A 56,744-nucleotide genomic window follows, 5' to 3' on the forward strand; every position below is an offset into this window, starting at 1 on the left:
CTCGCGTTTGAACGCGTCACTAAACCGACGCTTGCTGCGAAATTGCATACACCTTCCTCGTCAATGAAGGTGTCTACTTTTTTGGGGCCACTCCACTTTTTTAACTGTTCACTTTTAACTCTTCACTATTCACTGTCTTATTGTGCGTCGGTTCTCCGGCGCCGCTTCGAAGTTGCTGCGGAACGGGTTGATGTCGAGGCCGCCGCGGCGGGTGAAGCGGCCGAGGACGGAGAGTTTGGCCGGGGCACATTGGCGCTGCAGGTCGACGAACATCTGCTCGACGATCTGCTCATGGAAGCCCTGGTGGTTGCGCAGGGAGACCACATAGCGCAGGAAACCCGCCGGATCGATGGGCACGCCTTCATAGCGCACCACCACCGTGCCCCAATCCGGCTGGTTGGTCACCGGGCAATGGCTGCGCAGGAGGTGCGAATAGAGTTCACCCTGGTGTGCCTCCCCCGTCGTGGTGGTCAGCAGGTCCGGGCGGTACTCGACGGTGTCAATGGTCAGATCCAGCTCATCCACGCAAACACCATCGCCATGCCAGGCCGGTTGGGCCGCCGCCTCGTCCAGGGAAAGAATCCGCACCGTCACCGCTTCTCCGGCCACCTTGCCCAGGTCGGCTGTGATGATCTCCCGTACGGAATCGGCATCGGTGTAGCGGCTGTTGGCGAACGAATTCAGGTAAAGCTTCAGCGATTTGGACTCGATGATGTTGTCCGAGGTGCACGGCACCCGGACTTCCACCAGCGCCACATGGGGTTTGCCGCCCTGGTCCAACCAGGACAGCTCGTAGCCGGTCCATAGATCCTCGCCCCGGAACGGCAGGGTGCCGGTCAGCGCCAGGCTTTCCCGTGCCAGTGCCCGGGGCACCGGATACAGCAGTTCCGGTGCGTATTGATCCACGTACTCACTAGTTTGCCCCAGCGGGGCGTCTTGCAAATAGCTCATTATCTTGTCTCAGGCGCGGATACCGGTGCCACGGCGCAGCAGCCACAGGGCCAGGATATAAAAGCCCAACACGAACAGCGCGATGGTCCCCAGGGACGTGTACACATTAACGTCACTGACTCCCAGAATACCGTAACGGAAGGCGTTGACCATGTAGACGATGGGGTTGGCCAGGGTCACCGTACGCCAGAAATCCGGCAGCAGCTCCAACGAATAAAACACCCCGCCCAGATAGGTCAGCGGCGTCAGCACGAAGTTGGGGATGATGCTGATGTCGTCGAAATTACGGGCGAACACCGCGTTGATGAAACCACCGAGGGAGAACAACGCCGCCGTCATCACCACCACCGACAGCGTGATCCAGGCATGCTGCAGCGTCAGATGGGTGAAGAACAGACTCAGCACGGTAACGATGCCGCCGACCATCAAACCGCGGGCGATACCGCCCACCATGTAGCCGGTGAGAATGACGTGGGCCGGCATCGGCGACACCATCATCTCCTCGATGGAATGCTGGAACTTGGTGGAGAAGAACGAACTGACCACATTGCCGTAGCTGTTCTGGATCACGCTCATCATGATCAGACCGGGCACGATGTATTGCATGTAATCGAAGCCGCCCATATCACCGATGCGGCTGCCCACCAGGTTGCCGAAGATGACGAAATACAGGGACATGGTGATCGCCGGCGGCAGCAACGTCTGCGGCCAGATACGCACGAAGCGCCGGATTTCCTTGGTCACCAGGGTGAGAAACGCCACCCACTGTTCAGTAAAACTCACGAGGCGGCCTCCTTGCCGGCAAGATCCGCGTTGCGTTCCACCAGTCGCACGAACAATTCCTCCAGCCGGTTGGCTTTGTTACGCATGCTCAGCACTTGAATGTCCTGTTCCGCCAGGGCACCGAACAGGCGATTGAGACTCTCGGTTTTCGGCACATCCACTTCCAGGGTGGCGGCATCACGCAGGCGCACGTGGAAACCGCACAACTCCGGCGCGCTTTGCAGCGGCCGTTGCAGATCAAGCACGAAGGTCTCCACCTGCAGCTTCTCCAGCAGGGATCTCATATCGGTGTTTTCGACGATCACGCCGTGGTCGATGATGGCGATGCGCCGGCACAGCGACTCCGCCTCTTCCAGATAATGAGTGGTGAGAATGATGGTGCGCCCTTGCTCATTCAGACCGATGAGAAAATCCCACATGGAGCGGCGCAACTCGATGTCGACGCCGGCGGTGGGCTCATCCAGGATCAGCAGCTCCGGTTCGTGCACCAGCGCGCGGGCGATCATCAGGCGGCGCTTCATGCCCCCGGAGAGCATGCGCGCGGCGGACTGGCGCTTCTCCCACAACCCGAGCTGGCGCAGATATTTCTCCGCCTGGCGCCGGGCCTCGGCGATGGGGATGCCGTAGAACCCGGCCTGGGTGACGACGATGTCGTACACTTTCTCGAATTGATTGAAGTTAAATTCCTGCGGCACCACACCGATCTTCTTTTTTGCCAGTGCCCGCTCCCGGTCCAGGGAATGCCCGAAGATCTCGACCTCTCCGCCGCTCTTGTTCACCAGAGAACTGACGATGCCGATGGTGGTGGATTTGCCGGCGCCATTGGGGCCCAGCAATGCGAAGAACTCGCCTTTTTCAACGGTCAGGTCGATGCCCTTGAGCGCCTGGACACCGTTGCCGTAGGTTTTGGTCAGATTACGAATGGTCAAGGCCGACAAAAATCACCTCTCTTTCCGGTCTGGGGCGGAAAACGGATCCAATCCGAGTGCTTTACCAATCGGTGCGTAGCGAACGGTAGTTAATGGGGATAACCAAAGACAAAATCAAGCAGAGGCACGCAGCAAGCGGTGGCCACGTTCACCACGCCATACCCAGTGCATGCCGCCGTCCTGGAACCAGACCCACAGGCCTTCCATCATCCACGGCCAATCGTCCTGGTTGATGGAGCGCCGCCCTTCCAGCTCCGCCACCAGCACCGCGAGAATGGTGTCATGGGTCACGTGCACCGCCAGTTCACCGTGGCCAGGCTCCCGGTTCCGCAAGTAGACGGCCAGCTTGGCGCAGCCATCCGCCGGCGACAGCATGCCCTCGAACGGATTCTGCAAATGGCGATTGAGGAATCGCATGGCGCCCATCTTCAGAAAGGTGGGTCCCACCCGATTCATGTCCTGCACATAGCACCCCGGTTCCACCAGCGTGTTATCGGTGAGCACGTCCATGGGACGATCGATCAAACCGGCGCGCAGCGCGCCCTCGGCCATGGCCTTGGCGGTATCCACGCAACGTCCCACCGGGCTGGAATAAAACGCCGACACCGGGCGCGCCAGCTGCCCTCCCCAATCCCGGGCCAGTTCGATGCCTTCCGGCGTCAACGGCAAACGGTAATCCGCGAACCCGTTCTTGGCCAGCTCCCGAACCGAGTGGCGGGTCAACAAGTGCACCGGCCGGTCCGACGGCAATAAATTGAGTGCATGCAATAATCGAGGGTGTAATCGGGCCATGGCAGATCGTCTCGCTGTCCCGCACATCTTAGGGCCTGGGGGGATTTTCTGCACCCTTCTTGCCAGGAGTTATTGCAACGATTAACACCTCGACCGCCAACGGACTACCGCGAGCGCGGCGGCCACCTGATCGGGATGCAACCGGGCGGCGGCATTTTCATACCATTGTGGCGGGCACGCTTACACACATACGCCGATTCGCTGGCAAGCCAGCTTCCCACGGAGAAAGCCACGGAGCCGCTGTGGGAAGCTGGCTTGCCAGCGAATTCCGAGACAGCACGGGCGGCTCACTGGAGGCGCCCCTGACCCTCAAGCCGGCCATCCACCAGATGCAGGCGCCGGCCCATGCGCGCCGCCAGCTCCATATCGTGGGTTACCGCGATCACCGTTTTACCGCGCTGATGCACCAGATCGTGAAGAATGGAGAAGACCTGTTCGGAACTGGCGCTGTCCAGGCTGCCGGTGGGCTCATCCGCCAGCACCAGGGGCGGATCGTTGGCCAGCGCCCGGGCCACCGCCACACGCTGGCGCTGGCCGCCGGACAGTTGATGCGGCCGTTTGTGCAGATGCGCTTCCAGGCCCAGCACCGCCAACAGCTCGGCGGCGCGTTCGCGCTGCTCGCGGTCGTTGCGTTCACCCAGCTTGCGCATCGGCAGCATGACATTGTCCAGGGCGCTGAATTCCGGCAACAGAAAATGGAACTGGAATACAAACCCCAGGGTTCGCAAACGCAATGCGGCCCGTGCGGCTTCGTCCAGCTCGGCGGTGTCCTGGTCAATCAACACCAGACGGCCCCGGGTTAACTGATCCAGCAGGCCAAGCAGGTACAGCAGCGAAGACTTGCCGGAGCCGGAGGGGCCGGTAATGGCGACGAATTCCCCACCGGATACCGTCAGGGAGACGTCGTCCACCAGCGTCACCGGCACGGTACCCGGGAGAATCCGCGTCAGGTGCTCACCACGCAACAATACGCTCATGACGCTCCCCGGATAATATCCACTGGATGCAGACGGGCGGCGCGACGGGCCGGCAGGTAACCGGCCATGGACGCCGAGGCCAGTGCGCATCCGGCCGCGACCAGGTAATGCCAGACATTCCAGGCCAGTGGCAGATGCGTCATCTCCTGGGCCACGCCGGCACCGGAGAGCTCGAAACGCACCATCGACATGGCCACGCACAACAGTGCGCCGATCATCCAGCCGATGACCGAGCCGGCAACCCCGAAGGCCACGCCTTCCGCCACGAACAACCGGCGTATGTCGCGCTCGGTAAAGCCCAGGGATTTGAGGATGGCGATGTCGCGGCTTTTTTCGTGGGTGATGGTGGAAATAATGTTGAAGATGCCAAACCCGGCCACCACCAGAATGGCGCCGACCACCGTGTACATGATCACATTGCGCACCACCAGCGCTTCCAGCAGGGATTCGTTGGCTTCCTGCCAGGCCACCGTCTTATAGCCGATCCGCCGCTCGGCCCGGCGCGCCACCTCCGGCGCCAGCGCCGGATCCGCCAGCCGCAGGCGAATGTCGTTGATGACATTGGGCCGGTCACTGAGAGTCTGGGCTTTGGTCAGCAGCACATACCCTTCCCCCTCGTCACGGGCGGTGGTGCCGGTATGAAACAGACCGGTGATCTTGAAGGAACGGGACTCACCGGTGGCGGACACCAGCGACACTGTGGTGCCCAGCCGGGCACCCAGTTTTTCCGCCAGGCGATCGCCGACCACCAGATTGTTGCCACCGAACGCCAGTGACTGGAAATCCCCGGCGATGAACTCTTCCGGCTTGATCGCCGCCACCGCCTGGGCCTGATCCGGCTCGATGCCGACCAGAGTCAGGCCCTGGTCCCGGCCGGCATAACGGACCACCCCCTGGGTACGCAGACTCCAGGCCAGTGAGCCCGGCACCCAACCGGAAAGGCGGGCGCGCACCTCCACCGGATTGAGAATGCCGCGCCGGTCCTCCTTCGGGCGCAGACCAGCGATGGCAACGGCATCGAAGCGATCCTGCACCGGCTGGCGCCGGGCATGACGAAATTCATCGGTGATCCGCACATGCGGCATGGCGTTGACCATCTGCTCGATCATGTCGTCCTCGCCTCCCTGCATCAGAGCCGCCATGGCAATGGAGAACCCGACGCCCAAAGCCACGCTGAGGACCGCCACCAGGGTCTGCCGGCCGCGTCCCAACACATGGGAGCGGGCCAGATCCAGGACCACCGGCACCTTCATGGCGGCGCCTCCCGCCGCTCCGGGCGCACCCGGTCTCCGTGTTCCCGATCGTCCGGAAAGGGCACGATCACAGCGGTTTCCGCGGACACGCCGTCACGCACTTCCACCTGATCGATGCCGCGAATGCCCACCGCCACCGATGCCATCACCACGCGGCCATCCCGGACCCACGCCAGCCGGTCCCCGTCGAACGCATTCGCCGGCAACAGCCAGGCGTGGCGGGAAACCCGGGTGACGATATTGGCCTCCACCGTCATCCCCACCCTCAGCGGGGTGCGCTCCGGCAATGCCAGATAAACCCGGTAGGTCTTGGCCACCGGGTCACCTTTCGGGGTGATTCGTTCGACCCGGGCTTCCAGGGATTGCCCTGGAAAAGCGTCCGAGTTGAGCAAGACGTCCTGACCGGTCTCGACCTGGGGAATGTCTTCCTCATTGACTTCCGCCACTACCCACAGCGGCCGTGGCCGCCCTATCCAGAACAACGGCGTGTCCGGGCTGGCGATCTCTCCGGGTTCACCCTCATCGCGCAACACATGACCATCCATGGGCGCCCGTATCTGATGGTATTCCAACACGGTGCGTTGACGCTCCACCGCCGCTCGGGTCTGCTCCGCCTCGCTCCTGGCCTGGTCCAGCGCCTGGCGACTGACCGCGTTGCGGGCCGCCAGCACCTTGAGGCGCTGATAATCGATTTCCGCGCGCCGTGCCCTGGCCCCCAGTTCGGCCAGAGTGGCGCGGGCCTCGCGGTCATCCAGGCTCGCCAATACCTGACCTTCACTGACCTGTTCCCCCTCGCAGCGGCAATGGGTTTGCAGACGCCCACTCACCAGCGGCGCCACCCGCGCCCAATAGCGAGGTTCCACTTCCCCTGTGGCGTAGACCACCTCGGCGGCATCGCCACGTTGCGGAGCCACCACCGTCACCGTCGGTGGCCGCCACAACCAGAACCACAGCAGCCCCAGGAATAGCATCAGCGCGAGCAACCACCCGAACCGCTTGAGCAAAACAGGCTTACCGGAGACCCATTGCATCCCTTGTCCTTGCTGCTTAGTCTATCTACAGACCGACCGTCGGTTTATTACAGACAGACCGTCGGTCTGTCGTCAAGCCCACAGACAGGACACGGTGATGCCACGCACCCCGCAAAACCCGGAACGACGCCGGGATCAACTCCTGGATTGCGCCCAGACTCTGTTCTTTGAGCAGGGTTATGAAGCCACCACCGTCAACCACATCCTGCAGCGCTCCGGTCTCTCCAAAGGGGGGTTCTATCATTATTTCGCCTCCAAGGAGGACGTCCTGGAAGCCATTGTCGCGCGGGTGGCGGAACGTTCCGTGGCCCAGGTCAACGATTTGGTGGAACAGGACAACGGCGATGCCCTGACCCGGCTGAACGCCTTTTTGCGGCGCTCCCGGCAGCTCAAACTGGAGACCGCGCCGCAGTTACGACCGCTGTTCAGCGTCATCTTCAGCCCCGGCCATCAGTCCCTGTTTCATCGCATCAACCAGGCCAATATGACGCTGGTTGGGCCGCTGCTGGCACGCCTCATCCAGCAGGGTATCGAGGAAGGCCGTTTCCAGGTGCCGGATGCCACCGCCGCGGCGGAAATCATCATGCAGTTGGGCGCCAGCACCTATGATGCGGTGGGCCGGGCGGTATACGCCCAGGGCACGCCTGAAGCCAAGGCGGCGAACCAGGCGCTGGAGCGGCGTCTTCAGTTCCAGGGGCTGGCCATCGATCGTATTCTCGGCCTGCCGGATGGCAGCATCCGCTACATTGACCCCGGCTTCGTCGAGGCGCTAATGCGCCTGCTGGATGACACCGCTGAATAACCAACGGCGAACACCGGGTCTCAGTGCCACAGTGGATCCTGACCGAACCATTCCGCCAGATAATCCAGCAGCGCCCGTAACGCCGGCGGCATATGACGCCGTGAGCGGTAAATCGCGGAAATGGCCAGATCCTCGGGGCGCCAGTCCGGCAGCAACGCCACCAGGCGGCCGCTGTCGATCAGAGGCGCCGCCGCGTACACCGGCTGCAGGGCAATACCCAACCCCGCGCTGGCGGCTTCCAGCAGTGCCATGGGATCGTTGGCGTTGAGGTTGCCTTCCACCGGCACCGACACCTCGCCGCCAGCGCCTTCACCATCATGACGCTGGAAACGCCAAAGACTTTTACCGAAATAGGAATAGGTCAAACAGTTATGGTCGGCCAGTGCCTCCACCCGCTCCGGCATGCCGCGCGCGGCCAGATAGGACGGCGATGCGCACACCACCGAAGCGCAATTGGCCAGGCGGCGGGCGATCAGATTGGGATCCAGCTGGTTGGTGATGCGGATCGCCAGATCAATGCGTTCTTCCACCAGATTCACCGGGTGATACCCCACCTGGAGGTCAATGGCGGTGTGCCGGTAGGTCTGCAGATAGCCGGTCAGCGCCTTACCCAGCGCCGCCTGGGCCAGCGACGGCGCGCACGCCACCCGCAACCGGCCACGTGGTTGGCCATCGTCGGTGCCGCCGAGGGTTTCGATATCCTCGGCCAGTGCCAGCATTTCCCGGCACCGGCTCAGCGCCCTTTCGCCCGCCTCGGTGAGACTCAGGCGCCGGGTGCTGCGGTGCAGCAGCCGGGCATCGGCCCATTGCTCCATTCGTGCCAGATAACGGGTGACTTGAGCCCGGGAAAGATCGAGCGCGCGGGCGGCGGCGGACAGACTGCCCTGCTCAACGATGCTGACAAACACCCTGGCGGCGATCAATCGATCCATATTGTTTCCAGATTCGCAACAGTGGTGTTCATTTTACAGGGTATTTGCATCCTTTATTGCAACTTACCATGAAGGCCTGACTCAATCAGGAGATCCTTTATGTCCCTCAAATCCATGCTCATCCAGGCGCTCGGTGGCGGCCTGCTGGCGTTGAGCGCCCTCACGGCCCAGGCGGCACCGCTGCATCTGGATGTGTATAACCCCGGCGAGGCGTCGGTGTTTCCGGTGACCTCCACTTTGATCACCGGCGAACGCGAAGCACTGCTGATCGACGCTCAGTTCCAGCGCGACGACGCTCAGGCTCTGGTGGACAAGATCCGGGCCAGCGGCAAGACACTGACCACCATCTACATCAGCCATAGCGATCCTGATTATTACTTCGGCCTGGACCTGATCCATGCGGCATTCCCGGCGGCCAAACTTCTCGCCACCGGTGAGACCCGCGCCAAGATTCTGGCCAACAAGGACCGTAAATTGGAGTACTGGGGGCCAATCCTGAAAGACAACGCGCCACGGCAAATTATTGTGCCGGACGCCATGGAAGGCGATCGGCTGGCACTGGAAGGTAAGTCACTGAACGTGATCGGCCTCAACGGGCCCGCCCCCGAGCGCACCGTGCTGTGGATCCCATCCCTTAAAACGGTGCTCGGCGGCGTACCGGTCTCGGCCAACATTCACGTGTGGATCGCCGATACGCAAACGGAAACATCACGCAGTAACTGGCTGACCCTGCTCGAACAACTGCAAGCACTGAACCCGGATCAGGTCATCCCCGGCCACTACCTGCCCAACGCCGATGGCACCTCGCCCTTCGACGGCCAGGCCCTGGCGTTTACCCGTGATTATCTCACTGCCTTCGAGAGCGAAGCAGCCCGCGCCGACAATGCGGCCGACCTGATCACCGCCATGCAACGACGTTACCCAACCCTTGAGGACAGCAGTTCCCTGGAACTCAGCGCCAAGGTGATCAAGGGAGAGATGAGCTGGCCCTGATGGGAAGGGATGCTCCGAGTCAGTCTGACGGATAGTATCCATTGAAGGGCGGCCTCTGGATCCACCATCGCGGTGTGTCGGCACGCCGGATCGGACAGCGCACCAGGGCACTGCCGTCAATGCTGATAGTGCGGCCATGCTCATGGCGCAAGACGGCGGAGGCCTTCCTCCCCGTGGCGCCACCGCGCAAGGCCGCGTCCTGTTCCGGCTTGTCACCACAACGCAGTTGCAGAGTGCTGTGGAATTCACCCGGCGCCGGCGCCTCCCCCTCGGCCGTGAGCACGGCGCAGTATTGATCGAACCACTGCAGCGCCCCGCCGGACGGCCGCGACAAATCCAGGGACACCCGTTCGTCAGCGCCGCCACGATCGCACCCTCTGGCCTGGCGCGCGTAAACGCCGTCATAGAACCGGCCCGCCCGTCGCCGGTACGGCTCCGCCGGATCAGGCACTTCATCGACCCTCTGAACAGACAGTACCTGGCGAATCTCCCGCCGTTCCCGCCGGGTGTCCGCCAGTACCATCGCTTCCACCTTACAGAGGGCGTCCTCGCGGCAAGCCGCTTTAACCGGGTTCAGGATCGCACTGCCGGCGGGGATAGAGCAGTGATAGTCGCCTTTAATCACCATTCCGGTCTCACCGGAGGCCATCCGCGGATAGCCGTAGCACAGCGCCCATTGCAGAGCCTCCGGTTCCACGGTGGGTGTCATCCGTGCCCGAATCGCCGGTGGAATCCGGTCCGCCTCGGAAGGGCAAGGCTCATACCGGGTGGCGATACGCTCCCCCTCCATATACCAGTCCGCCCCCTGCACGCCCGGCTCCACCCCGGAAGAGAAACAGGCCGCCGCCGGCGCGCCCCGCGGTGAAATCAGCAACGCCCAACTAACGTCGCCGCCACTGGCCGGGTCGAAGGCATGCATAAGCAGGCCATGGTCCGTTACCAGGATTTTCCCGGCGACCCCATCGCGGGTCTCAACCAGAAGGGCCTGGCGAATGCCGGGATCTTCCACCGCCGCGGTGACCGCGGCTTCCACCAAGGGGGCATCCAGGAAGGAGGCGCCGTCGACGTCATCCCACGGATACCGGCCCGCGTAACGATCCAGGGCCGCCGCCGTATCCGCGCTGCCAACAGCGGGCAGCACCATTAACGTGGCGGCCGCCACCGCCAGCCATTTCCTTTGATTCATGCCGGGTGCCCCTTTTTCCGCCCAGATCCGCTTTCACCGCGCGCCTTGCGCAACAGAATACCGCCGACAATCAACCCCACGGCGCCGATCACCGTGTAAGGCAACGCCATGGCCAGCAGCCAGAACCAGAATGCGGTGGAGGCATCACTTTCCGCCCGGGAGCCGGGGTTGATCAGGGCTCCGAGGTCCAGCCCCGAAAACAACAGAGTGGAAACGATGTTCAGCAGCAACACCGCGCCCAGTATCACCAGCCCCCAGCCGATCAGCCGTTTCATCACGGAGATCCGCGCCAGCCATACGGCGCTGGCAACGGCCACTACCAGTTGAATCACCAGCGCCGCGATGATCACGTAATGGAACGCCGTGGGATCCTCGGCCAGCCACTGGGGCTCGGCACCAAGAACGGGAGAGAGGAAGGGAGCGACAATGCCAAAACTGACCCGCCCGATGACAACACCGAAAAGAATCCCCGCCAGCCACCTGATCCATGTGGATTTCATTCGGTCCCTGCCTTGTTTGTAAAAGCCGATGGGCGATATCGGGTTTGGCACGCAATCGCACCCGGCCAATAGTAAACGGATGTGGTCGGACGCACCAAGCATATTGAGCGCCGTACCGGCGGTGGCGAACGCCCTTTTCGCGGGCGGGGGTCGGCCGGGATTTTGACCAGGATCAACTCTCCCGCCATCCGCTGGCGTACTGTCGAATTGTGGCCCCGTGAATGTTCACGGCGCCGTCATCAGCCCCGCCACGCCAGTCGGGAGGAGGTTCCATGTTCACCACCGCACTTGTCGCCCTGGACCAGTCACCCGCCGCGCCGCCCACGCTGGCCCGTGTGGCGGATCTGAGCAGCTGGGGTATCAAAAAAGTGATTCTCACCCATGTGGTGCGAGTCGGGTACAACCAGTTCGCCGCCTACGACCACGGTGAGAATTACCGGGAATGGCTGGAACGCTGCGCCGAACCGCTCAAGGAAGCCGGCCTCGAAGTAACGGTCTGCGTGCGTATCTCCGGTCTGGTGGCCGATGAGCTGCTGGCCATCGCCGCGGAGTTCAAAGCGGATTTGCTGCTCATCGGGTCCCGGGCGCACAGTCGCGTCAGCAACCTGTTTCTGGGTAGCGTCGCCCGTGACCTGATCCGCAAGACCACCCTCCCGCTGTTTCTGGAATGGATTACCCCCGAAACGGACGACACCGGAACCCAGGGCACGGCTCCCGGCAGGCCGGCGCTGGAGCATGTACTGATGGCCACGGACCTGTCCAAATACGCCAGCGGCGCGGAAAACCTGCTCCGGGAATTGTCCACCCAGGCCAAGCGCATCGATCTGCTAACCGTGCTAACCCCCGACGGCCTGAATAACACCCCGGCCTTGCCGGTGATGGCCCTAGCGGCACTGAATCACATTCGTGACTACCTACCCGACGAGGCAGGAGAGGTCAGTGTGCTGACAGAGCGTGGAGCCCCGGCGGAAACCATACTGCGCATCGCCGCCGAGCGAGACTGCTCCCTGATCCTTATCGGCAAGCACGGCCAGGGCTGGCTGGAAAGCAAGCTCGTCGGCACGACCGCCACCGAAGTCTGCGAAGCGGCGCAGCGCCCGGTGCTGGTGGCGCCCCTGCTGGATCATCAATAGCAACGATGGCGACGCCAGGCAGGTCGATTCTGAACGGGATGGCGGCAGGAGCCGGCGGGACCGCTCAGCAATCGTATTGAGGTTCCGGGATCCGCAGCGGGCGGTTCAGGATCCTGCTGAGATGGGAGGCGAGATCGTCCAGTGCGTCCATGTCGCCGTGGGATCCGGAAATACTCAGTTCCCTCTCCATTCCATCAGTGGGTTGAAGGGCGGCGGTCAAGGCGGCGCCACCCCCACCCTTGGCCGGTCGAAGCTTTTGCAGGCGAAGCGCGACAATGCACTGAGCCGGTATGATGTGCAGCTGCCGCGAGCAAACGATCAAGGCCTTGCGGTCCGGCGAATGGCCGACCTGACCCAAAAAATTGTCCTGATCCAGAGGAGGCAGGCAAACGAAATCCTGGCCGTAGTCGCCAGGGGCACTGGCCCACAATGCCCTCAGTGTTGATGCCAGCGCCGTCCCACCCACTTTGTCCAAAGGGGTAAAACCTCTCAACCATTCTCTTTCCTGCACCGTCATCGGGCGACGATAGCCGGGCTCGATATAAATTGAGCAGGCGGTTTTCAGCCGCCGGTCCCGCTCATGGGCCGGAATGTTCCCGCTCCATCCCGGAGGTTGAAGCTTTGGTGGCCAGACGATCAGCGAAACACGGGCCGGACCGGCACGCCAGATGGAGGAGACCGTATTGTTGCGTACTCCGATTGGAGCCGGCCCCAGCAGTTCAGCCATGCGACGATGGGCATGACGAAGGTTGGCGAGGGGATCCGTTTTGATCCAGACGCTCCCGCTGAACCCTTGAGGCACCTGATCGCGCAGCGCTATCCGGGAGAGCTGCGGAGAGATGGGATAGAGCAAGCCGTCGAGCTCCAAGGGACAAGGCGTGATCGGGCATTGCTCCCAACCGTAAGCGGGATGGTGAACCAGGCCATGGCGGTCAATAAGATCCTGGCAGCTTGCCCGCCAGGGAAAGCCGATGCGGTCCAGCATATCCTGAATGGCATTGCCCTCCCCCGGAGCCCAGGGCAACTCGAGGTCGGCGGGTTGCTCTACCACCGGTGGCGTGTCGTCACGCCCTCCGAATAATTCGCGCAGCTTGCGAAGAACATCGGAAAACTCAGGTCTCGTCATTGAGGGCACTTCTTCCTGGGGCGACCGTTACCGGAGATTACCACGGCTGGCGGGTCCACACGGAGTCCGTTGCGGACGTTGGCCCGCTCAGGTGCGCGAATTCCCCTGGCTGACGGGGTGTTGTACCCTGCGCGGGCACCCTGTCGGCGCCAACCGTCACCACGGCCTCGCCCTGTGCCAGCGCCGATGCCGACAAAAAATATGCACAATTCAACAGATCTCAGAAAAACGCCACGGCGCTTCCGCGATAGCACGCCGGCCTTGTTAAGGAAACGAGAGCATTCAAATGGCAAAAACATGGATCAAAGCGCTTGCTTACAGTTGGCTTATGTTGGTGCTGGGCGCCTGTCAGCAAGAAACGAATGAGACCCTCCTGCGGCAACTGGACCAGGAAATCTCACAGTTTGAATCGCTCATTGAGCTCACCGACCTGCGCATCGAGCTCAAACCGGCTGAAAGCACGCCCTTCGACGCCTCGAACAATTCTAATTTCGAGGAAACGTTGGCCAATGAGATAAAGACAGAAACTCTGCAGAACTTCTTTGATTCCTTAAGCGTCGGCATCCGCATCGCCCACCCTTACACGCTTATCAATGTTGATACGGACTTATACAAGCTGCAGTCTCTGCTCGGGCACGACAGTTTCTACTTCATGGAACATGCGGACATGACACCCCGGTTCCACCCGACAGAAGTCGTCTACCTGGATGGCCAACGGGCCAGCGTTACCGATGAGTATGTATCCAAGGCGGCCATCACCGCGAAATACAAAGCGGATTCCCAGATGGAAAATCGGACACCGGCAGAACGATGGGTATTGCAGCAATCGCAAGCACGCAGTTCCAGCGACTTCTTCGTACTGACCAAAGCAAAACCCATTACCAGTATCACGTACGATATCTCCCTCCCCTACCGCGAAACACGGGTTGGCGATGCCAGTGCCGCCGGCGATACCTTGAGCACGCCGGCCGGCGATATCAAACTGCTGGCGATCACCGGCAATCAGATCCGCTATCAGATCCCAACCGCGGTGGCCGAGCACATCACCGTCCAGGCGCTATACCAGGATGGGCGTCCACTGAGAAAGCAAGGCTCGAATAGCGCCACCTTGTATTCCGGGCAAAAGATCAATGACCTGCGACAAGCCCTGGACGAGATGCGTGGAGCAAGAAAACAGGTGAAGCGCGGCCGGATAACCACCCAGGAAGAATTGGAAAAATACCTGGAGCCACGCCTTGACGGGCTGCCAGGATTACAGGAGCCAGCACAATACCTGCAAGTTACCGCCACTTACGCGGGCCCGGTCAGCAAAGTGACCTTCATCATTCCAGAAAGCGATGTGAAGACACTGAACTTTACCAGTACCTACCCGTTGGATACTTGGGAAGAGGAAAAGGAATATCGCGTCGCCGCCGATTTCGCCACCGGCAAAAACGGCATTATCGACAATGATGGCAACTGGATGGTTGAGCCCGCCATGGATCAGTATTTCCGGATGCTCAACCGTCACTACTTTACCGACCAGATCGACAACAGAGAAAACCAGTATCATTTCGACCCGGCGACCGGCCGCTTGAAAAAGGTGGACTACCTCCTGGTGGAAAGTGCGATTTATCAGGACCGTTACGTGCGCGTCAGCCGGCAAACCAACGGCCCGCGCGGATTGGCCGAGGTAGCGACCGGCAAGGTCGTTTTGCCCATGGAGCACACCATGCTCCATTTACAGGATGAGAAATTCTGGATAGCGGGGAAAAACGGCAAGGAAGGCGTGCTTGACTCGGCATTGCGGCAAGTGCTGTCCGCCAGATTCGACAATATCGACTTCGACAACGGTTTCTTTCAAGCTCGTCGGGGGAAAACCCTGGACCTGTACGACAGCAAGGGGCGCAACCTTACCCACGGCAAGTACGACCACTTCAAACGCTTCTCGGATGGCCGCTTGCTGGCTTCTGTCAGTAGAAAAAATCAGGATGGACTGGTGAGGCAGTACGCCTATTTCCTGGACCGGCAAGGCAAGGTGGCGATCGATCTCGCCGCCCGCGGTTTTTCCCAAGCCAAAGTCTTTCGCAATGGCCTGGCCGCCGTCCGTGACGCTGAAAGCGAGCGATGGGGCTTCATCAACCCCGCCGGAAAACTGGTCCTGCCTATGCGCTACAAAGACGTTAGTTTCGGTTTTTTCGAAGCCTCCGGCTATGCGCCGGTGAAGCTGTCCGACGGCACCAGTGCCCTGATCGACAAGCAGGGTAACGTCATCAAAACGTTCACCGGCAGTTTCAGCCACGTGCGATACGAAGGTGACGATGAAAATCGATATCTGCGGGCGGGAAAGAATTGGTATGACGCCTTTGGCAACCCTGTACACCCTGAGTAGCTGCGATGATGGCCCACGGGAGGGGCTACGAAACTGCCGTGGGAGCTTACCTGCAAGCGAATCTTGAGGCCCGGAAGCCCATTCGCTTGCAGGCAAGCTCCCACAGCGGCGTTGTAGCAACCTCCGAGTTTATGTCTCCAAGGCCAGAAGAATATACCTGCGCTTGCCAGTTACCTCGAAGCGGAGCCGCGTTATGCCTTTGCGGGACCCTGTCGAACAGGGACGTTCGACAGGGAGCCTACAGGGGTGTATTCACGGCGTTCCCGCAAAGGCATAACGCGGCTCCGCTGTCCTCGATGGAGGAAGGCCCCGACCAAACAAAAGTGGGGTCGCCTAGGCAACTGCGACAACGCTTTATGAATCCAGGAAAGAATTGGAGCGGGAAACGAGATTCGAACTCGCGACCCCAACCTTGGCAAGGTTGTGCTCTACCAGCTGAGCTATTCCCGCTTGTCACTGCTTCGCCTTAACGAAATAGTGGCGTCCCCTAGGGGAGTATTCACCGCTACGCGGTTCACCCCTTCGGGGCTGTCTCCGCAAGCGAAGACATTCCGTGTCCCCGGCTTTGCCGGTGACCGGTCGAACCCCACTAATGAAGGTTCGACTCTTGGGTTCCAATCAACGAAGTGCCAGTTCGCGGACCGTTACCGAACCCGATTCAGTGGCGTCCCCTAGGGGAGTCGAACCCCTGTTACCGCCGTGAAAGGGCGGTGTCCTAGGCCACTAGACGAAGGGGACCCGGACTTGTCGGCCAATCCCGTTGCGGGACTGCCCTGTCAAGCGGCGCGTAGTCTAGGAATCCGGGCCGGCAGCGTCAAGGGGAAATTCCCCCGGTCGACACCGTTCGTTCATAATCCGTTCAATCTCGGCGATTCCGACGGTTTTCCCCTGACCGGGCGGTCCCCTGTTGACCCTTCCGCGACACTGCTATATGCCTGTTACCCCAGCCGCCCGTCGGATTCACGGGTTGAGATCCGCCTGCGGCCGGCCCACTTTCGAGTGGGCCGCACCAGGCCCAACATCACAATAGAGACCGGGAGATCCCAATGACCATCAAACTGTATGGCGCCATGCTGTCGCCGTTCGTGCGTAAAACCCGCGTGGTACTGGCCCTCAAAGGCGTGGAACATGAGACCGTCAACGTGGACCCGCGCAACGCGCCGGACTGGTATCGGGACCTCAACCCGCTGGGACGCATCCCGGCACTGGACTACGACGGCCAGATTCTCGCCGATTCCGGGGTGATTTGCGCCTTTCTGGAGAAGAAACACCCCGAGCCGTCCCTCTACCCGGAGGATCCCTACGAGTACGCCCGCACCCTGTGGTTCGAGAAATTCGGCGACTACGAGCTGGGCGTCAACTGTACCTTCGGCGTGTTCTTCAACCGGGTGGTGCGGCGTCTGATGGGCAAGGAAGTGGATGAAGCGGCGGCGCAGAAAGCGCTGCAGGGCGCGGTGCCACCGCTGCTCGAGTACCTGGATCGGGAACTGGAAGGCAAGACCTACTTTGTTGGCGAACGGCTCACCGTCGCCGATATCGCCGTGGCCAGCCAGTTGGTGAACTTCCAGCACGCCGGTGAAGGGGTCGACCAGTATCCCAACCTGGCCGCCCACAAGGAACGCCTGCACGCCCTGGAGCCGTTCACCCAGACCATAGCCAAGGAAAGCGGCTTCCTCACCAAAGTCCTCGGCGGCTGATCAGGGCGGCCCTCCAGCCCCCTCGCCCGTGCCCTCCCCGGTGTCCTCCACGGACACCAGGGCGGCACGGCCATCGGTGGCGATACGCACCCGCGCCAGACCGCCCTGCCGTAATCGCCGCTCCAGTTCCAGCGCCTTATCCTTTGGCGCGAAATAGGCTTCGATACCGTATTCCACCGTCACTGAACCCACCCGCACCGCGCGGATATGCCCGCGAATAAAATCACCCGGCGGCGGTGAATAACGGGTATCAACGGCTTTCCACACCCGCCCTTTCCGGCGCAACTGCACATACACTTCCCGCCCTACCCGCGGCACTCCCACTTCCGGCATCGGCGCCTCACTGATGTCGTAGCGCAGGCGGGCATAGTTGCCGCGCAACAAATCACGCGGATCCACCGGCACCGTGCGCAGCACCACTTCCTTGCCGAACCAGACCGGATACCGCGCATAGCCCAGCAAACCGAGCAGCACCAGAACCTGCAACACCAGCGCCGCCACCAGGGCGCGCAGCCGCCAGCGCCTAGTCATGGGCCACCTCCGGATCGCGCTGGCGCCAGTAGCGGGCGCCAGCGTAGAGAATGCCGGCCATGACCAGGAACAACAGGGCCGCCCCCAGGTAATCTCCAATCAGATCGACATAACGCAACAGCGCCAATACCGCCACCGTGCCCAAACCGGCGAAGAAACGGCGCTGGTCGGCGCGCAGCAATCCCTGGCGTATCCAGGCCATGGCCACCAGCAGAACCACCAGATTGGCCGCCACGGTCCAGTACAGGCTCTGTTCCGGCCGACCCAGACCATGCGCCAGCAGCACCCCGGCCAGCGCCAACCAGGGCAGGATGCCACGGGGCTTGAGGGCGATCGCCGCCAGCAGCAGCGGCAGCGCCGCCCACAACCCGGGATCCAGCCAGCCCCAGTGGCTGTGCAGATATTCTTTCCAGAGGTCCTCGAACGTCAGCGGCAACAGCACCAGCAACGACAACCGTCCAAGCCACGGCAAGGGTGCCCAACGCGAGTCCCCGCGCAGCTCCAGCCGCTGGCAGAGCACCTGAGCCAGGACCAGAAGAGCAAGATTGAAGGTCAGATGGCCAGCCCGCCAATGGGGCCCGAAATCGGTGTGGAACACCCAGGACAACATCAGGTTGAGCCACAACACCAGAGCCGCCAGCACCGGCAGCATCACAACATTGGAATGGCGGCGCCAGGCCAGCCAGCCGGCCACACCGAGAAACACGATGCCAGCCCAGGGTGGCGAGAACGGGGTTTCCATCACCATCCACAGGGCGGTGAGCGCCACCAGCAGCAGGGTCACCAGCAGGCGCCGGGAGAAAAAGGCCACCGGCAACGTGCCGATCATCCACAACAGCACGCCGTTGGGGAAATGCTCGCCAAGGTGGTACATCTGCCCCACCAGCATGATCGAAGCGCCATAGCAGACCGCGCCGAGAAACAGCCAGCCACCCCCCTCGCCATGACGCCCCCAGCGCCACACCCCTACCCCGTTGGTGGCCACGGTGAGGGCCAGCAGAGCGGCGAAGCGCACGCCCCGGGGCAGACCGTCCCAATGGGCGGACACCACCAGCAGCAGCGCCAGGCCGATGAACAGCAGAGCACAGGCGGTCAGCACTCGCGCGCCCAGGGAGCCGCCACTGGCTTCCAGACCCTTGCCATAACGGGCCAGAATGCGCCGGGCCTGATCCTCCTCGATCAGCCCCTCGGCCAGCCACTGTTGCATCTCCCGGCGCAGAGCGTCTTTACGTATCACGTTGTTCCCAATCCTTTTGGTGCGGGCTTCCTGAGCATGCTAGCACGCTGGGTGCGCGCGGCTCTCCGCAGCCCGCTGTAGCAGCCTGCCTTGCGGTCGAATAGACTCCTGCGTCCGAAAATTCGCCTGCGGGGCAGGCCCCTACAGAGACTTCGAATCAACACCGGGCGAACCGCGACATTTTCAAGCCGTCAAAGCGGTAACCCCAGCCGCCGAGCTTCCATGCGGCGCAGGAATTCCAGCATCACCTGCCGGTACAGGTCCTCGCCCAGCCACAGGTCCTCGACGCCGGCATCGATGTTGGGATTGTCGTTCACTTCCATCACCACCACCTGATCGCCGGACTGCTTCAGGTCCACGCCGTACAGGCCGTTGCCCATCAGCCGGGCGGCCTTGAGCGCCACTCTCAGCACCTTCGGCGGCACTTCGCGGATCGGTACCGTGCGCGCGTTGCCGGAGGCGGTTTTGCCGCCGTCCTTGTGATGATAAATCTGCCAATGCCCCTTGCTCATGAAGTACTGGCAGGCAAACAGCGGCCGGTTGTTGAGCACGCCGATGCGCCAGTCGTAATCGGTGTACATAAAAGCCTGGGCCAGCACCACGGCGGATTGTTTCAGATAGCCATGCAGGGCGTTGCCCAGCGCCTCGCGGTCCTCCACCTTGCTAATGCCACGGGAGAAACTGCCGTCCGGGATCTTCAGCACCATCGGCAGTCCCAGTTCCCCGATCAGGCTGTCCACCTGTTCGGCGGTGTCGCTGAACACAAAGGCGGTGGGCGGCACCGGCACGCCATTGGCCTGCATCAGTTCCGCCAGATAAATCTTGTTGGTACAGCGCAGAATCGAGCGCGGATCGTCGATCACCACCATGCCTTCCTGCTCCGCCTTGCGGGCGAACTGATAGGTATGGTGGTCAATGGCGGTGGTCTCGCGAATGAACAGGCCGTCGTATTCACCCAGGCGGGCGTAGGCGTCGCGGCCGACGATTTCCACCTTGATGCCCAGTTGCCGGCCGGCCCGTGCGAATCGCTTCAAAGCGGCGCGATTGCTCGGCGGCATGGCCTCCTCGTCGTTCACCAGCATGGCCAGGTCATAGCGTTCACCACGCCGCCGGCGCGGGCCGCGCCAGACACGGGCGTTGAACTGCTCCAGGGCACGGGCGAAGGCATCTTCCTGGGCACCCTTGACCTGTTTCAGACTCGGCGTCTTGATCGCCTCCAGGGTCCACCGGTCCCGGCGCCGGAACGACACCCGCAGAATCGGACACGGCAACTGGTCAAAGATCTGCCGCGCCAGTTCCGCCAGCCCTTCCTGCTCGGTTTGGCCGAAGTAGATATTGAACGTCACCTTGGTGGCATCGCCGCCCTGCTTCTTCATCGCCTTGTCCAGCGCCGACTCGAAATGCTCGAAGTGCAGGCCGTACAGCGCCTTGTAACTGAGGTCGTTGACCGTGCGTACAGAGGGCATGACGCGCTGACCGCGGGCCTCCGCCAGCAGCGAACAGTAGTAGCCGGGGGACAGGTATTTGTAGCTGCGGCACAGATTGATCACCTGCACTTTCTTGTCGGTGCAGACCGGCTCGGAAGCCTGCAGGTAATCACGGGCGGACAGCAGATTGCGGGCGGGATAGTACGCCGCCCAGTCCGCCGGGTCGTCCACCAGGATAATGACTTGGCTCATCGGGGTTCCATTGAGAAGGCTAAGGACGCCGGATGTCCGGCGTCCTTAGAATATCGCGGCTCGTGGGCCGCTCCTACAGAAACCGCCATGCCCGGTCCGAGCCGGTCAGTTGCCCTGGTAGACCACGCGGTAGATGGCGCCGGCGTGATCGTCGGCGATCAGCAAACTGCCGTCGGCGGCCTGCATGACGTCCGCCGGACGTCCCCAGCGGGTGCCGTCCTCACGCAGCCAGCCGCTGATGAATGGCTGGTACCCGGTAACCTTGTCGATGCCTTCCACGCCGACCCGGGTGACCCGGTACCCGGCCGGCGTGCTGCGATTCCAGGAACCATGCTCGGCGATGAAGATGTCACCCCGGTAGTCCTCGGGAAATTGCTCCCCGGTATAGAACGTCATACCCAGCGGCGCGTGATGCGCCGGCATGGTTTGCATCGGCATGGCGAATTCACCGGGATCATGGTCCTTGCCAAACTCCGGATCCGGCACCGTGCCACCGTGGATAAACGGATAGCCGAAGTGTTCGCCGTCCTCGCGCACCCGGTTGAGTTCTTCCGGCGGGATCTCGTCGCCGAGCATGTCGCGGCCATTGTCGGTGAACCACAACTGCCCACTGCGCGGATGGAAATCAAACCCCACCGAATTGCGCACTCCGCGAGCCACCGTGGTCATTTCCCCCGAGTCCGGGTCATAGCGTTGGATGGTGGCGTAGGGTTCTTCCCGGTTGCAGATGTTGCACGGCGCCCCCACCGGCACGATCAGTTTCCCTTCGCGGTCAAACGCCAGATACTTCCAGCCGTGATGGGAATCGGAGGGAAATTGGTCCGTCACCAGCTCCAATGCCGGCGGATCGTCCAGATGATCGAGAATGTCCGGCAGCGCCAGAATCCGGTTCACCGCCGCCACGTAGAGGGTGCCATCGCGATAGGCGATCCCGGAGGGCATGTTCAGCCCTTCCGCCAGCACCCAGGTGCGCTCGGCGCGGCCATCGCCATCGGCGTCGCGGATCGCGTAGACCTTGCCCTCGTCACGGGAGCCGGCGAACACGGTGCCATCCTCGGCCTGGGCCAGTTGCCGGGCGTTGGGAACATCGTCGGCGAACACCGTCAGAGTGAAGCCCTCGGGCAGGGTCAGGCTGTCCACCGGCAGGGACCCGGCCATGACGGGAGCGGCAAAACCGAGTAGCAGGCCGGCCAGCCAGCGCCGGCCGTGAATGGCGGGAAGATCGCTATGAGCCCGCGGCGTCCTTCCGCGCGCCGGGGTGTCCTGCTTTTTCCAAGGCATCTTGAACCTCCGGAGGCATGTAGGTCTCATCGTGTTTGGCGAGCACTTCTTCCGCCTCGAACCGTTCCCGGCTCACCAGCGTGCCGTTGGCGACGATACCCTGCCCTTCACGGAACAGGTCCGGCAGGATGCCCTGGTAATGGACGGTGAAGGTGCCCTTGCCGTCGGTGACATCGAAAGTCACGTCCAGAGTGTCGGGGTCGCGTACCACCGATCCCTCCATAACCAGACCACCCACACGCATTTTAGTGCCCACCGGCGCTTCACCGTTGACCACCTGCTGCGGGGTGAAAAACAGATTGATGTTCTGGCGCAGGGCGTACACCGCCAGAGCGGTGGCCAGGGCCAGCCCCAGAAACACCGCCAGCACCACGATCAGGCGCTGTTTACGAACCGGATTCATGCTTAACCTCCCGGGTTTCCCGTCGCCACTGGCGAGCCACGTCCTGGCGCACCCGCGCCAGCTTGCGCGCCGCCAGCGCCATATTGATCACGATCAGCAGCGCACAGATACCGTAAGCGCTCCAGACATAGGGCCCGTGCCGGCCCATGGCCAGAAATTCCGCGAAGCTGTCGAAATACATCAGTGCCCCTCCACCAGTTTGCGTACCCAGCCGCTGCGGCGCTCCCGGCTCAGCACTTCGGCCCGGGCCCGCATCAGTACGTTGGCGGCGTACAGCAGCCACATGCCCAGCATGCTGATCAGCAGCGGGTACTTCATGGCCGGGTTGATGGAGGATTCGCTGAACAGGTTCAAGGTCGCCCCCTGATGCAGGGTGTTCAGCCACTCCACCGAATACTTCACGATCACCACGTTGATCACCCCGACCAGGGCCAGCAACGAGGCGGCGCGGGCGGCCTGGCGGGGATCACGGATGGCGGACTGCAGCACCATCACGCCGAGATACATGAACAGCAGGATCAGCATCGAGGTCAGGCGCGCGTCCCACTGCCAGTAGGTGCCCCAGGTGGGCTTGCCCCAGATCGCGCCGCTGATCAGGGACACCGCCGCCAGCACGGCACCGAACGGCGCCAGCGCCTTGAGCATGACCTCGGCCATTTTCATCCGCCAGACCAGGCACACCAGCCCGGCCACGCCCATGGCGATGTAGCCCATCAGGGCGCCGCTGGAAGCCGGGACATGCAGATAGATGATGCGATAGCTGTCACCCTGGTAACGCTCCACCGGCGCGTAGGCCAGCCCCCATACCAGGCCGATGGCGAGAATGATCAGCGCCAGCGGCCACAGCCACGGCAGCACGGCATCGGCGAACCGGTAAAAGTAGCGCGGCGAGCCCAGTTGGTGATACCAGCGTTTCAGAGTGTTCCACATAACTTCGACTCTATTTTTTTGTCGTCGGCCCCGGCGGTTGTCGTCATCGACCCCGGCGGTCAGTCTCCGGCGCTGATACGCAGGCCCATGGCCACCGCCAGTGGCCCCAGACTCAGCGCCAACGCCAGCAACGCGCCCAATACCGCCAGCAACCCCTGGGTGGGAGAGCCGTCCACGGCGGCGCGCACCACACCGGCGCCGAACACCAGCACCGGAACATAAAGCGGCAGAATCAGCAGCGCCAGCAAAATGCCGCCGCGATTCAGGCCCACGGTCAACGCCGCGCCAATGGCGCCGATCACCGTCAGCGTCGGCGTTCCCAGCAGCACGCTGTAAGTCAGCGTGGCCAGTGCCGGCACCGGCAGCTGCATCATGTAGCCCAACAACGGCGCCATCAACGCCAGCGGCAAGCCGGTCAGCAGCCAGTGCGCCAGCAGCTTGGCCGAAACCGGCAGCACCGACACCACCGGCGCGGTCAGCATCTGATCCAGGGCACCGCTTTCCTGGTCACGGCGGAACAGCCCGTCCAGCGACAGCATCACCGCCAGCAGTGCCGCCACCCAGACCACACCCGGCGCCACCAGCGCCAGCAATTCCGGCTTCGGCGACAACCCCAGCGGGAACAGACTGACCACCACCATGAAAAAGAACAGCGGCTGCACCATATCCGCCGGGGACCGCCAGATCAGAGTCAGTTCCCGGCGCAGGGTCGCCCACCAGGGTCCGCTCATGCCGGCGCCTCCGTGCCCAAATGCAGCCGCCGCACATCATCGCCGACCCGGTGGTGGGAGGTATACAGCACTAAAGTGCCGTTGCCGGCGGCATCACGTATGCGCTGGTCCAGGCGTGCCACCCCGCTCTGATCGATGGCGGTGTAGGGTTCGTCCAGCACCCACACTTTTTTTGGCGCCAGCCACAGCCGCGCCAGCGCCACCCGGCGCTTTTGGCCGGCGGAGAGATGCGCCGCCGGCACGTCTTCGAAGCCGTACAGGTCCACCGCGTCCAGGGCCGCGTCCACGTCTCCCGGCTGGTTGTTCAGCGCGGCACTGAAGCGCAGATTCTCACGGGCGGTCAGTTCTTCACGCACGCCGGGCTGATGCCCCAGATAGAGCAGATCCGGCGCCAGCGGCGAATGCCAGCGCACCTGGCCTTCATAAAAGCCATGCAGCCCTACCAGAATCCGCAACAGAGTGGTCTTGCCCGCCCCGTTGGCGCCGGTAATCTGCCAGATCTCGCCGGCGCGGGCCTGGAACGCCAGATCACGGAACAGCACGCGCTCATCCCGTTCGCACTGGAGCTGCCGGACGGTCAGACGAAGGGAGTCACTGCTCATGGGGCTCCTGATCAGGGAATAACAGGCGTTGGGCTCGGTTCGGCGGCGCAGTATAGCATGTATTTCCGCTATGATTGGTGGGACAAAACAGCATACGGGGAGAGCCCATGGGCATCGAAATCGAACGCAAATTCCTGGTCCGCGACAGCGCCTTTCTCGATGGCCTCGACGGCGAGCGTCTGACCCAGGGCTATCTCAGCCACGACAAACGGGCCACGGTGCGAGTGCGGCTCAAGGGCGGCAGCGCCTGGCTCACCATCAAGGGGGAAACCCACGGCGCCAGCCGCAGCGAATTCGAATACCCGATCCCGCCACGGGACGCCCGCGCCATGCTCGACGAACTGTGCGGCGAAGGCGTCATCGACAAAACCCGCTACCTGATTCCCCACCAGGGCCACACCTGGGAAGTGGATGTCTTCCACGGCGACAACCAGGGCCTGATCGTCGCCGAACTGGAACTGGACCACGAAGACCAGACCTTCCCTCTGCCCCCGTGGCTCGGCGACGAGGTCACCGGCGACCCGCGCTACTACAACAGCGCGCTGAGCAAAACACCCTACAAGCAGAGCAGTTAATAGTTAAAAATGAACAGTGAATAGTGCGCGAGAGGGGGCAAGCGAAACTGAAAGGCAAAGCGCCGCGTGCAACGGCTGAGCAGGTCCCTTGCCGCGGAAAACAAAATTTGAAACGTCATTTGCGATACCGCAATCTTTCTGTTTTTTTAACTGTTCACTCTTAACTGTTCATTGTTCCCTGCCTTTTCCTTGCTCTATTATGGTGCATACCCCAAGGACGACCTCGGGGCGCGGCGTTGAGCGCCGCCTGTTCCGGGGACGACCCCGCCACGAAAAGGACCTCGTCATGGCGTGGTATCTGCTGTTCCTCGCGGGTCTGCTGGAAACCGGCTGGGCCATCGGGCTAAAATACACCGAAGGTTTCACCCGCCCGCTCCCGACCTTGCTCACCGTCACCGCCATGGCCATCAGCTTCTGGCTGTTGTCCACGGCGATGAAAACCCTGCCAGTAGGCACCGCCTACGCGGTGTGGACCGGCATCGGCGCCACCGGCGCGGTGATTCTCGGTATCGTGCTGTTCCAGGAACCGGCGACACCGGCCCGGTTGCTGTGCGTGGCCGCCATCGTCGGCGGCATCATCGGACTCAAGCTGATAGGTTGACCCGCCGGATGCCGGACAGGTTTTTGAAGCACAGTGCCTCGGCGGTCTCCATGAAGTCCTGAATAAAGGGCACCGTCTGATCCCCCTGGCGTACCGCGGCATACAGGGTGCGCCAGACCCCTTCCTCGCCCAGCCTCACGCTTTTCACCAAACCCAGATCGAGATACTCGGTCAGCGCCCAGTTCGGCAGCGCCGCCACGCCACGACCAGCGGCCACCAACTGCACCATCATCGGCGTCAACTCGGCGGTGCGCACCGAGCCCGGCGCCACCCCGGCCGGGTCAAGGAAAGCGGTGAACACGTCCAGCCGTTCACGCTCCACCGGATAGGTGATCAAGGTCTGCTCCGCCAACGCCCCGGGCTCAATAAAGCGCCGCGCCGCCCATTCACTGTCACGCGCCACCGCCAACACCAGCTCATAGCGGAACAGCGGCAGGTAGCACACCGCCGGGTCGTCCACCGGGTCCGAGGTCACCACCATGTCCAGATCGCCCCGGGTCAGCGCGGTCAGCGGCTCGAAGCCGAAGGCGGCGGACAGATCCAGCTCCACTTCCGGCCAGTCCTCGCGGAACCGGTCCAGCGCCGGCATCAACCACTGGAAGCAGGAGTGGCATTCGATGGCGATGTGCAGACGGCCGCTGTCACCGGCGGAGAGCCGCTTCAATTCGGTCTCGGTTTTCTTCACCAGCGGCAGGATCTGCCGGGCCAGCGCCAGCAGGCGGCTGCCGGCGGTGGTGAACCGCACCGGCCGTGTGCGCCGCACGATCAGTTCCAACCCGAGCCGGTGCTCCAGATCCTTCAACTGATGGGACAGGGCGGACTGAGTGACATGCAGCCGCTCCGCGGCTTCCACCAGGGAGCCGGCATCGTCGATGGCCTGCAGGGTGCGCAGATGGCGCAGCTCCAACATGAGATACCCTCATATTAAAGATTAGATATTTGATTTTGTCTCAACAGACAGTCCCACCACAATAGCGCCATTGAAATCCGACCGCATTCGAAAGGACCGATCATGACCACCTTGCACAACCTGGGCTTCCCGCGCATCGGCGCCCGCCGGGAATTGAAACAGGCACAGGAGGCCTACTGGGCCGGCACCTTGCAGCAAAGCGAACTGGAACACGTTGGCCGCAGTCTGCGCGAACGGCACTGGGCCCTGCAGGCACAGGCCGGCATCGATCTGCTGCCGGTGGGCGACTTTGCCTGGTACGACCAGATTCTGGAATTCTCCTGCCTGCTCGGCGTGGTGCCGGCGCGCTTCGGCCAGGACGCCGATGCCGACGTGGATCTGGACACCCTGTTTCGCATGGCCCGTGGCCGCGCGCCCACCGGCACCCCGGCGGCCGCCTGCGAAATGACCAAGTGGTTCGACACCAACTACCATTACATCGTGCCGGAACTGGCCGCCGATCAGAGCTTCCGCATCGCCCGCGAAAGTCTGTTCGAGCAGGTCGAGGAAGCCAAGGCCCTCGGCCACGATCCGAAACCGGTGATCCCCGGTCCGCTGACCTACCTCTACCTGAGCAAGGGCGAGGACTTCGACGGCGCCGACGACAGCGCCAAGCTGGCTCTGCTGGAGACTCTGATTCCAGTTTACCGCCGGATTCTGCAGCGGTTGGCGGATCAGGGCGTGCAATGGGTGCAGATCGACGAGCCGATCCTGGTGCTGGATCTCCCCGACGCCTGGCAGCGCGCCTACCTGCGGGTGTATGACCAATTGGCCGCCGCCAGCACCGCCCGGCTGCTGCTGGCCACGTATTTCGGCGCGCTGAAGAACAACCTGTTCACCGCCCTGGAACTGCCGGTGGCCGGCCTGCACCTGGACCGGGTGCGCGGCGATGACGATCTGGAACAAGTGATCAGCCGGCTCGGTGACAAGGTGCTCTCCCTCGGCTACATCAACGGCCGTAATATCTGGCGCACCGACCTGGATGCCGCTCTGGCCACCCTGAAGCCGCTCAAGGAGGCACTTGGCGACCGTTTGTGGCTGGCGCCCTCCTGCTCCCTGCTGCACAGCCCGGTGGACCTGGACCAGGAAGACAAGCTCGATACCGAACTGAAAAGCTGGCTCAGCTTCGCCAAACAAAAGCTGGATGAACTGGCCCTGCTGGGCGGCGCGCTGGACGGCGATGCCGCCGCCGAGGCGGGCCTGCAAGCGCAACGCGAAGCACTGCGGGCACGCTCTGAATCCACCCGCATACATAACCCGGCGGTGGCCGAGCGGATCGGCGCCAGCGGCGACCTTTCCCGTGATCGTCTGAGCCCGTTCGCTGAACGTATCGCCAAACAACAGGACGCGCTGAAACTGCCGGCGTTCCCCACCACCACCATCGGCTCTTTCCCGCAGACCCGGGAAATCCGCGAAGCGCGCCGGGACTGGAAAGCCGGCAAACTCGATGACGCCGCCTACACCGAACAGATGAAGCAGGAAATCGCCCGCTGCATCCGTTATCAGGAAGAAGTGGAACTGGATGTGCTGGTGCACGGCGAAGCCGAGCGCAATGACATGGTGGAGTATTTCGGTGAGCTGCTGGAGGGCTTCGCCTTCACCCGCTTCGGCTGGGTGCAGAGCTACGGTTCCCGTTGCGTGAAACCGCCGATCATTTTCGGCGACGTGCGGCGCCCCAATCCGATGACGGTGGAATGGGCCCGCTACGCCCAATCCCTGACCGATAAACCGGTGAAAGGCATGCTCACCGGCCCGGTGACGATTCTGCAATGGTCCTTCGTGCGCGACGATCAGCCGCGCTCGGAAACCTGCAAGCAGATCGCCCTGGCCCTGCGTGACGAAGTGCGGGATCTGGAAAACGCCGGCATCAAGGTGATCCAGATCGACGAGCCGGCCCTGCGCGAAGGCCTGCCGCTGCGCCAGGGGGAATGGCAAGCCTACCTGGACTGGGCGGTGGACTGCTTCCGCCTGGCCACCGTGGGAGTCGATGATGATACCCAGATCCACACTCACATGTGCTATTCCGAGTTCAACGACATCATCGAGGCGATCGCCGCCCTGGACGCGGACGTCATCACCATCGAGACCTCCCGTTCCAATATGGAGCTGCTGGATGCGTTCCGCGACTTCCAGTACCCCAACGACATCGGTCCGGGGGTGTATGACATCCACTCCCCCAACGAGCCGGACGTGGCCTGGATGGTGGGTTTGATGGAAAAAGCCGCCGAGCGGCTGCCGAAGGAACGGCTGTGGGTCAATCCGGATTGCGGCCTGAAAACCCGCAAGTGGGAAGAGACCCAGGGCGCCCTGGCCAACATGGTGGCCGCCGCCAAACAACTGCGCACGGCGTAAAAAAGGTCCATGGCGGCTTAGCGGGAGCCGTCATCCTCCATCAGGGACAGCGGAGCCGCGTTACGCCTTTGCGGGAACACCGTGAAGCAGAGTCCCGCAAAGGCGTAACGCGGCTCCGCTTCGAGGTAACCGGCAAGCACAGGCGTTCTTTCAACCACTGTGAAACCTCTGAAAAACGTCATGCAGAGGTGAGAGTGCGATTTCTCCTGTCCTGAAAGGTTCGTCGTTGTCGGAGCCCCAAACGCGGCGGTTCACTTCCAAGCGGGTCTGTACGAAGGCCTTCCGGGACCCTGTTTGACAGGGACGTCAAACCGGGAGCCTACATGGACGTATTCACGGCGTTCCCGGAAGGCCTTCGTACAGACCCGTGCCCCCCCGATGAAGCCCTCACTCCACCTGCAACAACCGGTCCGGCCCCAACTCCACCGGCGCGGGATCGCCGGGTAGCCGCCACTGGCCGGCGTGCCTTTCCGCCGGCTTGTGATCCACCTCCGGCAGATTGGTCAGATCCCCCACCGCGTCCCGATACAGATCCGTGCGGTAGCATTGCGCGGCGAAAGTGCTTTTCTCTTCGATGCGGCCCTGCCGCCATCGCTGCATCTCGCCGAGCAGAAATTCCGCGTCCGAGCGCCAGGGAAAATTGGCCTGGTAGGCGGAGAAGACATGGAAGTGATGACGCGGAAACGGCTGACCAGTGAGCCCGCCGGGCAAGCGCTGGGAAAACGGCGCGCCGATCACTTCCGCCGGCACGCCCAGCCAGGCCGGATGCGCCAGCCACTCAAGGCACTCTTGCAGACGCTCATCGGCATGGGTCGCCGCCCGATACAGGGCGCGCAGCAGAGCGCGGTGGGCATCCGGATGGGCCGCCGCCCACTCACGGGTCACCGCCAGCACTTTTTCCGGCGCGTTCTCCCAGATCTGGTAGCCGGACAGAATGCAATGTCCGGCACCGGTGAGCGCCGCCAGACTGTTCCAGGGTTCACCCACGCAGAAGCCGTCGATATGACCCAATCGCAGGTGATCCACCATTTGCGAGGGCGGCAGCACCACCAGTTTGACGTCGTGGTCCGGGTCGAGTCCCGCCACCGCCAGCCAGTGACGCAATTGATAGGCGTGACAGGAAAACGGGAACACCACCGCCAGTACCAGCGGCGCGTCACCGGCGCTGGCCCGGGCCGCCACCAGCTTGTTCAGCGCCACCGCCATGTCCTGGGGCGAGGGCCCCGGCGCCAGCGCGCACAAACCGTGGTACAGCATCGGCGACACGGTCACGCCATTACCGTTGACGCCCATGGAAAAGGCGGTGGCCAGCGGCTTCTTGATGCAACCCAGGCCGAGCGATGTGCCCAACAGCATGGGCGCCAGCATCGGCGCCGCGTTCACCTGCCCCACCAGCAAGCGATCACGCAGGCTGGCCCAGCTCCATTCCGGCTGCAGTTCCACTTCCAGTCCCTCATCGGCGAAATAACCGGCTTGCTGGGCCACCACCAGCGGCAGGCTGTCGGTGAGTGGCATATAGCCAATGCGGACATGCTGAGTTTGCTTCATCGTCACCCCTGGGCTTTCAACAGATCGGCGTAATCCAACACCGAACGGGCCACTTGGATCAGTGGTTGCCCGGTGTTCATGGCCTGCCGCCGCAGCATGGTGTAGGCGTCCTGCTCATTCAGACGCCGCCGCTGCATCAACAAGCCCTTGGCACGCTCGATCAGCTTGCGCTCCTCCAGCGCCTCCCGGGTCCGCTCCAGTTCCTCTCGCAGCGCCTGGTACTCACGGAAGCGGGCGGTGGCCACGCGCATTACACCGCGCACCCGGGACAAGTCGGTTTCGCCGGCCACATAGGCACTAACGCCTGCCCGCAAGGCGGCGACAATCAGATCCTCGTCGTCCTGGCCACAGAACATGACGATGGGACGGGGCATGTCGCGCTGCACCAGCGCCATACTCTCCAGCGTATCGCGGTCCGGCGCGTTCATATCGACGATCACCATGTCCGGATTGCACGCCATCACTTTCTGTGACAAACCGGCGGCGCTGGTGAGGCGGCACAGAATGGCGTGCCCTTCATCTTCCAGGGCCCGCTCAAGCATCGCGGCCCGCGGCGGCTGATCATCCACCAGCATGATCTTCAATGGCATGGGCTTCTTAGCATCCATGTTGGTTGGCTTCCCCCCGGTTGTAGCAACCGCTGTGCCAAGCGGCCATGGCCCGGTTTTCATACCGCGCACGGACCGGGGCGCGGGAAACGCACCAATCAGGTGCAAACCCGCGCCCCGGTCCGCACCGTCATGACGCCGATTACGCCTGCCGCCGCCGCGGCGCCGGGTCCGGGCGGCTGGGCAAGGCGGCGACCTTGTTTTGCTTCTCATACAGAAACCGCAGCACCTTTTGCCGGCAGCGGTGGTAAACGGGATCGTCCGCCAACGCCAACCGGTCCCTGGGGCGCGGCAGCGTCACCGGCAGCACTTCGCCGATGGTGGCGGACGGGCCGTTGCTCATCATCACGATACGATCGGACAACAGCACCGCCTCGTCCACATCGTGGGTGATCATGATCACGGTGGTGCCCAGTTGCGCGTGAATCGCCATCAGTGAATCCTGCAGGTGGGCGCGGGTAAGCGCGTCCAGCGCGCCGAAAGGCTCATCCATGAGCAGCACGCGCGGTTGCATGGCCAGCGCCCGGGCAATGCCCACCCGCTGCTTCATGCCGCCGGAGATCTCTTGAGGGGTCTTGTCCATGGCATGCGCCATGTGCACCAGCTCCAGGTTATAGGCCACCCAGTCCCGCATTTCCTTTTTGCTTTTCTGTTTTCGGAACACCTGGCGCACCGCCAGTTCCACGTTCTCAAAGGCGGTGAGCCAGGGCAGCAGCGAGTGATTCTGGAACACCACCGCCCGTTCCGGGCCAGGCTCGGTGACTTCCCGCCGCTCCAGAATCACGCCGCCATCGGTGGCGCGCAGCAAGCCGGCGACAATGTTCAACACGGTGGATTTGCCGCAACCAGAGTGACCGATCAGCGACACGAATTCACCGGCGGCGATTTTCAGGTTCACCCCCTTCAAGGCTTCGAAACGCCCGGTGGGTGTATCAAAGGTCATGCCTACGTTGGACAGTTCCAATAACGCTGTCATAAATCCCCCTAGCGCTGCGCGGCGCTCTTGTCCCATACCAGAAACCGTTGCAGCGCCAGCATCAACCGGTCCAGCAGAAAACCGATCAACCCGATCACCAGCACCGCCACCATGATGCGGCCCAGTGACTGGGAGCTGCCGTTCTGGAATTCATCCCAGACGAACTTTCCGAGGCCCGGATTCTGCGCCAGCATTTCCGCGGCGATCAGCACCATCCAGGCGATTCCCAGACTCAATCGCAGGCCGGTGAACATCATCGGCAGCGCCGAGGGCAACACAATGCGGCGCACATGCTCGAAAGCATTAAGACGCAACACCCGCGACACATTGGTCAGATCGCTGCTCACCGAGGTCACGCCCACCGCGGTGTTCAGCAAGGTGGGCCATAAACAACACAGCGTGACGGTGAACATGGAAGTGAGAAACGACTTGGCCAGCCAGGGATCACTGCTGGTGTACACGGCACTGACCACCATGGTCACCAGCGGCAGCCAGGCCAGCGGCGATACCGGTTTGAAAATCTGGATCAGCGGATTCACCGCCGCGTGCACGCCGGCGCTCAGGCCGACCACGATGCCCAGCGGTATGGCCAGCGCCGAGGCCAGCAGAAAGCCACTCATCACGGTAATCAGACTGGTTCCGACCTGATCGAAGAAGGTGGGCGCGCCGGTATAGTCCCGGCGCACCGGTTGCCAGTCCGGTTGCAGCGCCAGGCGCGTCTCGATGTATTTTTCCTGACGCTCATGGAAGGCCGCTTCCCGCTGCCGCCCTTCACGATGCTCCTGGTAGAGCGCCTGGGCTTGCTCCCATACGGTGGCGGGGCCGGGAAACTGCCCCAGCGATGTTTGAATGTTCTGCGCCGCCCAATGCCATAACAGCAGGAACAGCGCTATACCCAGAAGCGGCCATACCAGTTGCCGCAACACGGCCTGTTGTTGTGCCGGCCCGGCCTTGCCGCGCATCAGATCAAGATAAGGCGCCAGCCAGCCCGGTAGCGTCATCGTCGCCATGGTTCCTCCTCGCCGCTCAAAGGCGGTCGCCGTCCTTCAAACCGATGGGAAATTGTTTCAGATAGGCGTTCGGGTACCGGCCGTCATAGGTGATGCCGTCGATGAACTCGCTTTGCGGCGGCTTGAAGCCGTCTTCGCTGTCGAAGTCGGGAAAATCGGAAGTGCTCATCTTGCCTTCATCGATCAGGGCCTTGGCGGCAGCGGCATAGACATCGGGCCGATACACTTCTTTCGCCGTTTGCAGATACCAACTGTCCGGTTTGCTTTCGCTGATTTGCCCCCAGCGGCGCATTTGCGTCAGATACCAGATGGCATCGGAGTAGTACGGATAGGTGGCGTTGTGGCGGAAGAACACATTGAAGTCCGGCACCGGTCTGATATCGCCCTTTTCATACTCGAAGGTGCCGGTCATGGAATTGGCGATCACTTCCTCGTCGGCGCCCACATAGTTGGGGCGGGCCAGGATTTTCACCGCCTCGGCGCGATTGGCGTTGTCATTCTCGTCCAGCCACTTGGCGGCGCGAATCAACGCCTTGACCACGCGGATATGGGTGTTGGGGTATTTATCCGCCCACGTCTTGCTGACCCCGAACACCTTTTCCGGATTGTTTTTCCAGATTTCGTAGTCGGTGATCACCGGTACGCCGATGCCCTTGAACACCGCCTGCTGATTCCAGGGTTCGCCGACGCAATAGCCGTGAATGGTGCCTGCCTCCAGAGTCGCCGGCATTTGCGGCGGCGGCGTTACCGACAGCAGCACATCGGCCCGTAACTGGCCACTGGTATCGCCTTTGTGCGGCGCATAGAAGCCCGGATTCAAGCCGCCCGCGGCGAGCCAGTAACGCAACTCGTAGTTGTGGGTGGAAACCGGAAACACCATGCCCATGCGAAACGTCTTGCCGTCCTTGCGATAGGCTTCCACCACCGGTTTCAGAGCGTCCGCCTTGATCGGATGCAGCGGCTTGCCGTCCTGCTCGGGAATGGACGTTTTCATCGCTTCCCAGACCTCGTTGGAGACGGTGATGCCGTTACCGTTCAGATCCATGCTGAACGCGGTGATGATATGAGCCTGGGTGCCATAGCCAATAGTGGCGCCCAGCGGCTGCCCGGCCAGCATGTGGGCGCCGTCCAGTTGCCCGTCGATGACCCGGTCCAGCAGCACTTTCCAGTTGGCCTGGGCTTCCAGCGTCACGAACAGCCCTTCTTCCTCGAAGTAGCCTTTCTCGTAGGCCACCGCCAGTGGCGCCATGTCGGTCAATTTTATGAAGCCGAATTTCAGTTCCGCCTTCTCCGGCCAGCCCACGGTCTCGGCCAGGGCCGGCATCGCCACCAGCCCCATCAGCATCGCCAGCCGGCGGCACCACCGTTGAATTCCCATCATGCGTCACACCCCTTCCGTACTTCGAATTGCCCGACCTTAAAAATGGACGGTGGCCATAAAAAAAGCGCCCGAGAACGATCGGCGGATACCACCGAACGTTCTTGAGCGCCTTTGCTCGTGATCGCGCCACCGCCATTGGTGGCACTCTCACTGGTTTGTCATTCCGGGCTAGACAGGAGCAAACCCTGTGCCAAAAGGGAAAAACCTTTCAGCTCAGCCAGTTAGCAGGGCAAGGGGGAAAAACCGGAGAACACGGACGTAACCAAAACAGGGAAGACGCACCAATTCGGCGCCGATTCGGCGTGCCGATTCAGGGCAGGATTCTCCGACAGGCTGGGCCCGAAGCCGATTCGCGGGCTTTGGAGACATAAACTTGCACGGTATTCGCTGCCAAGGCAGCTTCCCACAGCGGCTCCGTAATCCCCCTCTGTGGGAAGCTGCCTTGGCAGCGAAGAGGCCTGCCGGTATCAGGGCGTCACATCGAAACGCAGAACGCCAATCACCTGCCCTCTGCCGGTCCGCACTTCCACTCGCCAGCGGCCTTCGGCGTGATCCGGGAAATGCCGTTTGTGGGACCAGGTGCGATAGCCTTCCTGGCGGCCGCCGGTGAGTTCCAGGCCGATCCGGTCCACCAGTTGGCCATCGTGGTACCAGTAATGATCGACCGGCTGCCCCAGTCCCAGCGGGGCGCGGATCGCGGTATAGGCGAACAGCCCACCGCTCAGCTCGGAGGCATCGAAGCGGGTACCGGTCACCAGCGGTTCGCGGCGCTCGCGATTGAGCGTCAACGCCATGGTCCGGTGTTCCAATGACAGGGTCAGAGGCGGCACCAGCCGGGCTCCCCACAGCGGGACGCTGGCGATCACCACCGAGAACAACACCAGTGCCACCCAGCGATACACCGGGCGCGGCCCACCCACGCGCCAGAAGCTGGGCAGCGCGACCAGGGCGGTGAGAATGGCGGCGCCATCCAGGGCCAGGTTGGTGGGCACCTTGACGATCAGAGGCAATAACACCAGCAACGCCACGAACAGTGCCCAGGCGTGGTAGCCAAAATACAGCGCCCGGTGCGCCGCCAGCCGGAAATACAGGGGATCGACGATACTGACCAGCGCGCTGGTCACCACCAGCCCCGTGAACAGCACATAGGCGGCGCCGCCGGACCATTGCAGCAGAATGAACGGCAGCGTGAAGAAGAAGGCTTCCTGGTGCACCCCCTGGAGCATCAGTTTCAACGCCCCCTGGGACAGCTTCTGCATGGCCGGGCCGCGTAAAAACCGCGACCACAGCCCCTCGGTGAGCAGCGCCAGCCAGGTGGTGACCAGGATCACCGTCAGCACCGTGGCCAGCCAGGGTTTGCGTTCCACCAGGAAATAGCTGCTCAGACCGAGCAGAAAGCTGCCCACCGCCCACAGGTAGCGCAGGCGGTGAAAGCGGAGCATCAGGGCATCAAGCCATGTGGAGTTCATCATCACCCGGAGTGGTTATAGGGGTGCCCCAGGATACCGATACCGATGTCAGCCCACCATGTTCAGCAGCACACCGGCGGCCACCGCCGAACCGATGACGCCGGCCACATTGGGCCCCATGGCATGCATCAACAGGTGGTTGTGCGGATTGGCTTCCAGCCCCACCCGGTTGGCCACCCGCGCCGCCATGGGGACCGCGGAGACCCCGGCGGCGCCGATGATCGGGTTCACCGGCACTTTGCCAACGGCGTTCATCAAACGGGCCATCAGCACACCGGAGGCGGTGCCGATCACGAAAGCCGCCAACCCCAGCAGCAAAATGCCCAGGGTCTCCAACACCAGAAAGCTTTCGGCGCTGAGCTTGGCGCCCACCGCCAGCCCCAGCAGGATGGTCACCGTGTTGATCAGGGCGTTGCTGGTGGTGTCCACCAGCCGGCTGACCACCCCGGCCTCGCGCATCAGGTTGCCGAAGCAGAACATGCCCAACAGCGGCGCCGCGTCCGGCAACAACAAGGCCACCAGGATCAGTAGCAACATCGGGAACAGAATTTTTTCCAGGCGCCCCACCGGACGCAGTTGCTCCATGCGGATTTCCCGCTCCTTGCGGGTAGTGAGCAGGCGGATCACCGGTGGCTGGATCAACGGCACCAAGGCCATATAGGAATAGGCGGCCACGGCGATGGCGCCAAGCAGATCCGGCGCCAGGCGGGCGGTGACGTAGATACTGGTGGGGCCGTCGGCGCCACCGATAATACCGATACTGGCGGCATCGGCGAGAGAGAAGTCCATGCCCACCGCGTTCAGCGCCAAGGCACCAAGCAGCGCGGCGAATATGCCGAACTGGGCGGCGGCGCCGAGCAACAGGGTGCGCGGATTGGCCAGCAAAGGACCGAAGTCGGTCATGGCGCCAACGCCCATGAAAATCAGTAGCGGGAACACGCCGGTGGTGAGGCCGACGGTATAAATCAAATACAGCAGACCGTCGCTGAAATTGGCATCGGTAGCCAGGTTGTGCAGTTGCGCCTGCAAAGCCGGCGCCGCCTGGTGATAAGCCCGCATCAAGGCTTCCACACCCGCCGCCGGGTCAACGCCAAGCGCGGAAGCCATCTGCGCCAGCAAGGCGCTGTCACCGAAGTGCAGCGCCTGGCTCACCGCCGACTCCGCCAACCCGGCCACTGGAATATTGGCGAGAATACCGCCGAAGCCGATCGGCACCAGCAGCAGCGGTTCGAAATTCTTGCGGATGGCCAGGTACAACAACACCAGACCCACCCCGATCATCACCGCCTGTCCCCAGGTCAGGTGATACAGGCCGGTGCTGTGCCAGAGACTGAGCAAGGCTTCCATGGATCAGTCTCCTATGACCAGCAGGACGTCGCCCACCGCCACCGCGTCGCCGCTTTTGACGCGGACCTCCTGAACCGTGCCGGCACGATGGGCGGACACATCGGTCTCCATTTTCATCGCTTCCAGCACCAGGACTTTCTGTCCCTGTTCGATTTTTTGTCCGGGTTTGACCAGCACCTCGAAGATGTTACCGGCCAGCGGGGCACTCAGTGGTTCTCCGGCGCCACCGCCCTGGGAGGACGATGCGGCGGCCGGCGCCTGAACACCATTCTCGGACAACGGTCGGATGCCCTCGACATCACCGCCATCCGCCACCGACACCACATAGCTCTGCCCTTCCACGGTAACGGTATAGACCCCCTCGCCTTTGCCATCGCCGTCTTCTTCCGGCGCCGGTTCAAAGGCCGCCGCATTGCCACGGTTGGCCAGAAATTTGAGCCCCACCTGAGGAAACAGCGCATAGGTAAGCACATCGTCCAGACGTTGCTCGCCCTGTGCCAGCGACACATTCTGCTGTTGCGCTTTGTGTTCCAGTTCCTGTTGCAACCGTGGTAGTTCGGACTCCAACAGATCCGCCGGACGGCAGGTCACCGGCTCGTCCCCTTCCAGTGCCCGTGCCTGCAATTCCGCGTTGAACGCCGCCGGCGCCAGGCCGTATTCGCCGCGCAGCACGCCACGGGTTTCCTTGCTCAAGGCCTTGTAGCGCTCGCCGGCAAGCACGTTCAGCACCGCCTGGGTGCCGACAATCTGCGAAGTGGGGGTCACCAGCGGAATGTAGCCCAGGTCCTTGCGCACTCGCGGGATTTCTTCCAGCACCTCATCGAAGCGGTCCTCCGCGTTCTGCTCACGCAGCTGGCTTTCCATATTGGTGAGCATGCCGCCGGGCACCTGTGCCACCAGAATGCGTGAGTCGACACCACGCAGGCTGCCTTCGAAGCGGGCGTACTTGAGCCGCACCTGGCGAAAATAAGCGGCGATGTCTTCCAGACGTTTCAGATCCAGTCCGGTGTCCCGTTCCGTTCCCTGCAGCATGGCCACCACGGTTTCGGTAGGGCTGTGTCCGTAGGTCATCGACATGGAGGAAATCGCCGTGTCCACGTTGTCGATGCCGGCTTCCGCCGCTTTCAGCGCGGTGGCGGTGGACAGTCCGGTGGTGGCATGACAATGCAGGTGTACCGGTATGGACAAGTCCGCCTTGAGACGCTTCACCAACTCATAGGCGACATTGGGGGTCAATAACCCGGCCATATCCTTGATCGCCACCGAATCAGCGCCCATGGCTTCGATCCGTTTGCCCTGCTCCACCCACACCTCCAGGGTGTGCACCGGGCTGACCGTGTAAGCGATGGTGCCCTGGGCGTGCCCGCCCTGCTTGATCACCGCCGCCACCGCGCGCTCGATATTGCGCATGTCGTTCATGGCATCAAAGATACGGAACACGTCCACGCCGTTTTTCACCGCGCGCTCGACAAAGGCGTCCACCACGTCATCGCCGTAGTGGCGGTAGCCGAGCAGATTCTGCCCGCGCAGCAGCATTTGCTGCGGCGTGTTCGGCATGGCCTTTTTCAGTTCCCGAATGCGCTCCCAGGGATCTTCCCCAAGGTAACGGATGCAGGCGTCGAAAGTGGCGCCGCCCCAGGATTCCAGAGACCAATAACCGATCTGGTCGAGCTTCTCCGCGATGGGCAGCATGTCATCCAGACGCAGGCGCGTGGCCAGCAAGGACTGATGGGCGTCGCGCAGGACGACATCGGTGATGCGCAGGGGTTGGGTCGCGGTCATGGGAGGTTCCGATCGGCTCAGGGGCGGGTAGCCCGATGTTGTCGAATGGCGGCCTGAATCGCGGCCAGAACTTGTGGAGACGGTTGTTCGGCGGAGCAAGCCGGGTTGTCCGTAGCGGCGGGCGGCGCCGTGGCAGCCGGCGCGAATCGGTTAATCAGCGCGGCCATGGTCACCATCACACCCACCAGAATCAGCAGGAAGGTCATCACCACTCCCATACCGAGCAGCATCAACTCCAGACCCTGGGACAGTAATGCGGTCATCAGGCGCTCCCCCTGTAGGATTCAGCGTCGGGCCTTGACGGCCTCGTCATATTTCAGCCGCCTTTTGGGCAGCGAAAGCCAACTCTTGTGCGGCGCAATGTAGCGGCATTGTCGACAACAGGCAAGATGGCGGATTGGACGATTTTTTCTGCTAAAGGTCGGAAACGCAGTGTTAACAGGGCTTCGAGGTGTTCAGGGGAAAAGTTCTTAGCTGTGGATATTGGGAAGTTGTCGACATTCAGGCGCAGGGAGAGGATTCGCTGATCCGATGAGAAAGTGCCGGGCTGGTCGAACCGGGGGGTTCTGCTGAATAACTCCCACAGTACGATACAAACAAAAGCGGCTCCCTAAGCGGTAGCAAGCTCGGCGGGACTGGAAAGCGATGGTGCGGGGAGGATAGGCTCGCCGCCTTTGGCGGCTCGGGGCTGCGCCCCGTCATCGCTTGCGATGACGCCCTGCGCCCGGCAAGCCGGGCTGGTCGAACCGGGGGGTTCTGCTGAATAACTCCCGCAGTACGATACAAACAAAAACGGCTCCCTAAAGGGAGCCGCTTTTGTTTGTATGGCGCGCTGGGGAGGATTCGAACCCCCGACCTTCTGGTTCGTAGCCAGATGCTCTATCCAACTGAGCTACCAGCGCTTTAACTGTCTCCAGAGCGTGTCGCCCTGAGAGGCTGCGCATTATTCCCAAAGCCCTTTTGAGAGTCAAGGGAAGAGCGGCTAAAAGTTGCGCGATCAGTCTTCCGCGGTTTCCATTTGTTTCTGCAGGTAGTTTTCCAGACCCACCTTCTCGATCAGACCCAGCTGCGTTTCCAGCCAGTCAATATGTTCTTCCTCGCTTTCCAGGATACGGCGGAACAGATCCCGGCTGACGTAATCCTGCACCGACTCACAATAGGCCATGGCTTCACGCAGATCCGGTACCGCCAGGTGCTCCAATTTGAGGTCGCAGGAAAGCATTTCCTTGGTGTTTTCACCAATCATCAACTTGCCCAGATCCTGCAGGTTCGGCACCCCTTCCAGGAACAAAATGCGCTCGATGAGCCAGTCCGCGTGCTTCATCTCATCGATGGACTCGTGGTACTCCTTCTCATACAGAGCATGAAGTCCCCAATCCTTGTACATTTTGGCGTGCAGAAAATACTGGTTAATCGCAATCAGCTCATTACCCAGCGCCCGGTTCAGGTGCTCGATAACCTTCTTGTCGCCTTTCATGGGTGGTCTCCGTGCCGGTATTTGGGGTGCCAATATTGTTCAGCAATAGCCCGGCACGGGCAAGGGATATCGGAAAAAATTCCAATAAATACAAGTAGTTATACAAATGAGAATCAGTCTTTGCCGACCTTGCTCATGGGATCAAGCCGGCTGCGGCCAATATTGCACCGCAACCGACTGATCGGAGGAAACAGAGACGGAGGTCGCCGCTACCGCGCTACGGGTATCACGCAGTACCTGACGGGCGTGGCGGGCACATTTGGCACACTGACTGCCAACCCCAAGTTCCCGACGAAGATCACGCAGGCTGTCGCAACCATTCATGGCCGCTTCCCGTATATGACCGTCAGTGATGCCGTTGCAGAGACAAACGTACATGCCACACCTACTCCTCAATCTCTGGAAAGCAGGTTAACCCTAATGCGAATTATTATCAACACGTTTCTTTGATCTAATTATTGCACAGGAATAGTGCGGAAAAGGAACGGGAAGCCCCTCTGGCTTCAAGGGCATGTTGACGCGATCCAGGTCGGTCTTTGCCGTCCGCTCGCTCCGGCCCCGGTGACTGCCGGCTCCGGAACGAAAGAGAGATCAGGCTCGGAAAGGAGCTCCGGTCCCCGCCATGGAGACGGGGCCGGAGTGATCGAAGGGACCTAGCTTGCGCTGCCAGTGGCGGCCTTCTTGCGGGCCGGAGCACGACGAGCGGCTTTCTTGCGCGCCGGAGTCTTACGGGTCGCGCTCTTGCGGGTCGCTGCCTTTTTGGTTTTGGCCCGGGTCGTGGTCTTCTTACGCGCAGTGGTTTTCTTGGCGGTGCTCTTGCGAGCCGCGCGCTTCGCTTTTTGCTCTGCTTTCTTCTGCTCGGCCTTCTCTTTCTTGGCCAGCTTGCGCTGATATTCACGCAGCTTGCTGGTCAGATTCCGCTGAGCAGTACGCAGCTTTTTATTCTCGCGAGTCACCACTTTTTTAGCCGCCTGGATTTCCGCGCGAATCAGTTTCGCTTCACCGCGCAGGTCCTGCAGCTTCAAACGTTGGGTGTTGAGTTTGCCACGAGCGGTTTCGACGGCACGCTTGGCGGCGGCGGTAGCTTTTCCTTTCGCCTTGTCGCGCTTGGCGGCCAGATCAGTGCGGAGCTTGGCCAGCTTGCCGTTCTCCGTATCCACTTTTTTCTTCTGGCGATCCAGTTTGGCCTGCGCCTGGGCAACTTTCTTCTCTGCCTGGCCGACCGCTTTTTCCTGCAGTTTGGCTTTCGCTTCCGCGTTGCTTACGGACTTCGGAACCGCCGGTGCTTTGCTGGCGGTAGCGGCCTTTTTACGGGTCGCTGTTTTCTTCCGCGCTGCGGCTTTCTTTGCTTGTGCCATGATCGATCTCCTAATCCTATGACGTCACTTACTTCGACAATCGGAAAATAGCATAAAAAAAAATCACTTGGTACATTATTTAATCAGATCGATGCGCGACCGCGTAAAAAGAAAACAAAAGAAGATTTCCATCGCTCTTCAGCGGCGGAAGAGACGCTCGCCCTTCTCACTCCGCCGTGACCGGCAATAACGAAAAGAATCTTCGTTAGCGGATCGAACAACACGCCATCCGTATTCCATTTCCCGCCGGATTGTTGAATGGCGACACACCTCCACTCTCGCCACTTTGCTTTACCGAACGCAACGAAGTGTTACCACCGGTGGCACTAAGAGCCTGTTTACCATTTCATCGCCGGCGCGATGGAGAATAGATCGCAAACAGGCTCTCAGGGGCGAGTAAGCGGAAAAAAGGAAACCAACATCCCTACCGGAATCACCGTGATGCCGGCATGGGAAAGGGACTCCTCCACGGAACAGGGGGCATTAAAAAGGCTTATCGCGGTTTAGAGGGAAACGGTATTACCCTCCATCAAGGACAGCGGAGCCGGCAGGCATGAGTGCCCTTCCTGTCACTGCTGTCCCGCTGGGCCAGGGAGATATAAATTGTTTGGCCGCTACGAAGCCGCTGTGGGAGCTGATCCGGGCGGCGGGCCGCTGCAAGCGAATCTTGGGCCCGGAAGTCCATTCGCCCGCAGGCAAGCTCCCACAGCGGCTTCGTAGTCCTTTCCGTGTCAGCGGTCGGCGTTGCTGGAGCCCGGAACGCGGTAGTTCACTCCCAGCAGGTCTGCACGGAGACATCCACCACCTCTATTCCGCAATGAGCCATAAAAATCGTCGGGAACGATTTTTTGACGTCGCTCTAGCGACGGCCCGAAGGGGGCCGCCATGTGGACGGCGGGCGGGCATAATAAGGCGGGCATAAAAAAAGGAGCCGTATGGCTCCTTTTTCAACCTCTTATGAATGAGGTTCGCGGGTGTGTATTACTTGCCCAGCGCTTTGAAGATGCTGTCCCGGATGCTTTCCACCGAGCCGACACCGGGCACGCGCACATAGGCCGGCGCCTTGCCAGCATCGCTCTTGGCCAGATCCTGATAGAAATCCACCAGCGGGCGGGTTTGCGCCTGATACACTTCCAGACGCTTGCGCACGGTGTCTTCCTTATCGTCGTCACGCTGCACCAGTTCCTCACCGGTAACATCGTCCTTACCCTCTTCCTTGGGCGGATTGTGAGTGACGTGGTATACCCGGCCGGAGCCCGGATGCACCCGCCGACCGCTCAGGCGATCGATGATCTCCTGATCATCCACATCGATCTCCACCACATAGTCGATGTCGATCCCCGCATCCACCAGCGCCTGGGCCTGCGGAATAGTGCGTGGGAAGCCATCGAACAGGAACCCGTTGGCGCAATCATCCTCGGCGATGCGTTCCTTGACCAGGCCGACAATGATGTCGTCGGAAACCAGGCCACCGGCGTCCATGACTTTTTTTGCTTCGAGGCCGAGTGGCGTGCCGGCCTTGACGGCGGCGCGCAGCATATCCCCGGTGGAGATTTGGGGAATGGAAAAAGCGTCCTTTATGAACTGCGCCTGAGTGCCCTTGCCTGCACCGGGCGCGCCAAGCAGGATGACACGCATAGGAATCTCCCTTCTTACCGCGAATGGGCGCCGAAAAGCGGCGCCCTTAATAAGGTGTCGAAAAAGCCAGACCGTGGCTTCTTCAAGCCCCTCTTCGCGGTCTGTTTCGCCAAGAGGAACGTGGAAAATCAACCGCTTGCGGCGTTTGATTGCGCTGACGCCCCGATGGAGACGCCAGTCCAGACCGCACTTTAACGGCCTCTCAAAGGTCGGGAACTTTACCGTGCGGGTCAGCGGCGTACAAGGGCGACCTTTGTACAGGCCGCTTCCGACCAAAGGCTTGAGCGGCTACTGCCCCAGTGTCAACTCCGCCTGCAAGGGCGAGCCGCGCAGCGGTTCCGGCGCCACCCTGAGCCCGGCCTCGTCGACGCTGGAACCCGGCGCCGGGGTATAGCGGGCACCGGCGCGCAAATCGGAAAGGTCCGCCGGATAAGACTGCAGCCAATCCTCGCGACGCAAAACCACGGTGGCCGGGAACCGCTCCACCAGCACACGACGGGCCGCCAACGGCTGCCCCCCCTGCTCGCCCTGGCGCAGGAACACGAACAAGGTGCCACCGGCGGCCACGTCGGCGGCATTGACGGTGATACGCAGATCATCCAGTTGCCGCGCTTTGGCCAATTGCCGTTCGGTATTGGCCTTGCCCTGCCGCAGCAGGTCACCGGCTTCGCCCTCGCCATGGCGGGCGAGCAACGCCTGCCAGGACCGCAGCGCCAGTTCATAACGATGGGCGCGGCTGGCGGCCATGGCTTGCAGCATCCAGGCGCCGTCGTGCTGCGGATAGGCCTCCAGCACTTTCTGGATTTCCGCTTCGGCGGCGTCGGTGAGACGGCCTTCGTTGGCTTGAATCAGTGACCGTGCCAACAGCAAACGGGCGGCATCGTTGTCGGGTTCGAGGAACAGTGCCCGCCGCGCCGCTTCCTCGGCCTGGGCCGGGGCACCCAATTGATCGTAAAGCAGGCCCAGGGCGTACCAGCCGTCCATGGTCTGATGCTCACGGACCACTTCGGATTGCAGCACCCGGGCGAAGGCGGCGGCACTCAGGTTGTCATTGTCGATTTCCGGCGGTTGCCCCTGGATCACACGGCGGGCGGCGTCGCTCAGTTCACGTCGGTCGCTCAGCCACTGGGCGGTTTCCGGATGATAGCCCAGGGTCAGATAGCCCAGCCCGCCCAGCACCACCACCAGCAGCGGCAGCGCCAGGCCGGACCAGGAAGCACGGTCGCCGTCACGGCGGGTTTCCCGCCGCCATAACAGAAACACGGACAGCAAGGCGATCAGCAGGACGGCACCGAGCACCGCAAGCAGGAAGGTCATTGCTCGTCATCCTCCACCCGGCGGCTGGCCCGCCGGATCAATATCACGATGGCACCGCCGCCCAGCAACAGCAGTATCGCCGGCCCCAGCCACAGCACCAGTGTCTGGGCGTTCACCGGCGGCCGGTAACTGACGAAGTCGCCATAGCGGTCAACGAAATAGTCGACGATGGCCTGGTCGTCATGCCCTTCCCGGATCATTCGCGCCACCCGCTCGCGCATGTCCTGGGCAATCCCGGCATCGGAATCGGCGATGCTCTGGTTCTGGCACTTGGGGCAGCGCAATTCCTCGGTCAGCACGCGGAAACGGGTTTCCTGTTCTTCCGTGTCGAATTGGTAAACGTCAATGGCGGCCAGGGCGCCCTGCCCCAGCACCGTCAACAAGAGCAACAACAGACGCATTACTGTTCTCCCCCACTCCCGGCCTGGTCGAGAACGGGCTGGAATTTTTCTTCCCAGACCCGCTCGTTCAGATCGCCGGCGTGCCGCAATACCACCCGCCCTTCGGGATTCAACAGGAACGTTTCCGGTGCGCCGTAAACGCCCAGGTCGAGCCCCAACTGACCGTCCTGGTCCACCACCACTTCGCTGTAGGGGTTGCCCAGATTGGCCAGATAGTCCCGCGCCGCGTCGGTCTCGTCCTTGTAGTTGAGTCCGATGATGGGAATCCCCCGGGCCGCCAGTTGCAGCAGATAGGGGTGCTCCACGTAGCAGGTCGGGCACCAGGTGGCCCAGACGTTCAGCAACTTCCAGTTCTGATCCCGCAGGGAAGCCGGTGTGATGGTCCGTTCACCTAATAAGGAAGGCAGTTGGAACGCCGGTAACGGCTTGCCCACCAATTCCGAGGGCAGCTCTTCCGGGTTACGGCCCAGGCCACTGGCCAGCAACACCGCCAGGGCCACGAACGCCACCAACGGCAGGAACACCCACAGACTGACGCCGCGCTGATGGCGCGGCTTACCACGATCAAGCCTGTTCACGAGCCACTCCTCCCATGGGTTTGCGATAACGCCGGTCGGACAGTGCCAAGGCACCACCGAGCGCCATGACCAGGGCGCCCAGCCAGATCCAGCGCACCATCGGTTTGTGATAGATGCGTACCGCCCAGGCGTCATCACCCAGGGGCTCGCCCAGCGCCACATAAAGATCACGCATCAGCCGGCCGTCGATGGCCGCCTCCGTCATCACCTGGCCGGAGGCCCGATAGGTGCGTTTTTCGGGGTTCATTTCGGTCACCGGACGGCCGTCCCGGCTGACCAGAAAGTGGCCTTTCTGGGACTGATAATTCGGCCCCTGTGGATCACTGAGGCTTTCGAATTCGAAACGGTAGCCACCCACTTCCGCCACATCCCCGGGGCGCATGCGAACATCCCGCTCGGTCTCATGGAAGCTGACCACGGTGACGCCGGCCACCAGGACCGCCAGCCCGCAATGGGCCACGACCATGCCTATATAGGAACGGGTCAGTTTACGCAGCCCGGCGAACAGGCCCTGGTTGTAGGCCAGAGCCCGGCGCACCACATCATCCAGATGGGCAAGTACCAGGAACAGAGCCAGAATCAATGCCAGGGTACCGGGCCAGGGCGTCGCGCCGGGCAACCGCGCGCCCAGCCAGCCGCCGATCAGGGCCGCCGGCGCCAGCCACAGCAGACGGCGCACCAGTGGCTTGCCGGCCTGGCGCTTCCAATTGCTCATCATGCCGGGGACCAGCAGCAGGATCAGCAGCAAGGTCAACGGTACGAAGAAGGCGTTGAAGTAAGGGCTGCGGATCGACACCTTGATGTCCATGGCCTCGCCCAGCAGCGGGAACAAGGTGCCCATCAGCACCACGAAAGTGGCGGCCAGCAGCACCAGATTGTTGCCCAGCAGGAAGCTTTCACGGGACATGGCCTTGAAGCCGCCCTGCCCGGACAACCGGCCGGCGCGCAGGGCGAACAGAGTCAGCGCGCCACCGGCCACCACCACCAGGAAAGCGAGAATGAAGGCACCGCGGCTGGGGTCATTGGCGAAGGCATGGACCGAGGTGAGTACCCCGGAGCGCACCAGGAAAGTGCCAAGCAGACTCAGCGAAAAGGTGACGATCGCCAGCAATACGGTCCAGGCGCGGAACAGGTTGCGTTTCTCGCTCACCGCCAGGGAATGGATCAGCGCGGTCCCGGCCAGCCAGGGCATCAGCGAGGCGTTTTCCACCGGGTCCCAGAACCACCAGCCGCCCCAGCCCAGTTCGTAATAGGCCCACCAGGATCCCAGCGCGATACCAACGGTAAGGAAACACCAGGCCACCGTGGTCCAGGGACGGGCCCAACGCGCCCAGGCCGGGTCCAGATTGCCTTCCAGCAAGCCGGCGACGGCGAAACCGAACGCCACGGCGAAGCCCACGTAGCCCATGTACAGCATCGGCGGATGGACGATCAGGCCGGGGTCCTGCAGCAGCGGATTAAGATCGGCACCGTCGATGACGAACCAGGGCAGAGCCCGGTCGAAAGGGTTGGAGGTAAACAGCATGAAAGCCAGGAAGCCCACCGCGATCATGCCCATCACCGACAGCACCCGCACCACCATGGGCAACGGCACGCTGCGGCTCAGCAGCCCGACCAGCGCGGTCCAGCCCGCCAGCATCCAGCCCCACAACAACAGCGACCCTTCATGGCCGCCCCAGATCGCCGACAGGCGGTAGCCAAGCGGTAATTCGGAATTGCTGTGGTTGGCCACATAGGTGATGGAGAAATCGTTGATATAAAAGCTGTAACCCAGCGCCACGATAGCCGCGGTCATGGCCATCCACTGCAGCCAGGCCAGCGGCCGCGCATAGCGCTGCCAGGCCAATACGCCACGGTGAACGCCGATCAGAGGAAAGATCGCCAGGACCAGGGATGCCGCCAACGCCACCCACAGGGAAAGATGTCCGATTTCCGCCGCCACCAGTTACCTCCTGAGACACGCCTGGGAAGGATCGGCCCGACCGGCCATCCGGGAGCCAACGGCCGCGCGCTCTGTTGTTGTTTCACGTTGCCGTTTCACGGCATCGAGGGGATTCGATGGCCGCGCCGCCCCAGGGTTCCCTGAAATCGGCCCCCTTGCCCTGTCACGGATCATTCTTTCGGCTGATCCGGTGATTGGGTCCGGGTCGGTCAGTCCCACGACCGAATGTCCGAAGATGACACCTTGAGACGACGGGGTCCTGCCCCACAATAGATTAGACTGGCGGCCGGCCTCGCGGAGGCCCGCGGCCGCCGGCGCATGATCGGCACAACGCCGCCGCAATGCAAGCCCGGCGCCCGGCGCGGCGGGCCGCCAGGAGCGGCGATGCTGGACATATTTTGAGACGCTTACGTCCGTCCCGGTCATTTCGGGTCTGCTAGTATGGTGACTCTGCATGGCAAAATGTCTTAATTCTGCAGTCAAACAGTCATCGGGCATCCATATACTCGCTCAACAACATACTAGCTCAACAATAATGGACGCCGGTCTTTATCCCCCGCTGGGATGCCATTGCCGAATTGGCCTGTGTGGAGAGTCAAAGATTTGAGTAACGCTAACGTAGAAAGACAATCATCCTATCAGCGCGACGAACTGCTCGCCTGCGCCCATGGCGAACTGTTCGGCCCGGGCAACGCCCGCCTGCCGCTGCCCAACATGTTGATGGTCGACCGCATCACCCGCATTGCCGAGACCGGCGGTGCCCATGATCGCGGTGAGGTGGTCGCCGAACTGGATATCCACCCGGATATGTGGTTCTTCCAATGTCACTTCGAAACCGATCCGGTGATGCCCGGCTGTCTCGGCCTCGACGCCACCTGGCAGTTACTCGGTTTCTACCTGGGCTGGCTCGGCCACCCCGGTCGCGGCCGCGCCCTCGGTGTGGGTCAGGTCAAATTCTCCGGCCAGGTGCTGCCCACCGCCAAGAAACTGACCTACCAGATCAATATCAAGCGGGTCATCGCCCGCAAACTGACCATGGGCCTCGCCGATGCGGTGGTGTCCGTGGACGGTAAACCCATTTACCAGGCCGACGACCTGCGTGTGGGCCTGTTCACCTCGACGGAAGGTTTCTAGGAGTCATTATGCGACGCGTCGTTATTACCGGCATGGGCATCGTTTCCTGTTTGGGCAACGATACCGATACCGTCTCTCTTGCGCTGCGCGAAGGACGCTCCGGCATCCGTTTCAAGGAGGAATATCAGGCTCAGGGCATGCGCAGCCAGATCGCCGGCAGCCCCGACATTGATCTGGAAGCGCTGATCGACCGCAAAAGCCGCCGCTTCATGGGCGATGCCGCGGCCTACGCCTATGTGGCCATGCAACAGGCCATCGCCGATTCCGGCCTGGAAGACAACCAGGTCAGCAACGAGCGCACCGGTCTGATCGCCGGCTCCGGCGGCCACTCTTCCCAGAATCAGGTGGAAGCGGCGGACATTGCCCGCTCCCGCGGCGTCAAACGCATCGGTCCTTACATGGTGCCGCGCGTGATGGCGTCCACGGTCTCCGCCTGTCTGGCCACGCCGTTCAAGATCAAGGGCCTCAACTACTCCATCACTTCCGCTTGCGCCACCAGCGCCCACTGTATCGGCAATGCCGTGGAGCAAATCCAGATGGGCAAGCAGGATGTGGTGTTCGCCGGCGGTGGCGAGGAAGAGCACTGGACCCTGAGCTGCCTGTTCGACGCCATGGGCGCGCTTTCCACCAAGTACAACGACACTCCGGCAACCGCATCACGGGCCTATGACGCCAGCCGCGACGGCTTCGTCATCGCCGGCGGCGGCGGCATGGTGGTGTTGGAGGAACTGGAGCACGCCAAGGCTCGCGGCGCCCGTATCTACGCGGAAGTGGTGGGCTACGGCGCCACCAGCGACGGCTACGACATGGTCGCGCCCAGCGGCGAAGGCGCGGCGCGCTGCATGCGTCAGGCCCTGTCCACGGTGGAAGGCCCGGTGGATTACATCAACGCCCACGGCACCAGCACTCCGGTGGGGGATGTGGCGGAGTTGAAGGCGATCCGCGAAGTATTCGGCGGCGGCACCGTGCCGAGCATCAGCTCCACCAAGAGCCTGACCGGCCACAGCCTGGGCGCCACCGGCGTACAGGAAGCCATCTACTGTCTGCTGATGATGCGCGACGGCTTCACCGCCGCTTCCGCCAACATCCAGGAGCTGGATGAGCAGGCCGCTGGCCTGCCGATCCTTACCGAACGGCTGGAGCGCGCCCCGGATCTGGCGATCAGCAACAGCTTCGGTTTCGGTGGCACCAACGCCACCCTGGCATTGCAACGCTGGCAGGGCTGATCGGAACCAGCACGATCAAAAAACGGCCCCATCAAGGGGCCGTTTTTTTTGTAACCGGACACCTCTGATTCATATCCTTGAGGTCGCGCACCAGCGGCCCACGGACCTCAATCAGAACTTGTGCGCCAGCCCCACTGACACCAACCCGCCTTTACCGTCGTCATAACCGGCGGCGTCATCGTCCACGTCCGCATCGGACACTGACAGCAGCGTATAGGCCGTGGTCTGGGCGCCCAGCTTGTAATCCGCGCCGACGGTGCCGGTGGTCAGGGTGTAGCCCAGATCGTCACTGTCGAAGCGGCCCCCCTGTGCCTTCAGGGTCAGGCGCGGGCTCATGGCCAGACCGGCGCTGAGCAGGTAGGAAGTGCCGTCGAGACGGCTGGCGCCGGGATAGTCCGGATCCAGACGCAGTTCTTCAACGATCGCGCCCAGGGACAGGTTACCTACCCGCATCCCCAAGGCCCCGCGCAGCACATCCCGGTCCGCGGGCACATTCAGGCTCACCGGTGCCGGCAGCGCTCTTTCGGTATAGCCGTGCTCGTAAGCCAAGGCGGCGTAAAGGGCATCGCTATTCCAGGTGGCGGACAGCGCGTAAATATCGGCCAGGCCGTCCTTGGTCTCGTCGTATGGCGGCGTGCCCAGTTCATCCTGTTCGCCCGGCGCGAGCTGGGCTTTCAGTACCAGGTTGCCCAGGTTCGGGCTGACCCAGTTCAGGGTATTGCTGTTGCGATATTGGCTGGTGAACACCGTCTGCATGTCAGCGGCGGTGTTGTTGAACTGATCCAGCTTGCCTTCCGCCTGTTTGACCAGGCTGTCATAACGACCGGCGAAAACCCGCCCCCAGGGCGTTGCCAGACCAATGTAGCTGTTGCGGGTGCTGAACGTGCGACTGCTGCTGCCGTCCACATCGTAACCGGCTTCGAACTGGTAAATCAGTGACAATCCACCCACATCCAAGGGCACTTCATCACGCACACCCAGATAGGAGTTATAGGCTTCCACGAACCAGCCGTCGCGTAACGGTGAATCGCCCTCGTCCATGTCATCCAGTGCCGAAGCCAGAGTCCGGCTCGGATAGTCATCGGTGCCTTCCAGTGCGATATCGATGCGGCCATAAAACTGCGGCGCGGCCAGCGCCGAGGCCGGCAGAAAAACCAGCAATGCCGGAATGAGTCCGCGATGTACGGTGTTCATGATCCCTACTCCCTCACATGAAAAATGGGAGCACACTATATGACGATTTAATGACAGGACCAATGAGAGGGGTCAAAGAACCGTATCGCGGTCCGTGGATCGCTGCTGTCCCACAGCGGCTCCGTGGCTTCCTCCGTGGGAAACTGCCTGGCAGCGAATAGGGTGTGAGCTCATAGCCGCAAGGCGGCACGGGCGGGCCAAGGGTTTGGCGTGTAAGCGTCAAATAAAAAAAAGCCCGCCAGGAAGGCGGGCAAGGCTGTCACTTGCTTCGAGGAAACTTCAGGACGTGAGTCCGTATTCTTTAGAACTTGTGCTCCATGCCCACACCGAAGGTGGTGTCGTCACGGTCTTCACCGGCATCCGGTTCCAGGGACACTTGGGAGAAGTAGGCGTAGACCTTGGAGGCCTTGGCCAGTTTGTAGTCGGCGCCAACCGCCATCAGAGTGGCTTCGTCGTCAGTCTGATCGCCCTGGGTCATGCCGTACTGGGCTTTCAGCTTCCAGCGGTCGATTTTGTAGGCACCGCTGACCAGGAAGGACTGGTCTTCGCCGTCGGCTTCGGATTCTTCGGCGATCTGGTACAGAGCGCCCAGTTCCACATTACCCGGCTTCAGCATCACCGCGGCGCGGGTGATGTCCAGAGTGGTACCGGTGGTGCCATCAACAACCAGCTCGTCTTCGATATCAGCATCGTGGGACAGGGCGCCGTAGAAGATGCCCTTTTCAGCGATGATCGCGATGGAGTAGGAATCCGCCAGATCGTTTTCTTCCTGGCCGTCGCCGTCCAGGTCTTCGCCTTCACCCGGGATGAAAGCACCGTGGATGGTGACCATGTCACCGAGAGTCGGGGTGCTGTACTGAACGATGTTTCCGGCGCGGTTTTCACCGGCCATGATGTTTTTGATATCGCCTTGCAGATCGTTGAACTGATCCACTTTACCCTGGGCAACCTTGGTCGGGGTGTCGAACTTACCGGCTTTCAGCACACCGAAGTCGCCGGCCAGACCACCGAAGATATTACGCTGGCTGAACTCGTCATCATCGCCGTCAACGGAGATTTGGTATTCCGCCTGGTAGATCGCCTTCAGACCAGCGAAGTCCAGATCGAAGTCGCCTTTGATACCAACACGGGAAGCGTTGCTGTTCAGGGACCAGTCGTCGTCCACACTTCCGGACTGACCGATTTCATTTTCCTGGTTTTCCAGTGAAATGTTCACTTTACCGTAGACGGTAGGACCGTCCGCCAGGGCCAGGCCAGGCAGAGCGACGGCCGCCCCCACAGCGATCGCGAGCAAATTCTTTTTCATCGCAGCATCTCCTATCAATCAGGCAAGTTAAAAACAGCACGGAAGACGTCGAGCGGAAGCCGCGCGAACATCCTGGTTGCTTGGGGGCGGAGTATGGGGAGAGCGAATGACGGAAAAGTTGCTTTTATGTGAAGTTTTTATTTCACAGTCGCGAGGCGGGACGTGACAGGCAGATGACGAAGCCCCCGAGACGCCGTCATCAGCGGCGTCGGGGGAATTACTCCTGGTCCTTGGCGTGACGCCAGAGTTGTTCCAATTGTTCCGTATTCAGCCCGGCCAGGGGTGACGAGCTGACGGTTTCCATGTGACGGAAGCGGCGTTCGAACTTGGCGTTGGCACGACGCAGCGCCTGTTCTGGATCCAGTTTCAAATGGCGGGCCAGGTTGATCAGGGAAAACAGCACATCACCGAACTCGTCTTCCACGGCATCGATATTGTCGCCATCCAGAGCCTGATCCAGCTCCGCCCACTCCGCTTCCACCTGCGCCCGCACCGGCGCCGGCCCGGGCCAGTCAAACCCCACCTTAGCCGCTTTCTTTTGCAGTTTGGTGGCACGTTGCAAGGCCGGCAGCCCTTCCGGTACACCATCGAGCGCACTGCCATGCTCACGCCCCTTGGCCCGCCGCTCCTCGGCTTTGATCGCCTCCCAGTTGGCGTTCACCGCCTGCTCGTCAGCGGCCGGGTCGGCGCCAAACACGTGGGGATGGCGGCGGATCATTTTTTCGCTGAGGGTTCGCGTCACCTGCTCGAAGTCGAACAACTCCGCTTCCCGGGCCATCTGTGAGTGAAACACCACCTGCAACAACAGATCACCCAGTTCTTCCTTGAGCTCGCCATAATCCCGGCGGGCGATGGCCTCGGCCACCTCGAACGCTTCCTCGATGGTATAAGGCGCGATGGTGTCGAAGTTCTGCTTCAGATCCCAGGGACAGCCGCCCTCCGGATCCCGCAAACGCGCCATGATGTCGAGCAGTTGCGCGATGGCACTGGTCGCGTTGTTGTCCGTGCTCAAGAAAACCTCCTGGTGAAATATCGCGGGTAGGCAACACGCCGATTCACTTCTTATAGCGCCGCACTTCCAGCACCCCTTTGAGCTGGTCCAGCTTGGCCAGCACCTTGCCCAGGTTGCCCAGCGAGGAGATCTCCAGGGTCAGCAGCATGGTGGCGGTGTTGTCCTCGGTGTGGGATTGGGTATGCACGGCGGTGACATTGACCTTCTCGTTGGAGAGCACCGCGATCACATCGCGCAGCAGACCCTGACGATCCCAGGCGCGCAGGAACACATCCACCGGATAGAAGATGCGATCCGCCTCGCCCCAGCTCACCTCGATCACCCGGTTCGGGTCCTCGCCCTGCATCGCCAGCAGGTTCGGACAGTCCGCCCGGTGCACGGTGACACCGCGGCCCTGGGTGATAAAGCCCATCACCGGATCGCCCGGCACCGGCTGGCAGCACTTGGCCATCTGCGTGAGCAGGTTACCCACCCCGTGGATGGTGATATCACCGGATTCCGAGGCCCGCGAGCGCGCCGGCACGAACGCCAGTTCCTGTTGCGGATTATCCGGCGACAGCGCCTGCGCCTGATTGACCACATGCCCCGGGCGCAGGTCACCAGCACCCAGCGAGGCCAGCACGTCGTCACCGCTTTTCAGGTTGAGCTGCGGCGCCAGCAGGTCCAGGTCGATGCGATCCAGAGCCAACCGGGACATTTCCCGCTCCAGCATCGCCTTGCCCTGGGCGATGTGCACATCGCGGTCCTGGCGCTTGAACCACTGCTGGATGCGGGCCCGGGTGGAGGAAGCGGCCACATAGCCCAGTGACGGCGTCAGCCAGTCACGGCTGGGCCCGCCTTCCTTGGCCGTGAGGATTTCCACCTGCTCGCCGGTGTTCAGGGTGTAATTGAGCGGCACGATGTGACCGTTGACCTTGGCGCCCCGGCAACGGTGCCCCACCTCGGTGTGGATGTGGTAGGCAAAGTCCACCGGGGTGGCGCCGGCTTCCAGATCGACCACGTGGCCATCCGGGGTGAACACATAGACCCGTTCGCTGGTCAGGCCGTGCTTGAGCTCGTCGACCACGCTCTTGGCGTTGTCACCCAGTTCTTCCTGCCATTCCAGCACCTGGCGCAACCAGGCGATGCGGTGCTCATAGTCGCTCTGCCCGCGGCGCGCCTTGGAGCCTTCCTTGTAGCGCCAGTGAGCGCACACGCCGAGCTCCGCTTCCTCGTGCATGTCGAAGGTGCGGATCTGCACTTCCAGCATCTTGCGTTCCGGGCCGACCACCGCGGTATGCAGACTCTGGTAGCCGTTGTCCTTGGGGCTGGCGATGTAATCGTCGAACTCCTTGGGCACGTGCTTCCACAGTGAATGCGCCACGCCCAGCGCGGCGTAGCAGTCCCGCACCTCCGGCACCAGTACGCGAACGGCGCGAACGTCATAGACCTCGCCGAACTCCAGGTGCTTCTTCTGCATTTTGCGCCAGATGCTGTAGATGTGCTTGGCCCGGCCATACACCTGGGCGCCACGGATACCGCTGCGCTCCAGATGACCGCGCAGATCCTCGATCACTTTTTCGATGTAGTGCTCGCGGTCGAGCCGCTTCTCGTCCAGCAGCTTGGCGATCTTCTTGTAGGCCCCCGGTTGCAGGTAGCGGAAGGACAGGTCCTCCAGCTCCCATTTCAGATGACCGACGCCGAGACGGTGGGCCAGCGGCGCGTAGATATCGAAAATCTCCTGGGCCACCTTGCGCTGGCGCTCCGGCTCCGATTCCTTCACCGCGCGGATGATGACGGTCCGCTCCGCCAGCTTGACCAGCGCCACGCGCACGTCATCCACCAGCGCCACCAGCATCTTGCGCACATTGTCGAGCTGGCCGTCCTGCTGCCCGAGCACCGCCTTGCGGGTGGGGTTGAGCACGGTGCTGATGGCGGCCATGCGCAGCACGCCCTCGATCAGCCGCGCCACCCGCTCACCGAATTCCTTGTCCACCTCCAGCAGCGACATCTGCCCTTCGCGAACCGCCCGGTACAGCACCGCCGCCGGCAGGGTTTCGGTATCGGCACCGAGGTCGGCGAGGATATCCGCCATTTCCAGACCGATGGTCAGGCAGCCCTTGCCGTAGGGCCATTTGGCGCCGGCCGCGTTGCCGGCCAGTTCGCATTGTTCGGCCCGGGCGCAGGCCTGCGCCAGGGTTTCCGCGTCGCGCACCACGGTGCGCTTCTGTAACTGCTCAAGCCATGCCTGCCAGTCATGACTCGGGGTTTCCAGGGGTTGCTGCCGCCGTACGGTGACCATGGAATACCTCCGTGATGTCTTGGCGCCAAATCACCACCGCTGACCGCCCCGATAACGCGCATCGGAGGGGCACGCTGACGACCGCGCATTCTTGCGGACGGACCAGCCCTGGCCGTCCCGTTATCAATCCGCTGACCCGACCGCCCTGACCGGCCATCGGGCCCTCGCCCGGCAAACCCGCACTCTGTGCCGATTTGCACTCAATCGGTTCATCGCCGCCGGCCCGGCCGGCGCGCCATCAATCGCGGTCGAACACCGCGATCGACTCGACGTGGGCGGTATGGGGGAACATATCCATCACACCCGCCGCTTTAAGACGGTAACCCCGGCTCACCAGTTCCCCGGCATCGCGCGCCAGGGTCGCCGGGTTACAAGATACATACACCAGACGGCGCGCACCGAATTGGGGCATAAGCCGCACCATTTCAAGCG

At 62.1% G+C, this 56,744-nt stretch carries 53 protein-coding genes and 3 tRNA genes (1 of these 56 running past the window's edge); 10 read left to right on the forward strand and 46 right to left on the reverse strand.

Going from position 1 to position 56,744, the window contains the following annotated elements; all coding sequences use genetic code 11:
* Positions 1 to 129: 129 nt before the first annotated feature.
* From queF to CRO06_RS17400, 7 genes are all read right to left on the reverse strand, one after another.
* Complete coding sequence (gene queF / locus CRO06_RS17370) at positions 130 to 951, reverse strand: NADPH-dependent 7-cyano-7-deazaguanine reductase QueF (protein WP_097058998.1); 822 nt, start codon at positions 949 to 951, stop codon at positions 130 to 132.
* 9 nt (positions 952 to 960) lie between these two features.
* On the reverse strand, positions 961 to 1,734 hold the full coding sequence (locus tag CRO06_RS17375) for an ABC transporter permease (protein ID WP_022993998.1): 774 nt from the start codon (positions 1,732 to 1,734) through the stop codon (positions 961 to 963).
* The gene (locus tag CRO06_RS17380; RefSeq protein ID WP_022993997.1) at positions 1,731 to 2,672 is read right to left on the reverse strand and encodes an ABC transporter ATP-binding protein; all 942 of its coding nucleotides are present in this window, start codon (positions 2,670 to 2,672) and stop codon (positions 1,731 to 1,733) included. The genes CRO06_RS17375 and CRO06_RS17380 overlap by 4 nt, the downstream gene beginning before the upstream one ends.
* 105 nt (positions 2,673 to 2,777) lie before the next feature.
* Positions 2,778 to 3,455 carry a histidine phosphatase family protein gene (locus tag CRO06_RS17385; protein WP_097058999.1) on the reverse strand — a complete coding sequence of 226 codons (678 nt, stop codon included), beginning with the start codon at positions 3,453 to 3,455 and terminating at the stop codon, positions 2,778 to 2,780.
* Between the two features lie 287 nt (positions 3,456 to 3,742).
* Positions 3,743 to 4,432, reverse strand: a complete 690-nt coding sequence (locus tag CRO06_RS17390) for an ABC transporter ATP-binding protein (protein WP_097059000.1) — start codon at positions 4,430 to 4,432, stop codon at positions 3,743 to 3,745.
* A complete protein-coding gene (locus tag CRO06_RS17395; RefSeq protein ID WP_218839899.1) occupies positions 4,429 to 5,685 on the reverse strand; it encodes an ABC transporter permease in 1,257 nt (418 codons plus the stop codon). Before CRO06_RS17395 ends, CRO06_RS17390 begins: the two co-directional genes overlap by 4 nt.
* On the reverse strand, positions 5,682 to 6,716 hold the full coding sequence (locus CRO06_RS17400) for an efflux RND transporter periplasmic adaptor subunit (protein WP_218839900.1): 1,035 nt from the start codon (positions 6,714 to 6,716) through the stop codon (positions 5,682 to 5,684). The genes CRO06_RS17395 and CRO06_RS17400 overlap by 4 nt, the downstream gene beginning before the upstream one ends.
* Positions 6,717 to 6,813: 97 nt before the next feature.
* Between CRO06_RS17400 and CRO06_RS17405 the strand changes: the two genes are divergently transcribed.
* Positions 6,814 to 7,518 (forward strand): TetR/AcrR family transcriptional regulator, encoded by a 705-nt coding sequence (locus CRO06_RS17405; RefSeq protein WP_097059001.1) that lies wholly within the window; start codon positions 6,814 to 6,816, stop codon positions 7,516 to 7,518.
* A gap of 20 nt (positions 7,519 to 7,538) precedes the next feature.
* Here the strand turns inward: CRO06_RS17405 and CRO06_RS17410 are convergent, their stop codons facing one another.
* Positions 7,539 to 8,450: a LysR family transcriptional regulator gene (locus tag CRO06_RS17410; RefSeq protein WP_097059002.1), complete on the reverse strand. Its 912-nt coding sequence runs from the start codon at positions 8,448 to 8,450 to the stop codon at positions 7,539 to 7,541.
* A gap of 99 nt (positions 8,451 to 8,549) precedes the next feature.
* Between CRO06_RS17410 and CRO06_RS17415 the strand changes: the two genes are divergently transcribed.
* Complete coding sequence (locus tag CRO06_RS17415) at positions 8,550 to 9,443, forward strand: MBL fold metallo-hydrolase (RefSeq protein WP_097059003.1); 894 nt, start codon at positions 8,550 to 8,552, stop codon at positions 9,441 to 9,443.
* A 19-nt stretch (positions 9,444 to 9,462) separates the two neighbouring features.
* Here the strand turns inward: CRO06_RS17415 and CRO06_RS17420 are convergent, their stop codons facing one another.
* On the reverse strand, positions 9,463 to 10,629 hold the full coding sequence (locus CRO06_RS17420; protein WP_097059004.1) for a hypothetical protein: 1,167 nt from the start codon (positions 10,627 to 10,629) through the stop codon (positions 9,463 to 9,465).
* The gene (locus CRO06_RS17425) at positions 10,626 to 11,129 is read right to left on the reverse strand and encodes a hypothetical protein (RefSeq protein WP_022993987.1); all 504 of its coding nucleotides are present in this window, start codon (positions 11,127 to 11,129) and stop codon (positions 10,626 to 10,628) included. The genes CRO06_RS17420 and CRO06_RS17425 overlap by 4 nt, the downstream gene beginning before the upstream one ends.
* A 272-nt stretch (positions 11,130 to 11,401) precedes the next feature.
* Here CRO06_RS17425 and CRO06_RS17430 point away from each other — a divergent pair, with 272 nt between their 5' ends.
* On the forward strand, positions 11,402 to 12,262 hold the full coding sequence (locus CRO06_RS17430; RefSeq protein WP_022993986.1) for a universal stress protein: 861 nt from the start codon (positions 11,402 to 11,404) through the stop codon (positions 12,260 to 12,262).
* 64 nt (positions 12,263 to 12,326) lie between these two features.
* Here CRO06_RS17430 and CRO06_RS19970 read toward each other — a convergent pair whose 3' ends face one another.
* On the reverse strand, positions 12,327 to 13,388 hold the full coding sequence (locus CRO06_RS19970) for a hypothetical protein (protein WP_143247759.1): 1,062 nt from the start codon (positions 13,386 to 13,388) through the stop codon (positions 12,327 to 12,329).
* 286 nt (positions 13,389 to 13,674) lie between these two features.
* On the opposite strand from CRO06_RS19970, the gene CRO06_RS17445 reads away from it, so the two are divergent.
* Positions 13,675 to 15,759 carry a WG repeat-containing protein gene (locus CRO06_RS17445; protein WP_097059007.1) on the forward strand — a complete coding sequence of 695 codons (2,085 nt, stop codon included), beginning with the start codon at positions 13,675 to 13,677 and terminating at the stop codon, positions 15,757 to 15,759.
* A 374-nt stretch (positions 15,760 to 16,133) separates the two neighbouring features.
* Here the strand turns inward: CRO06_RS17445 and CRO06_RS17450 are convergent.
* Positions 16,134 to 16,209 (reverse strand) — tRNA-Gly (locus CRO06_RS17450).
* 212 nt (positions 16,210 to 16,421) lie between these two features.
* Positions 16,422 to 16,497 (reverse strand) — tRNA-Glu (locus CRO06_RS17455).
* Positions 16,498 to 16,805: 308 nt separating this feature from the next.
* On the opposite strand from CRO06_RS17455, the gene CRO06_RS17460 reads away from it, so the two are divergent.
* Positions 16,806 to 17,456, forward strand: a complete 651-nt coding sequence (locus CRO06_RS17460; protein WP_022993982.1) for a glutathione S-transferase family protein — start codon at positions 16,806 to 16,808, stop codon at positions 17,454 to 17,456.
* Here CRO06_RS17460 and CRO06_RS17465 read toward each other — a convergent pair whose 3' ends face one another.
* From CRO06_RS17465 to ccmA, 9 genes are all read right to left on the reverse strand, one after another.
* Positions 17,457 to 17,987, reverse strand: a complete 531-nt coding sequence (locus CRO06_RS17465) for a GDYXXLXY domain-containing protein (RefSeq protein WP_022993981.1) — start codon at positions 17,985 to 17,987, stop codon at positions 17,457 to 17,459.
* On the reverse strand, positions 17,980 to 19,224 hold the full coding sequence (locus tag CRO06_RS17470; protein WP_097059008.1) for a DUF2157 domain-containing protein: 1,245 nt from the start codon (positions 19,222 to 19,224) through the stop codon (positions 17,980 to 17,982). Before CRO06_RS17470 ends, CRO06_RS17465 begins: the two co-directional genes overlap by 8 nt.
* A gap of 191 nt (positions 19,225 to 19,415) precedes the next feature.
* The gene (locus CRO06_RS17475; RefSeq protein WP_022993979.1) at positions 19,416 to 20,903 is read right to left on the reverse strand and encodes a RimK family protein; all 1,488 of its coding nucleotides are present in this window, start codon (positions 20,901 to 20,903) and stop codon (positions 19,416 to 19,418) included.
* A 105-nt stretch (positions 20,904 to 21,008) separates the two neighbouring features.
* Positions 21,009 to 22,184, reverse strand: coding sequence for a PQQ-dependent sugar dehydrogenase (locus CRO06_RS17480; protein ID WP_231504710.1), 1,176 nt, complete (start codon positions 22,182 to 22,184; stop codon positions 21,009 to 21,011).
* The gene (gene ccmE / locus CRO06_RS17485; RefSeq protein WP_026948947.1) at positions 22,129 to 22,587 is read right to left on the reverse strand and encodes a cytochrome c maturation protein CcmE; all 459 of its coding nucleotides are present in this window, start codon (positions 22,585 to 22,587) and stop codon (positions 22,129 to 22,131) included. Before ccmE ends, CRO06_RS17480 begins: the two co-directional genes overlap by 56 nt.
* Complete coding sequence (gene ccmD / locus CRO06_RS17490) at positions 22,571 to 22,768, reverse strand: heme exporter protein CcmD (protein ID WP_097059009.1); 198 nt, start codon at positions 22,766 to 22,768, stop codon at positions 22,571 to 22,573. Before ccmD ends, ccmE begins: the two co-directional genes overlap by 17 nt.
* Positions 22,768 to 23,517: a heme ABC transporter permease CcmC gene (gene ccmC, locus CRO06_RS17495; protein WP_026948948.1), complete on the reverse strand. Its 750-nt coding sequence runs from the start codon at positions 23,515 to 23,517 to the stop codon at positions 22,768 to 22,770. The genes ccmD and ccmC overlap by 1 nt, the downstream gene beginning before the upstream one ends.
* A gap of 59 nt (positions 23,518 to 23,576) precedes the next feature.
* Complete coding sequence (gene ccmB / locus CRO06_RS17500) at positions 23,577 to 24,248, reverse strand: heme exporter protein CcmB (RefSeq protein ID WP_022993974.1); 672 nt, start codon at positions 24,246 to 24,248, stop codon at positions 23,577 to 23,579.
* A complete protein-coding gene (gene ccmA, locus CRO06_RS17505) occupies positions 24,245 to 24,850 on the reverse strand; it encodes a cytochrome c biogenesis heme-transporting ATPase CcmA (protein WP_026948949.1) in 606 nt (201 codons plus the stop codon). The genes ccmB and ccmA overlap by 4 nt, the downstream gene beginning before the upstream one ends.
* Before the next feature lie 107 nt (positions 24,851 to 24,957).
* Here ccmA and CRO06_RS17510 point away from each other — a divergent pair, with 107 nt between their 5' ends.
* Positions 24,958 to 25,425, forward strand: a complete 468-nt coding sequence (locus CRO06_RS17510; RefSeq protein ID WP_097059010.1) for a CYTH domain-containing protein — start codon at positions 24,958 to 24,960, stop codon at positions 25,423 to 25,425.
* Positions 25,426 to 25,711: 286 nt separating this feature from the next.
* Complete coding sequence (sugE, locus tag CRO06_RS17515; RefSeq protein ID WP_014993925.1) at positions 25,712 to 26,026, forward strand: quaternary ammonium compound efflux SMR transporter SugE; 315 nt, start codon at positions 25,712 to 25,714, stop codon at positions 26,024 to 26,026.
* Here the strand turns inward: sugE and CRO06_RS17520 are convergent.
* Positions 26,010 to 26,936: a LysR family transcriptional regulator gene (locus CRO06_RS17520; RefSeq protein ID WP_022993971.1), complete on the reverse strand. Its 927-nt coding sequence runs from the start codon at positions 26,934 to 26,936 to the stop codon at positions 26,010 to 26,012. The two genes, sugE and CRO06_RS17520, sit on opposite strands and share 17 nt — an antisense overlap.
* Positions 26,937 to 27,038: 102 nt before the next feature.
* Here CRO06_RS17520 and metE point away from each other — a divergent pair, with 102 nt between their 5' ends.
* Entirely contained in the window at positions 27,039 to 29,327 is a 2,289-nt protein-coding gene (gene metE, locus CRO06_RS17525) for a 5-methyltetrahydropteroyltriglutamate--homocysteine S-methyltransferase (RefSeq protein WP_097059011.1), read from the forward strand.
* Between the two features lie 387 nt (positions 29,328 to 29,714).
* Here the strand turns inward: metE and CRO06_RS17530 are convergent, their stop codons facing one another.
* The 18 genes from CRO06_RS17530 to CRO06_RS17615 form a co-directional block, all read right to left on the reverse strand.
* The gene (locus CRO06_RS17530) at positions 29,715 to 30,875 is read right to left on the reverse strand and encodes a CmpA/NrtA family ABC transporter substrate-binding protein (protein WP_097059012.1); all 1,161 of its coding nucleotides are present in this window, start codon (positions 30,873 to 30,875) and stop codon (positions 29,715 to 29,717) included.
* 2 nt (positions 30,876 to 30,877) lie between these two features.
* Positions 30,878 to 31,483 (reverse strand): ANTAR domain-containing response regulator, encoded by a 606-nt coding sequence (locus tag CRO06_RS17535; RefSeq protein ID WP_026948953.1) that lies wholly within the window; start codon positions 31,481 to 31,483, stop codon positions 30,878 to 30,880.
* 142 nt (positions 31,484 to 31,625) lie between these two features.
* Positions 31,626 to 32,459, reverse strand: coding sequence for an ABC transporter ATP-binding protein (locus CRO06_RS17540; RefSeq protein WP_022995700.1), 834 nt, complete (start codon positions 32,457 to 32,459; stop codon positions 31,626 to 31,628).
* A gap of 8 nt (positions 32,460 to 32,467) precedes the next feature.
* Positions 32,468 to 33,469, reverse strand: coding sequence for an ABC transporter permease (locus CRO06_RS17545; protein ID WP_097059013.1), 1,002 nt, complete (start codon positions 33,467 to 33,469; stop codon positions 32,468 to 32,470).
* Positions 33,470 to 33,485: 16 nt separating this feature from the next.
* Positions 33,486 to 34,814, reverse strand: a complete 1,329-nt coding sequence (locus CRO06_RS17550) for a CmpA/NrtA family ABC transporter substrate-binding protein (RefSeq protein ID WP_425319674.1) — start codon at positions 34,812 to 34,814, stop codon at positions 33,486 to 33,488.
* A gap of 503 nt (positions 34,815 to 35,317) precedes the next feature.
* Complete coding sequence (locus CRO06_RS17555) at positions 35,318 to 36,319, reverse strand: DUF5924 family protein (protein WP_097059015.1); 1,002 nt, start codon at positions 36,317 to 36,319, stop codon at positions 35,318 to 35,320.
* A gap of 48 nt (positions 36,320 to 36,367) precedes the next feature.
* A complete protein-coding gene (locus tag CRO06_RS17560; RefSeq protein WP_097059016.1) occupies positions 36,368 to 37,666 on the reverse strand; it encodes a sodium ion-translocating decarboxylase subunit beta in 1,299 nt (432 codons plus the stop codon).
* 3 nt (positions 37,667 to 37,669) lie between these two features.
* Positions 37,670 to 39,448: a sodium-extruding oxaloacetate decarboxylase subunit alpha gene (gene oadA, locus CRO06_RS17565; protein ID WP_097059017.1), complete on the reverse strand. Its 1,779-nt coding sequence runs from the start codon at positions 39,446 to 39,448 to the stop codon at positions 37,670 to 37,672.
* Positions 39,449 to 39,465: 17 nt separating this feature from the next.
* Positions 39,466 to 39,711 carry an OadG family protein gene (locus tag CRO06_RS17570; protein WP_014993914.1) on the reverse strand — a complete coding sequence of 82 codons (246 nt, stop codon included), beginning with the start codon at positions 39,709 to 39,711 and terminating at the stop codon, positions 39,466 to 39,468.
* 562 nt (positions 39,712 to 40,273) lie between these two features.
* Positions 40,274 to 40,350 (reverse strand) — tRNA-Arg (locus CRO06_RS17575).
* Positions 40,351 to 40,445: 95 nt separating this feature from the next.
* Entirely contained in the window at positions 40,446 to 40,925 is a 480-nt protein-coding gene (gene bfr, locus CRO06_RS17580) for a bacterioferritin (protein WP_022997596.1), read from the reverse strand.
* Between the two features lie 141 nt (positions 40,926 to 41,066).
* Entirely contained in the window at positions 41,067 to 41,303 is a 237-nt protein-coding gene (locus CRO06_RS17585) for a bacterioferritin-associated ferredoxin (protein ID WP_080530697.1), read from the reverse strand.
* A 275-nt stretch (positions 41,304 to 41,578) separates the two neighbouring features.
* Positions 41,579 to 42,283, reverse strand: coding sequence for a hypothetical protein (locus tag CRO06_RS17590; RefSeq protein WP_022997597.1), 705 nt, complete (start codon positions 42,281 to 42,283; stop codon positions 41,579 to 41,581).
* 981 nt (positions 42,284 to 43,264) lie between these two features.
* Positions 43,265 to 43,921 carry an adenylate kinase gene (adk, locus tag CRO06_RS17595; RefSeq protein WP_022996752.1) on the reverse strand — a complete coding sequence of 219 codons (657 nt, stop codon included), beginning with the start codon at positions 43,919 to 43,921 and terminating at the stop codon, positions 43,265 to 43,267.
* A gap of 288 nt (positions 43,922 to 44,209) precedes the next feature.
* A complete protein-coding gene (locus tag CRO06_RS17600; protein ID WP_097059018.1) occupies positions 44,210 to 45,238 on the reverse strand; it encodes a tetratricopeptide repeat protein in 1,029 nt (342 codons plus the stop codon).
* On the reverse strand, positions 45,235 to 45,639 hold the full coding sequence (locus tag CRO06_RS17605; RefSeq protein WP_022996750.1) for a cytochrome c-type biogenesis protein: 405 nt from the start codon (positions 45,637 to 45,639) through the stop codon (positions 45,235 to 45,237). The genes CRO06_RS17600 and CRO06_RS17605 overlap by 4 nt, the downstream gene beginning before the upstream one ends.
* Positions 45,639 to 46,217: a DsbE family thiol:disulfide interchange protein gene (locus CRO06_RS17610; protein WP_022996749.1), complete on the reverse strand. Its 579-nt coding sequence runs from the start codon at positions 46,215 to 46,217 to the stop codon at positions 45,639 to 45,641. The genes CRO06_RS17605 and CRO06_RS17610 overlap by 1 nt, the downstream gene beginning before the upstream one ends.
* Positions 46,204 to 48,159 carry a heme lyase CcmF/NrfE family subunit gene (locus tag CRO06_RS17615; RefSeq protein WP_022996748.1) on the reverse strand — a complete coding sequence of 652 codons (1,956 nt, stop codon included), beginning with the start codon at positions 48,157 to 48,159 and terminating at the stop codon, positions 46,204 to 46,206. The genes CRO06_RS17610 and CRO06_RS17615 overlap by 14 nt, the downstream gene beginning before the upstream one ends.
* A 564-nt stretch (positions 48,160 to 48,723) precedes the next feature.
* Here CRO06_RS17615 and fabA point away from each other — a divergent pair.
* Both fabA and fabB read left to right on the forward strand, forming a co-directional pair.
* On the forward strand, positions 48,724 to 49,293 hold the full coding sequence (gene fabA, locus CRO06_RS17620) for a 3-hydroxyacyl-[acyl-carrier-protein] dehydratase FabA (protein WP_051414282.1): 570 nt from the start codon (positions 48,724 to 48,726) through the stop codon (positions 49,291 to 49,293).
* An 8-nt stretch (positions 49,294 to 49,301) separates the two neighbouring features.
* Positions 49,302 to 50,519, forward strand: coding sequence for a beta-ketoacyl-ACP synthase I (gene fabB, locus CRO06_RS17625; RefSeq protein WP_026948961.1), 1,218 nt, complete (start codon positions 49,302 to 49,304; stop codon positions 50,517 to 50,519).
* A 111-nt stretch (positions 50,520 to 50,630) separates the two neighbouring features.
* Here the strand turns inward: fabB and CRO06_RS17630 are convergent, their stop codons facing one another.
* The 5 genes from CRO06_RS17630 to rlmD all read right to left on the reverse strand — a co-directional run.
* Positions 50,631 to 51,713: a porin gene (locus CRO06_RS17630; RefSeq protein WP_022996745.1), complete on the reverse strand. Its 1,083-nt coding sequence runs from the start codon at positions 51,711 to 51,713 to the stop codon at positions 50,631 to 50,633.
* Between the two features lie 301 nt (positions 51,714 to 52,014).
* A complete protein-coding gene (locus CRO06_RS17635) occupies positions 52,015 to 53,019 on the reverse strand; it encodes a porin (protein WP_022996744.1) in 1,005 nt (334 codons plus the stop codon).
* A gap of 217 nt (positions 53,020 to 53,236) precedes the next feature.
* Positions 53,237 to 54,031, reverse strand: a complete 795-nt coding sequence (gene mazG, locus CRO06_RS17640; protein WP_022996743.1) for a nucleoside triphosphate pyrophosphohydrolase — start codon at positions 54,029 to 54,031, stop codon at positions 53,237 to 53,239.
* 43 nt (positions 54,032 to 54,074) lie between these two features.
* Positions 54,075 to 56,312, reverse strand: a complete 2,238-nt coding sequence (gene relA / locus CRO06_RS17645) for a GTP diphosphokinase (RefSeq protein ID WP_022996742.1) — start codon at positions 56,310 to 56,312, stop codon at positions 54,075 to 54,077.
* A gap of 238 nt (positions 56,313 to 56,550) precedes the next feature.
* Positions 56,551 to 56,744 carry the 3' end of a 23S rRNA (uracil(1939)-C(5))-methyltransferase RlmD gene (gene rlmD, locus CRO06_RS17650; RefSeq protein ID WP_022996741.1) on the reverse strand. Its footprint extends 1,153 nt past the window's final position, so the window shows 194 of its 1,347 coding nt (coding positions 1,154–1,347); the start codon falls outside the window, past its right edge; the stop codon is at positions 56,551 to 56,553.

It is taken from the genome of Alloalcanivorax xenomutans, assembly GCF_900217905.1.
In the GTDB taxonomy this organism is placed as follows: Bacteria; Pseudomonadota; Gammaproteobacteria; order Pseudomonadales; family Alcanivoracaceae; genus Alloalcanivorax; species Alloalcanivorax xenomutans.

What these genes read in the sequence shown, in the direction of transcription:
- queF (WP_097058998.1), bottom strand. Translation starts at nt 951, where the DNA reads ATGAGCTATTTGCAAGACGCCCCGCTGGGGCAAACTAGTGAGTACGTG.
- CRO06_RS17385 (WP_097058999.1), bottom strand. Translation starts at nt 3,455, where the DNA reads ATGGCCCGATTACACCCTCGATTATTGCATGCACTCAATTTATTGCCG.
- CRO06_RS17390 (WP_097059000.1), bottom strand. Translation starts at nt 4,432, where the DNA reads ATGAGCGTATTGTTGCGTGGTGAGCACCTGACGCGGATTCTCCCGGGT.
- CRO06_RS17395 (WP_218839899.1), bottom strand. Translation starts at nt 5,685, where the DNA reads ATGAAGGTGCCGGTGGTCCTGGATCTGGCCCGCTCCCATGTGTTGGGA.
- CRO06_RS17400 (WP_218839900.1), bottom strand. Translation starts at nt 6,716, where the DNA reads ATGCAATGGGTCTCCGGTAAGCCTGTTTTGCTCAAGCGGTTCGGGTGG.
- CRO06_RS17405 (WP_097059001.1), top strand. Translation starts at nt 6,814, where the DNA reads ATGCCACGCACCCCGCAAAACCCGGAACGACGCCGGGATCAACTCCTG.
- CRO06_RS17410 (WP_097059002.1), bottom strand. Translation starts at nt 8,450, where the DNA reads ATGGATCGATTGATCGCCGCCAGGGTGTTTGTCAGCATCGTTGAGCAG.
- CRO06_RS17415 (WP_097059003.1), top strand. Translation starts at nt 8,550, where the DNA reads ATGTCCCTCAAATCCATGCTCATCCAGGCGCTCGGTGGCGGCCTGCTG.
- CRO06_RS17420 (WP_097059004.1), bottom strand. Translation starts at nt 10,629, where the DNA reads ATGAATCAAAGGAAATGGCTGGCGGTGGCGGCCGCCACGTTAATGGTG.
- CRO06_RS17425 (WP_022993987.1), bottom strand. Translation starts at nt 11,129, where the DNA reads ATGAAATCCACATGGATCAGGTGGCTGGCGGGGATTCTTTTCGGTGTT.
- CRO06_RS17430 (WP_022993986.1), top strand. Translation starts at nt 11,402, where the DNA reads ATGTTCACCACCGCACTTGTCGCCCTGGACCAGTCACCCGCCGCGCCG.
- CRO06_RS19970 (WP_143247759.1), bottom strand. Translation starts at nt 13,388, where the DNA reads ATGACGAGACCTGAGTTTTCCGATGTTCTTCGCAAGCTGCGCGAATTA.
- CRO06_RS17445 (WP_097059007.1), top strand. Translation starts at nt 13,675, where the DNA reads ATGGCAAAAACATGGATCAAAGCGCTTGCTTACAGTTGGCTTATGTTG.
- CRO06_RS17460 (WP_022993982.1), top strand. Translation starts at nt 16,806, where the DNA reads ATGACCATCAAACTGTATGGCGCCATGCTGTCGCCGTTCGTGCGTAAA.
- CRO06_RS17465 (WP_022993981.1), bottom strand. Translation starts at nt 17,987, where the DNA reads ATGACTAGGCGCTGGCGGCTGCGCGCCCTGGTGGCGGCGCTGGTGTTG.
- CRO06_RS17475 (WP_022993979.1), bottom strand. Translation starts at nt 20,903, where the DNA reads ATGAGCCAAGTCATTATCCTGGTGGACGACCCGGCGGACTGGGCGGCG.
- CRO06_RS17480 (WP_231504710.1), bottom strand. Translation starts at nt 22,184, where the DNA reads ATGCCTTGGAAAAAGCAGGACACCCCGGCGCGCGGAAGGACGCCGCGG.
- ccmE (WP_026948947.1), bottom strand. Translation starts at nt 22,587, where the DNA reads ATGAATCCGGTTCGTAAACAGCGCCTGATCGTGGTGCTGGCGGTGTTT.
- ccmD (WP_097059009.1), bottom strand. Translation starts at nt 22,768, where the DNA reads ATGTATTTCGACAGCTTCGCGGAATTTCTGGCCATGGGCCGGCACGGG.
- ccmC (WP_026948948.1), bottom strand. Translation starts at nt 23,517, where the DNA reads ATGTGGAACACTCTGAAACGCTGGTATCACCAACTGGGCTCGCCGCGC.
- ccmB (WP_022993974.1), bottom strand. Translation starts at nt 24,248, where the DNA reads ATGAGCGGACCCTGGTGGGCGACCCTGCGCCGGGAACTGACTCTGATC.
- ccmA (WP_026948949.1), bottom strand. Translation starts at nt 24,850, where the DNA reads ATGAGCAGTGACTCCCTTCGTCTGACCGTCCGGCAGCTCCAGTGCGAA.
- CRO06_RS17510 (WP_097059010.1), top strand. Translation starts at nt 24,958, where the DNA reads ATGGGCATCGAAATCGAACGCAAATTCCTGGTCCGCGACAGCGCCTTT.
- sugE (WP_014993925.1), top strand. Translation starts at nt 25,712, where the DNA reads ATGGCGTGGTATCTGCTGTTCCTCGCGGGTCTGCTGGAAACCGGCTGG.
- CRO06_RS17520 (WP_022993971.1), bottom strand. Translation starts at nt 26,936, where the DNA reads ATGTTGGAGCTGCGCCATCTGCGCACCCTGCAGGCCATCGACGATGCC.
- metE (WP_097059011.1), top strand. Translation starts at nt 27,039, where the DNA reads ATGACCACCTTGCACAACCTGGGCTTCCCGCGCATCGGCGCCCGCCGG.
- CRO06_RS17530 (WP_097059012.1), bottom strand. Translation starts at nt 30,875, where the DNA reads ATGAAGCAAACTCAGCATGTCCGCATTGGCTATATGCCACTCACCGAC.
- CRO06_RS17535 (WP_026948953.1), bottom strand. Translation starts at nt 31,483, where the DNA reads ATGGATGCTAAGAAGCCCATGCCATTGAAGATCATGCTGGTGGATGAT.
- CRO06_RS17540 (WP_022995700.1), bottom strand. Translation starts at nt 32,459, where the DNA reads ATGACAGCGTTATTGGAACTGTCCAACGTAGGCATGACCTTTGATACA.
- CRO06_RS17545 (WP_097059013.1), bottom strand. Translation starts at nt 33,469, where the DNA reads ATGGCGACGATGACGCTACCGGGCTGGCTGGCGCCTTATCTTGATCTG.
- CRO06_RS17550 (WP_425319674.1), bottom strand. Translation starts at nt 34,814, where the DNA reads ATGCTGATGGGGCTGGTGGCGATGCCGGCCCTGGCCGAGACCGTGGGC.
- CRO06_RS17555 (WP_097059015.1), bottom strand. Translation starts at nt 36,319, where the DNA reads ATGAACTCCACATGGCTTGATGCCCTGATGCTCCGCTTTCACCGCCTG.
- CRO06_RS17560 (WP_097059016.1), bottom strand. Translation starts at nt 37,666, where the DNA reads ATGGAAGCCTTGCTCAGTCTCTGGCACAGCACCGGCCTGTATCACCTG.
- oadA (WP_097059017.1), bottom strand. Translation starts at nt 39,448, where the DNA reads ATGACCGCGACCCAACCCCTGCGCATCACCGATGTCGTCCTGCGCGAC.
- CRO06_RS17570 (WP_014993914.1), bottom strand. Translation starts at nt 39,711, where the DNA reads ATGACCGCATTACTGTCCCAGGGTCTGGAGTTGATGCTGCTCGGTATG.
- bfr (WP_022997596.1), bottom strand. Translation starts at nt 40,925, where the DNA reads ATGAAAGGCGACAAGAAGGTTATCGAGCACCTGAACCGGGCGCTGGGT.
- CRO06_RS17585 (WP_080530697.1), bottom strand. Translation starts at nt 41,303, where the DNA reads ATGTACGTTTGTCTCTGCAACGGCATCACTGACGGTCATATACGGGAA.
- CRO06_RS17590 (WP_022997597.1), bottom strand. Translation starts at nt 42,283, where the DNA reads ATGGCACAAGCAAAGAAAGCCGCAGCGCGGAAGAAAACAGCGACCCGT.
- adk (WP_022996752.1), bottom strand. Translation starts at nt 43,921, where the DNA reads ATGCGTGTCATCCTGCTTGGCGCGCCCGGTGCAGGCAAGGGCACTCAG.
- CRO06_RS17600 (WP_097059018.1), bottom strand. Translation starts at nt 45,238, where the DNA reads ATGACCTTCCTGCTTGCGGTGCTCGGTGCCGTCCTGCTGATCGCCTTG.
- CRO06_RS17605 (WP_022996750.1), bottom strand. Translation starts at nt 45,639, where the DNA reads ATGCGTCTGTTGTTGCTCTTGTTGACGGTGCTGGGGCAGGGCGCCCTG.
- fabA (WP_051414282.1), top strand. Translation starts at nt 48,724, where the DNA reads ATGCCATTGCCGAATTGGCCTGTGTGGAGAGTCAAAGATTTGAGTAAC.
- fabB (WP_026948961.1), top strand. Translation starts at nt 49,302, where the DNA reads ATGCGACGCGTCGTTATTACCGGCATGGGCATCGTTTCCTGTTTGGGC.
- CRO06_RS17630 (WP_022996745.1), bottom strand. Translation starts at nt 51,713, where the DNA reads ATGAACACCGTACATCGCGGACTCATTCCGGCATTGCTGGTTTTTCTG.
- CRO06_RS17635 (WP_022996744.1), bottom strand. Translation starts at nt 53,019, where the DNA reads ATGAAAAAGAATTTGCTCGCGATCGCTGTGGGGGCGGCCGTCGCTCTG.
- relA (WP_022996742.1), bottom strand. Translation starts at nt 56,312, where the DNA reads ATGGTCACCGTACGGCGGCAGCAACCCCTGGAAACCCCGAGTCATGAC.